Source organism: Pseudomonas sp. SWI36 (assembly GCF_002948105.1).
Lineage (GTDB): Bacteria > Pseudomonadota > Gammaproteobacteria > Pseudomonadales > Pseudomonadaceae > Aquipseudomonas > Aquipseudomonas alloputida.
On the sequence record NZ_CP026675.1, the window covers coordinates 1,589,723 to 1,646,545 of the forward strand.

General features: G+C 63.0%; 50 protein-coding genes, 1 tRNA gene and 2 pseudogenes (2 of these 53 only partly in view). 21 read left to right on the forward strand and 32 right to left on the reverse strand.

Going from position 1 to position 56,823, the window contains the following annotated elements; translation table 11 throughout:
- Positions 1–354, reverse strand: a pseudogene (gene ppk2, locus C4Q27_RS07700) (polyphosphate kinase 2) (it extends 461 nt beyond the left edge of the window).
- Between the two features lie 106 nt (positions 355–460).
- Positions 461–1,081, reverse strand: a complete 621-nt coding sequence (gene ycaC / locus C4Q27_RS07705; protein WP_010951959.1) for an isochorismate family cysteine hydrolase YcaC — start codon at positions 1,079–1,081, stop codon at positions 461–463.
- 205 nt (positions 1,082–1,286) lie between these two features.
- Here ycaC and C4Q27_RS07710 point away from each other — a divergent pair, with 205 nt between their 5' ends.
- The 3 genes from C4Q27_RS07710 to C4Q27_RS07720 all read left to right on the forward strand — a co-directional run bounded on the left by C4Q27_RS07710 (position 1,287) and on the right by C4Q27_RS07720 (position 4,712).
- Positions 1,287–1,676, forward strand: coding sequence for a nuclear transport factor 2 family protein (locus C4Q27_RS07710; protein ID WP_104886694.1), 390 nt, complete (start codon positions 1,287–1,289; stop codon positions 1,674–1,676).
- A 92-nt stretch (positions 1,677–1,768) separates the two neighbouring features.
- Positions 1,769–3,268, forward strand: coding sequence for a cytosine permease (locus C4Q27_RS07715; RefSeq protein ID WP_010951957.1), 1,500 nt, complete (start codon positions 1,769–1,771; stop codon positions 3,266–3,268).
- Between the two features lie 13 nt (positions 3,269–3,281).
- Positions 3,282–4,712 carry an aldehyde dehydrogenase family protein gene (locus C4Q27_RS07720; protein ID WP_064490912.1) on the forward strand — a complete coding sequence of 477 codons (1,431 nt, stop codon included), beginning with the start codon at positions 3,282–3,284 and terminating at the stop codon, positions 4,710–4,712.
- 688 nt (positions 4,713–5,400) lie between these two features.
- On the opposite strand, the gene C4Q27_RS07735 is transcribed toward C4Q27_RS07720, so the two are convergent.
- The 3 genes from C4Q27_RS07735 to C4Q27_RS07745 are packed head-to-tail and all read right to left on the reverse strand — an operon-like array spanning position 5,401 to position 9,595.
- Positions 5,401–7,812, reverse strand: coding sequence for a DUF3772 domain-containing protein (locus C4Q27_RS07735; RefSeq protein WP_064491203.1), 2,412 nt, complete (start codon positions 7,810–7,812; stop codon positions 5,401–5,403).
- A gap of 56 nt (positions 7,813–7,868) precedes the next feature.
- Positions 7,869–8,921: a bifunctional DNA-binding transcriptional regulator/O6-methylguanine-DNA methyltransferase Ada gene (gene ada / locus C4Q27_RS07740; protein WP_064491204.1), complete on the reverse strand. Its 1,053-nt coding sequence runs from the start codon at positions 8,919–8,921 to the stop codon at positions 7,869–7,871.
- A 47-nt stretch (positions 8,922–8,968) separates the two neighbouring features.
- Positions 8,969–9,595 carry a DNA-3-methyladenine glycosylase gene (locus C4Q27_RS07745; RefSeq protein ID WP_010951953.1) on the reverse strand — a complete coding sequence of 209 codons (627 nt, stop codon included), beginning with the start codon at positions 9,593–9,595 and terminating at the stop codon, positions 8,969–8,971.
- A gap of 171 nt (positions 9,596–9,766) precedes the next feature.
- Between C4Q27_RS07745 and C4Q27_RS07750 the strand changes: the two genes are divergently transcribed.
- Both C4Q27_RS07750 and C4Q27_RS07755 read left to right on the forward strand, forming a co-directional pair.
- Positions 9,767–10,282 (forward strand): sigma-70 family RNA polymerase sigma factor, encoded by a 516-nt coding sequence (locus C4Q27_RS07750; protein ID WP_064491205.1) that lies wholly within the window; start codon positions 9,767–9,769, stop codon positions 10,280–10,282.
- Entirely contained in the window at positions 10,269–11,225 is a 957-nt protein-coding gene (locus C4Q27_RS07755) for a FecR domain-containing protein (RefSeq protein ID WP_064491206.1), read from the forward strand. Before C4Q27_RS07750 ends, C4Q27_RS07755 begins: the two co-directional genes overlap by 14 nt.
- A 7-nt stretch (positions 11,226–11,232) precedes the next feature.
- Here the strand turns inward: C4Q27_RS07755 and C4Q27_RS07760 are convergent, their stop codons facing one another.
- From C4Q27_RS07760 to C4Q27_RS07765, 3 genes are all read right to left on the reverse strand, one after another.
- Positions 11,233–12,390: an MFS transporter gene (locus C4Q27_RS07760; RefSeq protein WP_064491207.1), complete on the reverse strand. Its 1,158-nt coding sequence runs from the start codon at positions 12,388–12,390 to the stop codon at positions 11,233–11,235.
- 83 nt (positions 12,391–12,473) lie between these two features.
- Entirely contained in the window at positions 12,474–12,611 is a 138-nt protein-coding gene (locus tag C4Q27_RS29410; RefSeq protein WP_003247435.1) for a hypothetical protein, read from the reverse strand.
- 103 nt (positions 12,612–12,714) lie between these two features.
- On the reverse strand, positions 12,715–13,929 hold the full coding sequence (locus C4Q27_RS07765; protein WP_017148092.1) for an MFS transporter: 1,215 nt from the start codon (positions 13,927–13,929) through the stop codon (positions 12,715–12,717).
- A 193-nt stretch (positions 13,930–14,122) separates the two neighbouring features.
- Here C4Q27_RS07765 and C4Q27_RS07770 point away from each other — a divergent pair, with 193 nt between their 5' ends.
- A complete protein-coding gene (locus C4Q27_RS07770) occupies positions 14,123–15,046 on the forward strand; it encodes a FecR domain-containing protein (protein WP_104886696.1) in 924 nt (307 codons plus the stop codon).
- Between the two features lie 95 nt (positions 15,047–15,141).
- Positions 15,142–15,218, forward strand: a tRNA-Met gene (locus C4Q27_RS07775).
- Positions 15,219–15,348: 130 nt separating this feature from the next.
- On the opposite strand, the gene C4Q27_RS07780 is transcribed toward C4Q27_RS07775, so the two are convergent.
- On the reverse strand, positions 15,349–15,918 hold the full coding sequence (locus C4Q27_RS07780; protein ID WP_256600099.1) for a LysE family translocator: 570 nt from the start codon (positions 15,916–15,918) through the stop codon (positions 15,349–15,351).
- Between the two features lie 272 nt (positions 15,919–16,190).
- Between C4Q27_RS07780 and C4Q27_RS07790 the strand changes: the two genes are divergently transcribed.
- Entirely contained in the window at positions 16,191–17,108 is a 918-nt protein-coding gene (locus C4Q27_RS07790; protein WP_104886697.1) for a LysR substrate-binding domain-containing protein, read from the forward strand.
- Here the strand turns inward: C4Q27_RS07790 and C4Q27_RS07795 are convergent.
- The 3 genes from C4Q27_RS07795 to C4Q27_RS07805 are packed head-to-tail and all read right to left on the reverse strand — an operon-like array spanning position 17,048 to position 18,918.
- Positions 17,048–17,623: a D-Ala-D-Ala carboxypeptidase family metallohydrolase gene (locus C4Q27_RS07795; protein WP_177409997.1), complete on the reverse strand. Its 576-nt coding sequence runs from the start codon at positions 17,621–17,623 to the stop codon at positions 17,048–17,050. The genes C4Q27_RS07790 and C4Q27_RS07795 overlap by 61 nt on opposite strands.
- A 57-nt stretch (positions 17,624–17,680) precedes the next feature.
- A complete protein-coding gene (gene rimI / locus C4Q27_RS07800) occupies positions 17,681–18,136 on the reverse strand; it encodes a ribosomal protein S18-alanine N-acetyltransferase (RefSeq protein ID WP_004575708.1) in 456 nt (151 codons plus the stop codon).
- Positions 18,133–18,918: a hypothetical protein gene (locus tag C4Q27_RS07805; protein WP_064491211.1), complete on the reverse strand. Its 786-nt coding sequence runs from the start codon at positions 18,916–18,918 to the stop codon at positions 18,133–18,135. The genes rimI and C4Q27_RS07805 overlap by 4 nt, the downstream gene beginning before the upstream one ends.
- 211 nt (positions 18,919–19,129) lie before the next feature.
- On the opposite strand from C4Q27_RS07805, the gene mksB reads away from it, so the two are divergent.
- The 3 genes from mksB to mksF are packed head-to-tail and all read left to right on the forward strand — an operon-like array spanning position 19,130 to position 23,944.
- Positions 19,130–20,419, forward strand: coding sequence for an Mks condensin complex protein MksB (mksB, locus tag C4Q27_RS07810; protein ID WP_003247449.1), 1,290 nt, complete (start codon positions 19,130–19,132; stop codon positions 20,417–20,419).
- On the forward strand, positions 20,409–21,116 hold the full coding sequence (gene mksE, locus C4Q27_RS07815; protein WP_003247452.1) for an Mks condensin complex protein MksE: 708 nt from the start codon (positions 20,409–20,411) through the stop codon (positions 21,114–21,116). The genes mksB and mksE overlap by 11 nt, the downstream gene beginning before the upstream one ends.
- Positions 21,113–23,944 carry an Mks condensin complex protein MksF gene (gene mksF, locus C4Q27_RS07820; protein ID WP_064491212.1) on the forward strand — a complete coding sequence of 944 codons (2,832 nt, stop codon included), beginning with the start codon at positions 21,113–21,115 and terminating at the stop codon, positions 23,942–23,944. The genes mksE and mksF overlap by 4 nt, the downstream gene beginning before the upstream one ends.
- 390 nt (positions 23,945–24,334) lie before the next feature.
- Here the strand turns inward: mksF and C4Q27_RS07835 are convergent, their stop codons facing one another.
- The 5 genes from C4Q27_RS07835 to rplU all read right to left on the reverse strand — a co-directional run bounded on the left by C4Q27_RS07835 (position 24,335) and on the right by rplU (position 28,022).
- On the reverse strand, positions 24,335–24,796 hold the full coding sequence (locus tag C4Q27_RS07835) for a CreA family protein (protein ID WP_010951941.1): 462 nt from the start codon (positions 24,794–24,796) through the stop codon (positions 24,335–24,337).
- Complete coding sequence (proB, locus tag C4Q27_RS07840) at positions 24,793–25,911, reverse strand: glutamate 5-kinase (RefSeq protein ID WP_003247458.1); 1,119 nt, start codon at positions 25,909–25,911, stop codon at positions 24,793–24,795. The genes C4Q27_RS07835 and proB overlap by 4 nt, the downstream gene beginning before the upstream one ends.
- A gap of 85 nt (positions 25,912–25,996) precedes the next feature.
- Complete coding sequence (gene cgtA, locus C4Q27_RS07845) at positions 25,997–27,223, reverse strand: Obg family GTPase CgtA (RefSeq protein ID WP_003247460.1); 1,227 nt, start codon at positions 27,221–27,223, stop codon at positions 25,997–25,999.
- 188 nt (positions 27,224–27,411) lie between these two features.
- Positions 27,412–27,669 carry a 50S ribosomal protein L27 gene (rpmA, locus tag C4Q27_RS07850; protein WP_003247464.1) on the reverse strand — a complete coding sequence of 86 codons (258 nt, stop codon included), beginning with the start codon at positions 27,667–27,669 and terminating at the stop codon, positions 27,412–27,414.
- A 38-nt stretch (positions 27,670–27,707) separates the two neighbouring features.
- Positions 27,708–28,022 (reverse strand): 50S ribosomal protein L21, encoded by a 315-nt coding sequence (gene rplU / locus C4Q27_RS07855; protein WP_003247466.1) that lies wholly within the window; start codon positions 28,020–28,022, stop codon positions 27,708–27,710.
- Between the two features lie 244 nt (positions 28,023–28,266).
- On the opposite strand from rplU, the gene C4Q27_RS07860 reads away from it, so the two are divergent.
- The 3 genes from C4Q27_RS07860 (at position 28,267) to C4Q27_RS07870 (ending at position 30,066) form a co-directional block, all read left to right on the forward strand.
- Positions 28,267–29,235, forward strand: a complete 969-nt coding sequence (locus C4Q27_RS07860; RefSeq protein ID WP_010951940.1) for a polyprenyl synthetase family protein — start codon at positions 28,267–28,269, stop codon at positions 29,233–29,235.
- Positions 29,236–29,395: 160 nt separating this feature from the next.
- The gene (locus tag C4Q27_RS07865; RefSeq protein WP_010951939.1) at positions 29,396–29,737 is read left to right on the forward strand and encodes a zinc ribbon domain-containing protein YjdM; all 342 of its coding nucleotides are present in this window, start codon (positions 29,396–29,398) and stop codon (positions 29,735–29,737) included.
- Positions 29,738–29,820: 83 nt separating this feature from the next.
- Positions 29,821–30,066, forward strand: a complete 246-nt coding sequence (locus C4Q27_RS07870) for a hypothetical protein (protein ID WP_010951938.1) — start codon at positions 29,821–29,823, stop codon at positions 30,064–30,066.
- A 26-nt stretch (positions 30,067–30,092) separates the two neighbouring features.
- Here C4Q27_RS07870 and C4Q27_RS07875 read toward each other — a convergent pair whose 3' ends face one another.
- From C4Q27_RS07875 to C4Q27_RS07900, 5 genes are all read right to left on the reverse strand, one after another.
- Complete coding sequence (locus tag C4Q27_RS07875; protein ID WP_003247482.1) at positions 30,093–30,710, reverse strand: FKBP-type peptidyl-prolyl cis-trans isomerase; 618 nt, start codon at positions 30,708–30,710, stop codon at positions 30,093–30,095.
- A gap of 85 nt (positions 30,711–30,795) precedes the next feature.
- Complete coding sequence (locus C4Q27_RS07880; protein ID WP_014589631.1) at positions 30,796–31,101, reverse strand: DUF6482 family protein; 306 nt, start codon at positions 31,099–31,101, stop codon at positions 30,796–30,798.
- A gap of 259 nt (positions 31,102–31,360) precedes the next feature.
- A complete protein-coding gene (locus C4Q27_RS07890) occupies positions 31,361–31,849 on the reverse strand; it encodes a TIGR00645 family protein (RefSeq protein WP_003247486.1) in 489 nt (162 codons plus the stop codon).
- Positions 31,850–32,032: 183 nt separating this feature from the next.
- Positions 32,033–32,371 carry a hypothetical protein gene (locus C4Q27_RS07895; RefSeq protein WP_010951936.1) on the reverse strand — a complete coding sequence of 113 codons (339 nt, stop codon included), beginning with the start codon at positions 32,369–32,371 and terminating at the stop codon, positions 32,033–32,035.
- Positions 32,372–32,533: 162 nt separating this feature from the next.
- A complete protein-coding gene (locus C4Q27_RS07900) occupies positions 32,534–34,972 on the reverse strand; it encodes a Lon protease family protein (protein WP_004575710.1) in 2,439 nt (812 codons plus the stop codon).
- A gap of 250 nt (positions 34,973–35,222) precedes the next feature.
- Between C4Q27_RS07900 and C4Q27_RS07905 the strand changes: the two genes are divergently transcribed.
- The 4 genes from C4Q27_RS07905 to C4Q27_RS07920 all read left to right on the forward strand — a co-directional run bounded on the left by C4Q27_RS07905 (position 35,223) and on the right by C4Q27_RS07920 (position 38,775).
- Positions 35,223–35,711 carry a DUF3015 domain-containing protein gene (locus C4Q27_RS07905; RefSeq protein ID WP_003247492.1) on the forward strand — a complete coding sequence of 163 codons (489 nt, stop codon included), beginning with the start codon at positions 35,223–35,225 and terminating at the stop codon, positions 35,709–35,711.
- Between the two features lie 71 nt (positions 35,712–35,782).
- On the forward strand, positions 35,783–37,636 hold the full coding sequence (locus tag C4Q27_RS07910) for a DUF4105 domain-containing protein (RefSeq protein WP_064491213.1): 1,854 nt from the start codon (positions 35,783–35,785) through the stop codon (positions 37,634–37,636).
- A 217-nt stretch (positions 37,637–37,853) separates the two neighbouring features.
- Positions 37,854–38,210: a lipoprotein gene (locus tag C4Q27_RS07915; protein WP_003247495.1), complete on the forward strand. Its 357-nt coding sequence runs from the start codon at positions 37,854–37,856 to the stop codon at positions 38,208–38,210.
- Between the two features lie 67 nt (positions 38,211–38,277).
- The gene (locus C4Q27_RS07920) at positions 38,278–38,775 is read left to right on the forward strand and encodes a GreA/GreB family elongation factor (protein ID WP_060538637.1); all 498 of its coding nucleotides are present in this window, start codon (positions 38,278–38,280) and stop codon (positions 38,773–38,775) included.
- 199 nt (positions 38,776–38,974) lie between these two features.
- On the opposite strand, the gene gdhA is transcribed toward C4Q27_RS07920, so the two are convergent.
- From gdhA to C4Q27_RS07940, 3 genes are all read right to left on the reverse strand, one after another.
- Entirely contained in the window at positions 38,975–40,315 is a 1,341-nt protein-coding gene (gdhA, locus tag C4Q27_RS07925) for an NADP-specific glutamate dehydrogenase (RefSeq protein ID WP_003247498.1), read from the reverse strand.
- Positions 40,316–40,536: 221 nt separating this feature from the next.
- Complete coding sequence (gene ettA / locus C4Q27_RS07930; protein ID WP_010951931.1) at positions 40,537–42,204, reverse strand: energy-dependent translational throttle protein EttA; 1,668 nt, start codon at positions 42,202–42,204, stop codon at positions 40,537–40,539.
- A 304-nt stretch (positions 42,205–42,508) separates the two neighbouring features.
- Positions 42,509–42,913 carry a hypothetical protein gene (locus C4Q27_RS07940; RefSeq protein WP_047605096.1) on the reverse strand — a complete coding sequence of 135 codons (405 nt, stop codon included), beginning with the start codon at positions 42,911–42,913 and terminating at the stop codon, positions 42,509–42,511.
- Between the two features lie 248 nt (positions 42,914–43,161).
- On the opposite strand from C4Q27_RS07940, the gene C4Q27_RS07945 reads away from it, so the two are divergent.
- The 3 genes from C4Q27_RS07945 to C4Q27_RS07955 all read left to right on the forward strand — a co-directional run bounded on the left by C4Q27_RS07945 (position 43,162) and on the right by C4Q27_RS07955 (position 49,697).
- Positions 43,162–46,992 carry an EAL domain-containing protein gene (locus C4Q27_RS07945; protein WP_104886701.1) on the forward strand — a complete coding sequence of 1,277 codons (3,831 nt, stop codon included), beginning with the start codon at positions 43,162–43,164 and terminating at the stop codon, positions 46,990–46,992.
- Between the two features lie 249 nt (positions 46,993–47,241).
- On the forward strand, positions 47,242–48,495 hold the full coding sequence (gene glyA / locus C4Q27_RS07950; protein ID WP_014589625.1) for a serine hydroxymethyltransferase: 1,254 nt from the start codon (positions 47,242–47,244) through the stop codon (positions 48,493–48,495).
- 248 nt (positions 48,496–48,743) lie between these two features.
- Positions 48,744–49,697, forward strand: a complete 954-nt coding sequence (locus C4Q27_RS07955; RefSeq protein WP_104886702.1) for an arsenic resistance protein — start codon at positions 48,744–48,746, stop codon at positions 49,695–49,697.
- Between the two features lie 28 nt (positions 49,698–49,725).
- On the opposite strand, the gene C4Q27_RS07960 is transcribed toward C4Q27_RS07955, so the two are convergent.
- The 7 genes and pseudogenes from C4Q27_RS07960 to C4Q27_RS07990 form a co-directional block, all read right to left on the reverse strand.
- Positions 49,726–50,043: a RidA family protein gene (locus tag C4Q27_RS07960; RefSeq protein ID WP_020193334.1), complete on the reverse strand. Its 318-nt coding sequence runs from the start codon at positions 50,041–50,043 to the stop codon at positions 49,726–49,728.
- Positions 50,044–50,089: 46 nt separating this feature from the next.
- Entirely contained in the window at positions 50,090–51,508 is a 1,419-nt protein-coding gene (locus C4Q27_RS07965) for an aldehyde dehydrogenase family protein (RefSeq protein WP_104886703.1), read from the reverse strand.
- A 12-nt stretch (positions 51,509–51,520) separates the two neighbouring features.
- Entirely contained in the window at positions 51,521–52,564 is a 1,044-nt protein-coding gene (locus C4Q27_RS07970) for a homoserine dehydrogenase (RefSeq protein WP_064492828.1), read from the reverse strand.
- Between the two features lie 198 nt (positions 52,565–52,762).
- Positions 52,763–53,200 (reverse strand): Lrp/AsnC family transcriptional regulator, encoded by a 438-nt coding sequence (locus tag C4Q27_RS07975; RefSeq protein ID WP_014589620.1) that lies wholly within the window; start codon positions 53,198–53,200, stop codon positions 52,763–52,765.
- Entirely contained in the window at positions 53,197–54,585 is a 1,389-nt protein-coding gene (locus C4Q27_RS07980; RefSeq protein ID WP_104886704.1) for a threonine synthase, read from the reverse strand. Before C4Q27_RS07980 ends, C4Q27_RS07975 begins: the two co-directional genes overlap by 4 nt.
- A 24-nt stretch (positions 54,586–54,609) precedes the next feature.
- Positions 54,610–55,493: pseudogene (locus C4Q27_RS07985) on the reverse strand (LysR substrate-binding domain-containing protein).
- A gap of 45 nt (positions 55,494–55,538) precedes the next feature.
- Positions 55,539–56,823, reverse strand: partial view of an amino acid permease gene (locus C4Q27_RS07990; RefSeq protein ID WP_064492826.1) — the 3' portion only. 155 nt of this gene lie beyond the right edge of the window; only the last 1,285 of its 1,440 coding nucleotides appear in the window; its start codon lies beyond the right edge, outside the window; its stop codon occupies positions 55,539–55,541.

The following is a 56,823-nucleotide window of genomic DNA, read 5'->3' on the forward strand; positions in this document are numbered from 1 at the left end:
CAACGCCCGCTCGGTTGTACCAACTGCGATCAAAGATCACCACTTCGCCCGCCGCTGGCAGATGGCCCAGGTAGCGCTGCAGGTACATTTGGGTCTTTTCCCGCTCGGTCGGTGCGGGCAGGGCCACCACACGGAACACCCGTGGGCTGACACGCTCGGTAATGGCCTTGATGGTGCCGCCCTTGCCGGCGCCATCGCGGCCTTCGAAGACAATGCATACCTTCAGGCCCTTGGCCACCACCCACTCCTGTAGCTTCACCAGCTCTACATGCAGATTCTTGAGCGCTTTTTCGTAGGCTTTGCCGCCCAGTTTTTCTGGCTGTTTTTGGGGGGCTTCCTGGACGGCTTCGACATGACACGCTCCTGAAGGCTGATGAAGAGTGAGTATGGTCGATTAATGCCAGTTTGCCGCTTCGCTTGCAGATTGATGTGGGGGCTGTCGTGCAGCCCCCGGGAGGCACTATTTGGCCAGCTTGTTGTAGCTGGTCATCAGGTTGCGGTAGTCCGGGATATGGTTGGAGAACAAGGTACCCAGCCCTTCGATGTCGTTGCGCCAGTCACGGTGCAGTTCGCAGGCCACGCCGAACCAGGTCATCAGTTGCGCCCCGGCAGCCTCCATGCGTCGCCAAGCCGAGTCACGGGTCAGTTCGTTGAACGTGCCAGAGGCGTCGGTGACGACGAATACCTCGAAGCCCTCCTCCAATGCCGACAGGGCCGGGAAGGCCACGCATACTTCAGTGACCACACCAGCAATCAGCAGCTGCTTCTTGCCGGTGGCTTTTACCGCTTTGACGAAATCTTCGTTGTCCCAGGCATTGATGTTGCCCGGACGTGCAATGTAGGGGGCATCAGGGAACTGCTCTTTCAGTTCCGGCACCAGCGGGCCGTTGGGCCCAGTCTCGAAACTGGTGGTGAGGATGGTCGGCAGCTTGAAGTATTTGGCCAGGTCGGACAGGGCCAACACGTTGTTCTTGAAGCGGTCGGGGTCGATGTCCCTTACCAGCGAGAGCAAACCGGTCTGATGGTCGACCAGCAGTACGGCTGCGTTGTTCTTGTCCAGACGCTTGTATTGGAAGGCCACGGTGGATCTCCTTGCTTCAGCGGGTTGGGAGTATCAGCGTAGGCAAGGATGGGGGGTGAGAGACCGTCAGTCGGCTTGCCTGTCCTGGCGCCCCCATCACTTCACAAATTCCTGAACTGATTATTTGCCGCCAGCGATTTTTCCCCTCGCCCACCGCCACCAGAATCGCTTCACCACAATCACAATAAACCGTGAGGCCACTCCCGTGGACCAGACACTTCAAGTGCGGCAAGCCGCCGCCGACCTCGTCGCGGCGTTCGCCAGCAACGACACCGCCCGCTATTTCGCTTGCTTCAGCGAAGACGCCACCTTTCTGTTCCACACCTTGCCGTATCCGCTGCTGTCGCGTCGCGCCTATGAAGAGCTCTGGGCCCAGTGGCAGGCCGAGGGCTTTACCGTGCTTGCCTGCGAATCGGGCAACGCCCATGTAAGCCTGCAAGGCGACGTGGCTGTGTTCATGCACGATGTGGCCACGCGTATCCGCATCGGCGGTGAAGAACACCCGTTGAGCGAGCGCGAGACCATCGTCTTCCGTCGCCATGGTGACCTGTGGCTGGCCTGCCACGAGCACCTGTCGGTCGTAACACCGGCCTGATCACCCTTTACGCGGCGCTGCCGCCCTGCCATCGCACCCACAAGAAGGCCCGCGCACTGCGCTGGCTACAACAACCGCGCTGGAGCACCACCATGAGCCACTCGACCGGTATCGAGACCAACGGCGTCGAACAGATCCCCGCCGATCAACGCGACGCCTCCCCGCTAGACCTGTTCCGCCTGATCTTCGGCGGTGCCAATACCTTCGCTACCGCCGTACTGGGCAGCTTCCCGGTGCTTTTCGGGTTGTCTTTCCAGGCGGGTGTGTGGGCGATTCTGCTTGGCGTTGGCATCGGCGCGCTGATCCTTGCACCGATGGGGCTGTTCGGCGCGCTTAACGGCACCAACAACGCCGTTTCATCGGGTGCGCACTTTGGTGTACACGGGCGCATCGTCGGCTCGTTCCTGTCGCTGCTTACGGCGGTGGCGTTTTTCTCGCTCTCGGTGTGGAGCTCGGGCGATGCGTTGGTCGGTGGTGCCAAGCGCCTGGCCGGCCTGCCAGAGACCGACCTGACCCTGGGCCTGGCCTACGGCTTGTTCGCGGTGCTGGTACTGGTGGTATGCATCTTTGGCTTCCGCTTCATGCTGTGGGTCAACAAGATTGCCGTGTGGGCCTCGAGCCTGCTGTTCCTGCTGGGCATCGTCGCCTTTGCCGGGCCCTTCGATGCCGGCTACGCAGGCAGCGTCAACCTTGGCCAGGCAGGTTTCTGGGCTGCGTTCGTCGGCGCGGCGATCCTGGCCATGAGCAACCCGGTGTCGTTCGGTGCGTTTCTGGGTGACTGGTCGCGCTACATTCCACGGGAAACACCCAAGGCGCGCATCATGCTGGCCGTGATCGCGGCACAGGGGGCGACGCTGATTCCGTTCCTGTTCGGCCTGTGTACGGCCACCCTGGTCGCCACCCAGGCGCCCGACTACATTGCCGCCAACAACTATGTCGGCGGCCTGCTGGCGGTAGCGCCAAGCTGGTTCTTCCTTCCGGTGTGCCTGATTGCGGTGATCGGCGGCATGTCCACCGGCACCACCGCGCTGTATGGCACCGGCCTGGACATGTCCAGCGTGTTCCCGCGCCTGCTCAGCCGTGCTGGCGCTACGCTGCTGATCGGCGTGCTGGCGATTGGCTTCATCTTCATTGGCCGCTTCACCTTCAACCTCGTGCAGAGCGTATCGACCTTTGCCGTGCTGATCATTACCTGCACCAGCCCGTGGATGGTGATCATGATCCTTGGCCTGATTACCCGCCGCGGCTTCTACCACGCCGACGACCTGCAGGTATTCACCCGCGGCCAGCGTGGTGGCCACTACTGGTTCCTGCACGGCTGGAACTGGCGCGGCATGGGGGCGTGGATCCCCAGCGCGGCGGTTGGCCTGTGCTTCGTCAACCTGCCGGGGCAGTTCGTCGGCCCACTGGGTGACCTGGCGGGCGGCATCGACCTGAGCCTGCCGGTCACGCTGGGGCTGGCTGGCGTGCTGTACCTGCTGTTGCTCAACCTGTTCCCTGAACCTGCTGGCGTGTATGGCCCCCTGGGCCCGCGATGGGTGCGTTGCAAAAGCACCGCGCATACGCCTGTGACCACCGCCGAAATGGCCTGACTGGAAACCGACCATGACCACTTCCCACTATATCGCCGGCCATTGGGTCGAAGGCCAAGGCAGCGACTGCATCAGCGTCAACGACCCTGCGCTGGGGCAACCGTTCGCCGAGCTGATGGCCGCCAGCGTGAGCCAGGTTGACCAGGCCGTCGCCGCTGCCCGCAGCGCCCTGCCCGCCTGGAAAAGCACCAGCGCCAGTGAACGTGCCGCCTTCCTGCGTGGTTTTGCCGAACAGCTCGGGCAGCGCCGTGAAGCGCTTGTCACCGTGCAGATGCGCAATAACGGCAAACCGCGTCACGAAGCGGAAATCGACCTGGATGACGCCATCGCCACCTTTGGCTATTACGCCGAGCTGGCCGAGCAGCTGCCATCGAAAAACCGCACTGTGCCGCTGGCTGCGCCGGGTTTCACCGCCCGCACCCGTCTTGAACCAGTGGGCGTGGTCGGCCTGATCGTGCCGTGGAACTTCCCGTTGGTGACCAGCGCCTGGAAACTTGCCCCGGCCCTGGCCGCCGGTTGCACCGTGGTGCTCAAGCCTTCAGAGGTCACCCCACTGATCGAGCAGGCCTACGGCCAGATCGCCGACGCCCTGGGCCTGCCCGCCGGGGTGCTGAACATCGTCAACGGCAAGGCCGAGACCGGCGCCGCGCTGAGCAATCACAATGGCCTGGACAAGTTGTCCTTCACCGGTAGCAACAGCGTCGGCAGCCAGGTGATGCGCAGCGCTTCGGCGCAGTGCCGGCCGGTGACGCTGGAGCTGGGCGGTAAGTCGGCCATCGTGGTGTTCGATGATTGCGATGTCGACCAGGCGGTGGAATGGATTGTTGCCGGCATCAGCTGGAATGCCGGCCAGATGTGTTCGGCCACATCGCGGCTGCTGGTGCAGGACGGCATTGCCGATGCACTGCTGCCGCGCTTGCAGGCGGCACTGGAAAACCTGCGGGTGGGTAATCCTTTGACCGAAGAGGTCGACATGGGCCCGCTGACCAGCCAGGCGCAATGGTTGAAGGTGGCCAGCTACTTTGCCACGGCGCGGGAAGAAGGTTTGCAGTGCCTGGCCGGCGGCCATGCACTGGACCGTGAAGGCTGGTTCGTCAGCCCGACGCTGTATACCGATGTGCCGAAAGACAGCCGCCTGTGGACCGAGGAAATCTTTGGCCCGGTGCTCTGCGCACGGCGCTTTGCCACCGAGGAACAGGCCATTGCCGAAGCCAATGACAGCCGCTTCGGGCTGGTGGCTACAGTATGCTCCGCCGACCTGGAACGCGCCGAGCGCGTGGCCGATGCGCTGGAGGTTGGCCATGTGTGGATCAACTCGGTGCAGGCGGTGTTCGTCGAAACGTCATGGGGGGGCACCAAGGGCAGCGGGATCGGCCGTGAGCTGGGGCCTTGGGGGTTGTCGGCCTATCAGTCGGTCAAGCACGTAACCCGCTGCCTGGGCTGATATCGCAAGGGGTCGCGTAATGGCACCGGCTCTGCCGGTGTTCGCGGGTAAACCCGCTCCTACACGGCGGCCTGTGTCCAAACTCCGGTGTGTGTCCACCCCCGATCAGGTGTAGGAGCGGGTTTACCCGCGAATACGGTAGCGGCGGCGACAGTGAACGGCGGGGGAAATTGGCCAGCAGGGCCGGCCTCTTCGCGGGTGAACCCGCTCCTACACGACGGCCTGTGTCCAACCCCCGAGGTGTGTCCACCACCAATCTGCGTAGGAGCGGGTTTACCCGCGAATACGGTAGCGGCAGCAACAGTGAACGGCGGGGGGAAATTGGCCAGCAGGGCCGGCCTCTTCGCGGGTGAACCCGCTCCTACACGGCGGCCTGTGTCCAACCCCCGAGGTGTGTCCACCACCAATCTGCGTAGGAGCGGGTTTACCCGCGAATACGGTAGCGGCGGCAACAGTGAACGGCGGGTGGAAATTGGCCAGCAGGGCCGGCCCTTTCGCGGGTGAACCCGCTCCTACACGACGGCCTGTGTCCAACCCCCGAGGTGTGTCCACCACCAATCCGCGTAGGAGCGGGTTTACCCGCAAATACGGTGGCGGCGGCAACGGTGAACGGCGGGGGAGATTGGCCAGCAGGGCCGGCCCTTTCGCGGGTAAACCCGCTCCTACCAGCTGGACTGCCCCCCGATGCCTACACCGACTCGTCAGCCGGCCGCGCCCCCTCCTGCACCAGCACCATGCTCTGCGGCGAAGACAGTGGAATGCCTTCATCGCGCAACCGGCCAAGAATGGTGAACAAAAGGTCGCTGCGGGCTCCCGATACCTGCCGCGGCCCGGCCACATAGCCACTCACACCAATCACCATGCCGCTGGCCGTCAGGTCCTTGAACGACACCGAGGCAGCTGGCGCATCCAGAATCGCCTCATGCTCATGGTAAGCCGCCAGCAGCAGCTCCCGGACGCGGTTGGCATCAGTCTCCAGCGGCAGTGTCAAGGTAATGCTGACCACGCCCAGCGCATTGCCCATGGTCACGTTGCGCACGTTCTGCGAGATGAACTGCGAGTTGGGCACGATCACCGTGGAACGGTCAGACATCTGGATCTCCGTGGCGCGCACGTTGATGCGGCGGATATCACCCTCGACACCCGCCAGGCTGACCCAGTCGCCGACCTTCACCGGGCGCTCGGTCAGCAGGATCAGGCCGGAAATGAAGTTCTGCACGATCTGCTGCAAACCGAAACCGATACCGACCGACAGGGCACTGACCACCCAGGTCAGGCTGGTGAGGTTGATACGCAAGGTCGACATCACCAGCATGGCCAGGAACAGGAACCCCAGGTAACCCACCAGGGTCACCAGCGAGGCCCGCATGCCGGCGTCCATCTCGGTTTCCGGCAGCAGGCGGTCGCTCAGCCAGCGCTTGACCACACGGATGGCGAACAGGCCACCGAGGAAGATCGCCAAGGCCAGCAGGATGTCCTGCGGCACGATGTTCAGGTTGCCGAGCACCTTGCCGCCGGTCCCATCCCAGTCGCCCAGACTCAGCAGCAATTCGCTAGGGCTGGTGCCCGACGGCATCAACACCAGCAGCAGTGCCAGGAACAGCACGACAGTGCGGCCGATGCCGGCCAGTATGGTGCTGGCCTGCGCCTGATGGCGAGGCGCCAGGCCCAGGGTCGACGCCAGTGCCAGGCCACCGGGCTGGCGGGGCGACAGCAGGGTTTCGCACAGGTCGCCGAAGAAGGTGGTCAGCAAGTAGGCACAGGTGATCACCAGGCTGACCCACAACAGCTTGGCGGTAAGGAAATAGGCGAGTGTCAGGTAGCCGGTGAGCAGTGCCAGCAGGATCAACGTCAGCCAGATGACCATCACGAACGGGATCAGCCCGGCCAGGCCCGTCGGGCGCTCCAGGTCATGCTTGCGCAGGGTGCGGCGATAACACAGCAGCGCGCCTGCAAAGGTGAGCGCCACCACCAGCGCGGTCAGCCCGTTGACGGCCACCGTCAGCGCCAGGCTGGCGCCGATCACGCTGTTCATGCGCTCCATGGTCATCATGACCATCAGTGCCAATGCCAGCACCTTCGGGAACCAGCCCAGCGCACTGGCGACTTCGTCGTGGATCGCCGGCAACCGCCAGGACGGACGCTGCAGCATCAGCATGGCGCGGCCCAGGCCTGTGATGAAGGCACTGAACACCACCAGGGTAAGAATGTGATTGGTCAGGCTGGTGATATCCGAACCCAATCGCGCATTGCTTTCCAGCCCCCAGCGCAGCAAAGACACCGAGCCGGCGATGGTGCCCAGGGTTGCCAGGCTAACGCCCAGAGCCAAGGCGCTGCGGCGCAGGCGGCCCTCCGGCAACCAACGGATCATGGCACTGGCCAGCAAGCGTTCAAGCACGCGCCGTACCAACGTCCACACCAGAATCGCCGCCACCAGGCTGGCAACGAACAGCCAGCGGTTTTCGGCGCTGAAGGCGCTGCTGATGGCGTCGGCCGCCTCGCCGCGCAGGTCACGCAGGCGCGCCACGTCGTCCTGGGTGGGGCGGATGATGCTCTGCCAGAACGCCGGGCTCAGCGGCGAGGCTGCACGGCTGGTGATTTGCGAGTTGAACTGGCTGCGGCGCAGGTTGACGATTTGCGTGGACAGGTCACGGGCCGACTGGGTCAGCTTGGTGGCCTGATCCTGCTGGGCTACCAGCGCCTTTTTCTCGGCCTCCAGCGCTTTGCGCTGCTGCGTCAGGGTAGCGGCCTCGCCCGGCTGGGCCGGGCCGATGACCTTCAGCTGATCATCGAGTTTTCCCACATCGGCAGTGCGCAGCGCACTCAATGCATCAGCTTGACGCTGAACCTGCATTGCGCCCAGGCGCAGTTGCGACAGCACGTCGTCGTTGGCCTCGCTGGTGACGCCTTGGCGGATGAGGTCCAAGCGGTCGCTCAGTTGTTCGAGGCTGGCGTTTTCGTCCAGTGCGGGCGCCTCGGCAGCCGCCAGGTTGGACAATGGCGTGGCCGGGGCCGACCAGGCCGGGCTGACAAGCAACAGCATCAGGGCCAGCAGGGCAATCAGACCTGGGCAATAACGGGCAAGGCTGACACGCCTCATCGAATATTCCTCTTTGCAATTCGATTTGGCGGGAGATTCTACGCGGCTTCGGGCGGTCAGGAGAGTGCCGTTTCTCGCTTCAGCAATTGCTGTTTGCGCTCCACGCCCCAGCGGTAACCGCTGATGTCGCCATCCCGGCGCACCACGCGGTGGCAAGGGATGGCCACGGCAATACGGTTGGCCGCGCAGGCCATGGCGACCGCCCGCACGGCCTTGGGGGCGCCAATGCGCTCGGCGATGTCGGTGTAGCTGACCCGGCTGCCGGCCGGCACCTCACGCAGCGCCTGCCACACCCGCTCCTGAAACGCGGTGCCTTGCACATCCAGCGGCAGGGCCAGGCCCAAGGCGGGCGCTTCGACGAAACCGATCACTTCGGCGACCTTCTGTTCGTAGGCGCTGTCGCCGCCAATCAGGTGGGCCTTGGGGAACTGATCCTGCAGCTCGTGCAACAAGCCCTCGGGGTCGTCGCCCAGCAGAATCGCGCAGATGCCCTTGTCGCTCTGGGCTACCAGTATTGCACCCAGCGAGCATTGCCCAAGGGCGAAGTGAATGGTTGCCCCGGCACCGCCGGCGCGGTATTGCCGGGGGCGCATGCCCAGACGCTGGTCGGCGCTTTCGTAGAAGCGGCTGTTGGAGTTGTAGCCGGCGTTGTAAATAGCATCGGTGACCGAGTGCTGGCCGCCTTCCAGGTGCGCACGCAGGCGCCGGGCCCGGAAGGCCGTGGCGTAGGCTTTGGGGGTAACCCCGGTTTCGGCCTTGAACAGCCGATGCAGGTGGAAGGGGCTGACGGCCAGCCGTGCACTGAGTTGGCCGAGGCTTGGAACGGGGTCGCTGGTTTCGATCAAGCGGCAGGCGTGAGTAACCAGCTGGCTGTGGCGGGTGGCGCTGGCCTTGCTGATACAGCGTTTGCAAGCACGGTAGCCGGCAGCCTCGGCAGCCGCGGCAGTGTCGTAGAACTCGACGTTCACGCGCTTGGCCTGGCGTGATTTGCAGCCGGGGTGGCAGTAGACGCCGGTGGTACGTACGGCGTAGACAAAGTGGCCTGTGGCGGCAGTGTCGCGGCTCTCTATGGCTTGCCAGCGTTGGTCGGGGGTGGTGTAGAGGTTCATCTTTGTTTCCCGGATATGTTGTTGCCTGTACGGGCGATGCGAAAACCTCAGGCCCGCCACAGGTACCAGGCCGCCACGGTACGAAACGGCCGCCAGGCGCCGCCCAGCGAACGCATTTGCGCCGGTGTCGGCGCCGTCTCCAGCCCCTTGAGCCGCCGATACCCCTCGCGCACGCCAAAATCGTCCACCGGCAGAATGTCAGAACGCCCCAGGCTATAGATCAGCAGCATCTCCACCGTCCACCGCCCTACCCCACGCAGCGCCACCAGGCGTTCGATCAACGCCTCGTCAGCCATGGTTAACGCCTGCTCCCGCGTCGGTACCAGGCCCTCCAGGGTGGCTTGAGCAATGCCTTGGACCGTCACCAGCTTGCTCGCCGAAAAGCCGCAGGCACGCAGGGTTTCCGGGGATACCGCCAGCAACTGCTCTGGCTGGGGAAAATCATCTGCCGGGAACAGTGCCAGCAAACGCCCCAGGATCGCCTCGGCGGCACGGGCGTGCAGTTGCTGGTAGGCAATCGCCCGCACCAATGCCTCATAAGGCTCACGTCCCGGCGTAGCCTGGTGCAGGCAGGGCCCGATCGCTGCGATATGCCGTGACCAGTCCGGGTCAAGTGCCGCCAGGTGTTGCGCGGCCTCGTGATAGGCCTCGGGCGAAAGGTCGGCCAGCATCATGGCACCTCCATCAAGTCGATTGCAGGTCCAGCTTAGCGCAGCCGTTCATCGGGCAAACGCCGGTTCTTGCGCAGCTAATCTTTGGCATGCCATTGCTCCGCGCCATCTTCCCCGCATAGAATTGAGAACTATTCACAATCGCACACATCACTGGACTGGGCCTTCTCTACGATGCAGATCAACGACACGCTCAAGCCCACCGAGGTCGCTCTGCTCTACCAGTCTCACCATGCCTGGTTGCGCGGCTGGTTACGCAGCCGGGTCGGTTGCAGTGAACATGCCGCGGACCTGGCCCAGGATACCTTCGTGCGGTTGTTGCGCGCCCGCCAGGTGTCGCCGCTCAAAGAACCGCGCGCCTACCTCAGCAGCATCGCCCGTGGCTTGATGATCGACCAGTTCCGCCGCCGCGCGCTGGAGCGGGCCTACCAGGAGAGCCTGGCTCACCTGCCCGAAGCAGAAGTGCCCAGCGAAGAGGATAAGCTTGTCATCCTCGATAGCCTTGAACGCCTCGACCGCGCCTTGCACCAGTTGAAACCGCGCGTCCGCCAAGCGTTCCTGCTGGCCCAGCTAGACGGTTTGAGCATCGTGCAGGTTGCCCAACGTCTGGAGGTGTCCAGGGCCACCGTTGAGCGCGACCTGGCCAAAGCCCTGGGCGCCTGCTACCGGTTGCGCTATGCCGATGCCTGATGGTACGCCCGCACAGGCGCAGGTCGATCAGGCCATCGACTGGCTGGTGAAGCTGCGTTTCGACACCCCCAGCCCGCGCACCGAGCAGCAGTTTCAACACTGGCTGGCCAGCCACCCACACAACCGCCTGGCCTGGCAGCGAGTCAGTAATCTGGGTGATGAACTGGCCGGGCTGCCCAAGGACCTGAGCCGGCGCACCCTGGACGCTAGCCAGCACCCAAAAGCCAGCCGCAGGGACCACCTGAAGTTGCTGGGGCTGTTGGCCGTGGGCGGCAGCCTGGGCTGGGCCGCGCGCGAACCGCTAGGCCTGCCACAGCTGCTGGCCGACACCAGCACTGCCACAGGCGAACGGCGCCAATGGCAAGGCAGTGACGGCAGCCGTCTGCAGCTCAACACAGCCAGTGCCATCGACTTGCACTACAGCGCGGAGCAACGCCAGCTGAAACTGATCCATGGCGAGGTCAGCCTCGACAGCAATCCCAACGACAACCGCCCGTTCCACGTCGCCACCCGTGTCGGCCCGCTGACCACCTTCGATGGCCAGCTGTTGCTGCGCGAAAACAGCCAAGGGCTGCTGCTGTCGGTGCGTCGTGGTGAAGTCACGCTGTTCCCTGCCTCGGCCTCAGCGAGGCAAGTGCTGCCCGGTGAAACCTTGCAAGTCACAGCCGACGGCAGCATTCAGGCCAGAACACTGCACAACGACCCCTGGGGTTGGACCGAAGGTGTACTCAGCGTGCAGCAGATGCCGCTTGCCGAGTTTGCCAGCGAACTCGGCCGCTACCGACCGGGCCTGTTGCGCTGCGCTCCAGAAGTGGCGGGTTTGAAGGTTTCCGGCACCTATCAGTTGGCTGACACCGGGCAGATTCTGCAACTGCTCACCCGCAGCCTGCCCGTGCGGGTCGAGTACAGGACGCGCTATTGGGTAAGCATCGGCGCGGCGTAAAGGGTTATCACTGCGCCACAGCCCGCATCCGCCCACGGCGCCGGTATGACTGCCTGGCAAAGCACACGAACAGCCCGGCCATCAGTGCCAGCGCCATGGGCAAACCATGCGGCGCGACATTCATGGCCGCCCCACTGACCAGCGGCCCGACCAGGCTGCCTACGCCCCACAGCAAGCCCACACTGGCGTTGGCAGTGACCAGGTCCTGGCCCTTGAAGCGCTGCCCGATCAGCACCAGCGCCAAGGTATAGATCCCCCCCGCCACCGCGCCCAGCACCACCAGCAGCGGCCACAGCAGCCAGGTCAGATTCAGCAGCCAGGGCAAACCGATGCCGATCACCATCGCCACCAGCCCGCACGCCAGGTGTAGCCCTGTGCGCTCAACCCGATCGGCCAACCAGCCCAGCGGCAGCTGGAACAGCATGTCGCCGGCAAACACCACCGTCACCATCAACGCCGCCACGCCAACGGCAAAGCCATGGCTGGTGGCGTACACCGGCAGCAGCGACAGCACCACGGCATCGAAGAACGAGAAGAACAGCACCGCCATGCACAACGCCGGTGCCACACGGAAGAACCCGGCCAGGCCGAAGCTTTTTTCGCCCTCTTCGTGCTCGACATGGTCGTTAGGCACCGTCAGCACGATGCACAGCAACGCCAGCCCATAACAGACCGTGACGACACCCGTGATCCACGGGCTATCGGCGCCCAACACTGCCAGCATGGCCGGGCCCAGCACCTGAAAGCCCGTAAAGCTGGTGGCGTACAGGGCCATGATCTTGCCGCGGTTATGTTCGGGGCACAGTTCGTTGACCCACGACTCGCCGAGGATGATGGCGATCCCCATGCCAAGCCCCAGGCCCAGGCGCAGCAGCGCCAGCAGCCACAACGAGCCGAACGCGGACTCGAGCAAGGCGATGCTGACCGTGCACAGGCTGAAACACAGCAGATAGATAGTGCGCCGGGCGAGATGGCGGCAGCAGGCGTCGACCAGAAAAGCCGAGAGCATCATGCCGGCGGCAGGGATGGCCGAGATGATGCCGATTTCCAGTGTGCTCGCCCCCGCTTCATGCAGGCGCAACGACACCAGCGGCAAGCTGGCCCCCAAACTGAAACCCACGACAGAAACAGCGAACAATAAGCCCGCCAACAAACGCATGTTCATGTACCACTCCTGGCAAACCGAAAAGACGTGCAGAAACAGGCGCGCACGCCAGAATGGCGAGCGACGCGATAGCGCAGATCAGTTCAGGCGAGGTGTGGCGAGAAGGTGAAGGCAAACAGCACGCTGCGGCGGCGCTTGAGCACCGTGTCACTCGGCCATGCACGACGCAGTGCCTGGAAGGCAGGCTGGCGGGCGTGTGGGAGGGACTGGGTACGGCGCATTGCTTTGGCTACTACGCAGGTGATTGAAAAAAGAGGCGGCACTCTAGCCACCTCCGGGGGGCTCGTCAATTGCCCAGGGGCCTCTGCCAGGCCCCCGGCGCGTTCAGCGTTTACCTGTACTTGGCAGGAACACCGCCAACAACCCGAACAATGGCAGGAACGAGCACAACCCATACACATATTCGATACCACGCAGGTCCGCTACGTACCCCAACAGCGCAGCGCCAATGCCGCCAAATCCGAACATCAGGCCGAAGAAGATCCCGGCAATCATGCCCACGCTGCCCGGCACCAGCTCCTGCGCATACACCACGATCGCGGAAAACGCCGAAGCCAGGATAAAGCCGATCACCACGCTCAGCACTGTGGTCCAGAACAAGTCGGCATACGGCAGCGCCAGCGTGAACGGCGCCACGCCCAGTATTGAAAACCAGATCACAGCCTTGCGTCCGATACGGTCACCGATCGGCCCGCCAAAGAAGGTGCCCGCCGCCACCGCGCCGAGGAACAGGAACAGGTGCAGCTGCGAGCTGGCCACCGACACTCCGAACTTCTCGATCAGGTAGAAGGTAAAGTAGCTGGTGAAGCTGGCCATGTAGAAGTACTTGGAGAACACCAGCAAGCCCAGCACGATCAGCGCCGCGATTACCCGATTGCGCGAAATGCCGTGGGTGGCCTGAACTGCCTTGCGCGCCTTGGCCTGATTGAGGTGTTCCTTGTACCAGCCGCGCAACATCAGGGTAACGCCGAGGAAGAACAGCCCGGCCAGGCCGAACCAGGCCACATGGGTCTGGCCGAACGGTATGACGATGGCCGCTGCCAGCAGTGGGCCCAGAGCAGAGCCGGTGTTGCCACCGACCTGGAAGGTCGATTGGGCCAGGCCGAAGCGCCCGCCCGAGGCCAGCCGTGCAATACGCGAGGTTTCCGGGTGGAAGGTCGACGAGCCAATGCCCACCAAAGCCGACGCCAGCAGGATCATCGGGAAACTGCCAACGAAGGCCAGCATCACGATCCCCACCAACGTACACAGGGTGCCTAGCGGCAACAGATTTGGCGTGGGCCGGCGGTCGGTGAAGAAGCCGACCCAAGGCTGCAACAGCGAGGCGGTGATCTGGAACGTGAGCGTGATCATGCCGATCTGGGCGAAGCTCAGGTCGTAGTTGGCCTTGAGCATCGGGTAGATCGCGGGCAGCACCGACTGGATCAGGTCGTTGATCAAGTGCGCCAAGGCGCAGAAACCGATGATACGCATCACCATCGGCGAGGCTTGGCTTGCCGCTGCCGGGGTGGATGCGGTGGAGGCACTACTGGTGGCCATTTGCCTGAATCTCCGTCCTCTGGTTTGGGATCCGATTATCAGGAATCAAATAGATACATAGCTACCTTTTTTATCCCCCTGTCGCCACGTACTTGAAAATGGTTCTCAATATAATTAGCATCCTCTGCCAATGACTCCTGTCATCGTTAGGCCAAACGGCCCCTATCGTGAGCAGACCGCCCCCATGAGCCCGATGTCCGCCAAGCAGCTGCAGCCCGATCCACAACAGGAAGCGCTGGCGTGGTTTTCGTTGCTGCGCCAGCCCGGTTGCGACGAAACCCAGCGCCAGGCATTTGCAGCCTGGTGCCAGGTACAAGAGAACGCCCACGCCTACGCCGAGCTGGAGACGTTCTGGCAACAGCTGCAACCCGCACCTGCCCGCCCTCGCCCACGGCATGTCACTGTCCGTCGCAGTCACCTGGGTAAAGGGTTGGCGCTTGCGTTTTTGCTAGGGTTAGCCGCTGCAGCTTACCTGTACTGGCCGCTGATGCAGCGTCTGGCCAGCGAGCTGCACACCGATGTGGGAGAGCGCCGCAGCATACGCTTGGCGGATGGCACGACATTGAACCTGGACAGCGCCAGCGCGATGAACGTCGACCTGCGCGGCCGCACCCGCCAACTGCACCTGGTGCAGGGCCAGGTGCATCTGGAAGTCGTGCTCGACGGGCGCGCCATGGACGTGGAAGTGGGCAACGCACGCATCCAGGTATACGGCACTCGCTTGCAGATAGCCCGCCATGCAGGGCGCGACGAACTCGTGGTATTCAGTGGCAAGGCCATGGTCACCCAGGGGGGTGAGCAGCGGATGGTCTCGGCGGGTGAGCGGGTAACCTTCGATGACACACGCATCGACCCGGTGCGTAAGGTTGATCTGAAAACCGCTGACAGTTGGCGCAATGGCCGCCTGAAAGCCACAGACATGCCATTGAGGCAGGTGCTGGAGCGCCTTGCCGGTTACCAAGGGCAGCGTCTGTGGATGATGGATGAACAAGTGGCTCATCGCCGTGTAAGCGGCGACTTCAACCTCGACCAGCCTGGCCAAAGCCTGCAATCCCTGGCTGCAGCCCAGCAGTTGCAGTTGCTGGGCGTGCTCGGGCACTGGCTTGTGGTGCGCTGAAACCGGGGCTGGCCGCTAAGTTTTTGAAAGCGTGCAAATTTTTTTTGAAATGAGTGTTGACAGAGGGGGCGTTCAAGAGAATAATGCGCGCCATCGGCTACATAGCTCAGTTGGTTAGAGCATAGCATTCATAATGCTGGGGTCCGGGGTTCAAGTCCCTGTGTAGCCACCAAACAAGACGAAGGGCTTACCGCAAGGTAAGCCCTTTTTCTTTGCCTGCGAAAAAGTTGCTGATGCCCGCGCCAACCAATCCCGCAGCAGCCGGGCGCCGAATCACAGGTTTCGGCGCTGCTATCGTCGCCTCAACGTATTCCGGTCACCGCCACAGCCAGGCCAAGCCCGATCAATGCCAGACCAATGGCCCGGTCAACCAGCACTTGCCGCTCGATCATCGCCCTGCGCAATGCCGTACTGGAGAAAAATACCGCCACCAGGCTGAACCATAGCCAATGGGCAACGGACATGAACGCACCGTAGGCGAAGTTCAGCGCCAGCGGGCTGCCAGGCTGCACTACCTGGGTGAAGGCACTGATGACAAACAGCATGGTCTTGGGGTTGAGGGCGTTGGTCAAAAAGCCGGTGCGCAGCGCTTGCAGTACGCTGGCAGCAGACTGGCCAACCCCGTCCAGGCTGATGCGTCGGGTGTTGGTCAATGACTTGTACCCGAGGTAGATCAGGTAGCCCGCACCCAGCACCTTCATGACGAAGAACAGCGTCGGGCTCTGGCTGATGATCACGGCAATGCCCAACACCGTGTACAACACATGCACCTGCACCCCCAGGGCGATGCCCACAGCAGCAGCCAGCCCGGCCTTGCGGCCCTGCGCATAGCTGCTGCGGGTGACCATGGCGAAATCGGCGCCAGGGCTGATGACGGCGAGCTAGGTGAACAGGGCGACGGCGATGAGTTCGGTCATGCTGAGGGCTCTCGATAGGCGATGGAAATGCACAGACCGCCGATTATCGAGCGCTTACAGATGCGGACAAATCGATTTATGCTGAGATGAATCTGATAGTTTTGCTCACAGATATGTACAGCCTGCCTTGGCCTCTTCGCGGGTAAACCCGCCCCTACAGGGAAATATGTGGCCATGTAGGAGCGGGTTTACCCGCGAAGAGGCCGGCACAGCTGAACAGGGATATCATGAAACTGCCGCCACTCAACGCCTTCCGCTACTTCGACATTGCCGCCCAGACCGAGAGCTTCGTGCGCGCCGCCGAGCACTTGCACGTCACTCACGGCGCGGTCAGCCGCCAAATACGCCTGCTGGAAGAAAGCCTTGGCGTGGAACTGTTCGAACGCCGCAACCGGGCCATTTTCCTCACCACCGCCGGTCGTGCCCTGCAAAGCACCACCCAGGCGATCTTCGAACAACTCGAAGGCGCCGTGCAGCGTTTGCAACACCAGGTCCGCGACAATGTGCTGGTGCTGTCTTGCGAGCCGACCATCGCCATGCGCTGGCTGATCCCGCGCCTGCCGCGCTTCCATGCCACCCACCCCGACCTTCAGTTGCACCTGGTAGCCGCAGGCGGCCCGCTGGACTTCGCGCGCAGCGGTGTCGACCTGGCAATTCGCCGCGACGACTTCCACTGGGACAACCAGCTGTACAGCCAGAAAATCTGCGATGAATGGATCGGCCCGGTGTGCCACCCCGCCGCCAGCGCCAGACTCGATGGCCAACGGCTGCTGCACAGCACCACACGCCCTGCTGCCTGGCCCACCTGGCTGCGCCTGAGCGGCCAGCAGGCGGGGCACTGCGAACGCAGCGACTACGAACATTTCTACCTGTCGATTCAGGCCGCCAGCGCCGGACTGGGCCTGGCCATTGCCTCAGCCCTGATGGTGCGCGACGAACTCGACAGCGGGCAGCTGCAGGCGCCGTTCGGTTTTGTGCGCGATGGCTCGGCCTACCACCTGCTCAGCCCGCAGCCTCTGGCCGACAGCGGCAAGCGCCAGCGCTTCGCCGAGTGGCTAATGGACGAATGCCGGGGTTGCCTGACTCATTTGGGTTTGACGCAAAACGACGCCCCCGCACCGCCATCACCACCCCAGGTGCGATAACCGGCGGTATCCAAATGGATACGGCCTGATGGGTAGCGGCCCAGCCCCATGTTCCAGGCTTGGCCGTGTTGCTGCCAGAAACGGCACAGCGGATTGGGGTCGGCCCAGGCCGGCAGCAGTATATCGACGGCGAAAGCGCGGGTATGCGCACTGTTGGCCGCCCCGCCCGCACAGGCGTTCAGGCGCGGCTCACGGTAGGCCGAAACCACCTCGAACTGGCGCAGGATGCCTTGATCGTCGAGTGCCTTGATCAACGCGAGGGTCGAACGCACAGCGGCCCAATTGCCGGGGGGTGGTACGGCGAAAGGCGATGCGTGGCACAGTTTCCAGTCCGATGCCGAGCGCAGCAACTGGTGAATTGGCACTACACCGTAAAGCCGGGCATCTACCAGCATTTCACGGAAAGGGCGGGTTTGATGATCACCCGCCCACTGGGCGAACATCCACACGTCGCGCTCGTCAGCGTGAGTAGCGCTTGCGATACACAGGCTCGCTGCCAAAAGCAGTTGTCTCATTCTTTATCCGTCCCTGCCGAGAACAAAGCCTGCGCGCCTGGGTACGCCCCTGCAAAGTCAGTCTTCGAACAGGGTACAGGCCATCACCAGGGCGTCTTCACGGCCGCCGGCAATCGGATAATAGTCGCGGCGGCGGCCAATTTCGTTGAAACCGTAACGCTCGTACAAACGATAGGCCGACTGGTTGCTGGCGCGCACTTCCAGAAAGCATTCGCGGCCATTGAGCTGATAGGCCCGGGCCATCAGGTGCTCAAGTAGGCGCAGGCCCAGGCCGCAGCCTTGGTTTTCCGGTTTTACGGTGATGTTGAGCAGGTGCGCTTCATCGATGATCACGTTGATCACCCCATGGCCCACTTGCTGCTGGCCATCGAACATCAGCCAGACTTCGTACGACTTGAGCGCATCCTGAAAGATTCCACGGGTCCAGGGGTGACTGAATGCGGCATATTCGATCTTAAGTACGGCATCCAGATCCGCCTCGGTCATCGGGCGGAAGCTGATCGAGTCACTCATTCAACGCTCTTCCAGCGCGCCATCAGCTGGCGCATGGCTTTCCAGACGTCCGCCTTGCGTTGCGGCTCGTCCATCAACAGTTCAAGGCCCGGCAATGCCCAGGCGTCGCCCAGGCTGTCGAGCGTCAGGGTTTGGTAATAGGCATCGGCGTCGGCATTGGCGGCAAAACGCAGTGCCGGCAGGCCGACCAGCCACAGACAGGTACACGGGGCGTCTTCCAGGCGCGCCTGAACGAAGCCCTGGACGAAATCGCGCGCAGCCTCCGGCCCCTGGTCCATGTTGCCGCGCACCAGCAGTGGCCAGCGCACCGGCTCGCCGATGATCTGCGGGGCATCGGGCAGGCCAGCGGCGCGCAGCATGTCCTTGAGCAGCAGATAGGAGGGATCGCGGCTCTGGAACGGCTGACCGGTGGCCAGTTCAACCAGCAGCAGGCAACTGCCGGCGCGCAACAACTGCAGCGAAAAGCGCGGTGGCGGCACCGGCGCCGGGCGCGGAGCAGCGGGCTGCTCTTGTGCCTCGACAGGCTTGACGGCGGGTTTAGACACACTGCCCGGGCGCGGGATCTCGATTTTCGGCCGCTCGCCGGAGCGAGCCTGGGGGGTGACAGGCGCTTCGCTGGTTACCGATGCCGGCCTGACCTCAAAATCGATGTCCTCGACTGGCACAACCGGCAGCAGCAGCTCGGGCCGCGACGGTGCGGCGAACGGCAGCTCGGCGCGCGGCAGCCAGTGCACCACTTGCATGGCGGAAAGGTAGGCGCGGCGACGGGGTTCGGTCAGCAAGGGGCGGATATCCGAGGGGGTGAAGGCAATTGGGCATTCTAACGTGTACGCCGTGGTTTTTGCAGCGCCTATCAGACCGAGCGCCGTCACATGAACAACGCCTTACACCTGCACATCCCATGGTTATCTCTCATTACAGACCAAGGGGTAAAAACCACCCCCGCGAATGCAGTACAATCGCCCCCTTTTTCTTGGCAACGAGTCGAAGCCAATGATCGAACCCAAGCGCGTCCTGCGCGCCCTAGCCGAACACTGGGCCCTGATCGAGCCGCTGTGCGAGCGTTTCGACCAGGGCACCCTGAGCCTGGTCGAACTGCGCCAGCATGTGGCCCGCCAGCAGCTCGAAAGCACCCCGCAGGACATCACCCAGCTACTCGACGTGTGGATCCGCCTGGATATCCTGGTCCCGGTGGCCAAGAGCCCGAACCGTTTCGAGCTCAACGCGCAGATCCACGACTTCCTCGCCTACCTGCGCCGCGAACACCGGCTGGGCCTGTGCCTGGAGATCGAAGCCTACTTGCGCCACCTGGAGCGCCTGGCCGGGCACATCCAGGATGCCTTCGACAACCGCGACAGTGACGACCTGGCACGCCAGTTGCGCCTGCTCGACATGCGCGTGCGCGATGTGCTGAAAAAACTCGACAACGACGAGCAGGCACTGGTGGCCGTGGCCGAACGGGCCAAGACCAGCAACCGCCAGATTCCGCTGCGTCAGCGTTATGCCGAAGTGCTGGCCACCTGGGACGAATACGTCGAGCCGATGATCCAGCTGGTCAACGCCGACGGCGCCTTCGAGCAGGGTGTACGCAAGGTCGAGACCGTGCTGCTGAAACTGCTGGGCGAACAGGCGCGCCTGGGCCACCTGGTCGACGACGACATGCTGCTGCGCACCCACGCGCGCATTCTGGAAATGCAGACCAGCGCCCAGTTGACCCTGCGCCACGCCCGCGAACTGCTGCTGCCGCTGCGCGAAGAAGCCCGCCGCCACAACGCCGTGACCCGCGGCGCTGCACTGGCCCTGTCGGTGATCCGGCGCAAGGGCATCGATGCCGTGCCGCAGGCGGCCATGCCGATGTTCACCCGCCCGCAAAGCACCTTCCTTGGCAGTGCCAGCCAGGTCGAGGCCTACGTTTACGCACTGGCCCGCTTCGAGCCCAAACCGGCGCGCTTCCCCAAAGCCCACAAGACCCAGTCCGGCGCCCTGCCCCGCGCCCCGCGCACGGTCAAGGAAATGGCCGAACGCTGCGAACAGGCCCTGCCACTGCCCGACTTGATGGTCTGGCTGCTGGAGCAGGAGCCCGAAGGCGCCACCGACGAGCTACTGTACTGGTTCTCGCGCCTGTCGCGGGAAAAGCGCTTCAAGCGCGAACGCCTCGACCGCCGCGAATACACCACCCAGGAACATTTGGTCAGCCTGCATTCGTTCGCCCTGACCTCCAGCCGCGAAGACGCCCCCAGCGCGCCTACCGAACCCAACGCGAGCCCAGCCCATGCATCTTGATCTTTCCGAACTGTCCCAGCTCGCGCCGATCTTCCGCGAGCTGTTCAAAGGCTTCCACGTCAGCCGGCGCGACCCTGAGCTGTACGCCCAGCTGTCGAACTTCCAGGACCAGTACCGCACCCTGTTCAAGGCCCTGGGCTTCGAACTGGTGTGCGATACCCGTGGTTTCTACTACTTCGTGCCGGACATGACCGCCGCGCAGGTCAACAAGACCGCGCAGCGCCTGTCGCTGTTCACCTTCATCCTGGTCGAGCACCTTGCTGACCAGGGCCGCGACCCGATGGCCGTGCTCGACGGTGGCAGCATCGGCCGCGACGAACTGCCCTCGCTGCTGGACAAGTACCGCGACCTGTTCCTGCAGGCCGAAGTGCAGACCGTGGACGAGCTGGAAGAAAAAATCCTGCGGCGCATGACCCAGCTCGGCTTCGCCCATGAGGAAGGCGGCATCTACCGCTTCCTGCCGCCCATGCACCGCTTCCTCGATGTGTGCCTGTCGGTGCAGCAGGACCGCGACCTGGCCGCCACCCTGCACAGCGCCCTGCCGCTGCCGACCCCGGTACTGGTCGAGGAAGAAAGCGCCGAAGAACTCAACCGTACCGACGACCCGCTCGACCTCACGCCTTTCCAGGGCGAGGAAAGCGAAGAGGACGCCCTGGCCCGGGCCATCCGCGAAGAGCAACAGGAGATTGACGCATGAGCCAGGAACGCTACGGCATCCGCCGCTTCGCATTGCTCAACACCGCCGGCTACAGCCTTGGCCTGTTCCCGCTGGAGCACCCGCTGTCGGTATACGGCGCCAACAACTTGGGTAAATCGGCATCGATCAATGCCCTGCAGTTCCCGATCCTGGCACGCATGTCGGACATGAGTTTCGGCAAGTACAGCCTTGAGCAATCGCGCCGTTTCTACTTCGCCAGCGACACCTCGTACATTCTTTGCGAACTGAGCCTGCCCCACGGCCCGCACGTGATCGGTGTGGTCGGGCGCGGCCCGGGTGGGGGTTTCGGCCACCAGTTCTTCGCCTACAAAGGCGAGCTGGACCTGGCCCACTACCAGAAGAACGACACCTGCCTGCGTCAGAAAGAGCTGTTCACCAACCTTGAGCGCCTGGGGATCAAGGCTTACGAGCTGAAGCCGGACGAACTGCGCCGGCTGCTGGTGGGCGGACACACTTCGGTGCCGCTGGACCTGACCATGATCCCGCTGCGCTCCACCAGCGAGCAAAGCCTGAAAACCTTCCGCGCGCTGTTCATCAACCTGCTGCACATGCGTGAGATCACCGCCGCCAAGCTCAAGCAACTGTTCCTCGACGCCTTCGAGCACAGCCTGCGCTCGGGCAGCGTCGACTACATCGCTGCGTGCGAGGAAGCCTTCCGCGACGTACGCCGCATGGAGCAGGACTACAACGCCCTGGTCGCTGCCGGCCCGTTGGTCGAGGCCCTGGCCGGTGGCGTGGCCCAGCGCGATATCCTGCGTGGCAAGCTGCACCGCATTTCGCCTGTGCTCGACACCCTGCTGGGCACCTGGCAGGAATACGCCATGGCGCGCAAGGAAGAGCTGGTCATCCAGTCCGAGCACTACCGTGGCGAGCAGGACCGCCTGCAGAACGACCAGCGTGGCGGCACCCAGGAGCTGATGCGCCTGGAGCGTGAAATTACCGGTATCCAGCGCTGGCTAGGCGAGCTGTCGGTGCTCAAGCACCGCTTTGCGCTGGTCGATGACGTCAAGGTACTGGAGCAGCAACTGCTGGCGGCCAAAGACGCCCACGACGAGCTGGCCGGCGCGCTGGCCCAGTCACGGCAGTTCAGTGCCGAAGACCTCGACGAGCGCGTACGCGACCTGGAAAAACGCCTGAAGCAGGTCAAGCAGCAGCTGGATCACGCTGACAACAACAGCTATGCCCGCCTGCGCGAAGAGTTCTCGCAGCAGGACGTCGACCGCCTGATGCGCCTGTTCAACGGCGCGCTGTTCAGCCTGCCGCTGGGCGACCGCGGTATCGAGCTGGACGACAGCGACCTGTGGGTAAAATCGCTGGAAGCGGTGCTCGACGGCTTCAAGGGCGAGCGCTTCGAGGCCCCGGGCCTGGCCATTGACCTGACCCACATCGACCCACCGGCCCTGCAGGCCCTGGCCGACCGCGCCGCCCTGCGCGACCAGAAAGAGCGCCTGGAAAAAGAACTCAAGCAGCTCAAGACCCAGCAGGCCGTGGCCGCCGACCGCTCCGCGTCCAAAGCGCAGACCGAAACCCTGTACCAGGAAGTGCTGGACGCGCAGAAGGCGCTGGAAGACTTCCGCCGTAGCCAAACCCTCACCGCCGAAGAGCCCGAGAAGCTGGAACAGCTCTCGCAGCTGGAAGCGGCCCAGGACGAACTCAAGCGCTCCAGCGACGCCTTCACCGAGCGCGTCCAGCAGCTGTCAGCCAAGTTGCAACTGGTCGGCCGCCAGCTCGGCGACCTCGAGTCCAAGCAGCGCACCCTGGAAGACGCCCTGCGCCGTCGCCAGCTGTTGCCGGCCGACCTGCCCTACGGCACGCCATACATGGAAGCCATCGACGACTCGATGGACAACCTGCTGCCGCTGCTCAATGATTACCAGGACAGCTGGCAAAGCCTTCAGCGGGTGGACAACCAGATCGAGGCGCTGTACGCCCAGGTGCGCCTGAAAGGCGTTGCCAAGTTCGACAGCGAAGACGACATGGAACGCCGTCTGCAACTGCTGGTGAACGCCTACGCGCACCGTACCGACGAAGCCCTGACCTTGGCCAAGGCACGCCGCGCTGCGGTCACCGACATCGCCCGAACCCTGCGCAACATCCGCAGCGACTACGACAGCCTCGAGCACCAGCTGGCCCTGTTCAACCGCGAGATCAACAAGCGCCAGGTTTCCAACCTGGAAAGCTTCCGCGTGGTACTGGCGCCGAACAAGGAAGCGCTCAAGCACATCGACCAGATTATCCACAGTGCCGGCCAGTACGAAGAAGGCGAAACCCTGTCGGTCTTCGACCTGACCCAGAGTGCCGATCAGGACAACAAGAACGAAGAGGCCAAGGAGTACCTGGCACGGCTGGTGGCGGCCAACCACAACCAGCTGGGCCTGAAGGACCTGTTCGAGCTGGCGTTCGAGATCACCAAGGTCAATGGCCAGCCGATCATCCACGCCGACATCGACGGTGCGGCGTCCAACGGCACCACCATGACCATCAAGGCGCTGACCAACATGTACCTGTTGCTGCACCTGATGGACCGTGACCTGGCCGGGCGCATTCGCCTGCCGTACTACCTGGACGAAGCGGCAGACATCGACGAACGCAACCAGGCGGCACTGCTGGAGACCAGCCAGCAACTGGGCTTCGTGCCGATCCTGGCGAGTGTGAAACCACAGGTCTCGGCGCACGTTGCGATCGACCTGGAAGGTGGCAGCGGGCCGAACGGCATCTACATCGACGAGGCGGACTGGAAGTTCATCAGCCGGCTGGATGAAGTGAAAGCGGTTGTGCGTGAGGATCAGGCCGAGGAACTGGCCTGAGATAGCCGGGGCCGCGTTGCGGCCCATTCGCGGGTGAACCCGCTCCTACGGCGGCCTGTGTCCAGTCACCGATGCGTACGACGGCCTGCGTCCAACCACCGAGCGTATGTAGGAGCGGGTTTACCCGCGAATACGGTGGCGGCGGCAACGGTGAACGGCGGGTGGAAATTGGCCAGCAGGTCCGGCCCTTTCGCGGGTGAACCCGCTCTTACGACGACCTGCGCCCAACCACCGATGCGTATGTAGGAGCGGGTTTACCCGCGAATACGGTGGCGGCGGCAACGATGAACGGCGGGTGGAAATTGGCCAGCAGGTCCGGCCCTTTCGCGGGTGAACCCGCTCCTACGACGACCTGCGCCCAACCACCGATGCGTATGCAGGAGCGGGCTATCAATGAGCCCAAGGCAGGATCGGAATGGCAGTCACCGCATTCTGCGGGCTGCCTTCGATCATGCGGTCGCTGTACACCAGGTACACCAGCGTGTTGCGCTTCTTGTCGAGAAAACGCACCACCTGCATGGTCTTGAACACCAGCGAGGTGCGTTCCTTGAACACTTCCTCGCCATCCTTGAGCTCACCCTTGAAGTTGATCGGCCCGACCTGACGACAGGCAATCGATGCCTCCGCCCGGTCCTCGGCCAGCCCCAAGCCCCCCTTCACCCCGCCAGTCTTGGCCCGGGACAGGTAGCACGTCACGCCCTCTACCTTAGGGTCGTCGAAGGCCTCGACCACAATGCGGTCGTTCGGCCCGACGAACTTGAACACGGTGGACACCTGGCCGACCTCTTCGGCGCCGGCCAACATCGGCAGCACGCACGCTGCCACAGCGATTACGTTCTTCAGCAGGCTCATACCAGCACCAGGTTGTCGCGGTGTACAAGTTCCGGCTCGGCGCTATAGCCAAGGATCGACTCGATGGCTTCGGACGACTGACCAATGATCTTCTGCGCCTCCAGGGCGCTGTAGTTGGCCAGGCCGCGAGCCACTTCAACACCGTCCGGGCCGACGCACACCACCATCTCGCCACGACGGAAGCTGCCCTGCACAGTCTTCACGCCAACCGGCAGCAAGCTCTTGTTGGCCTGACGCAGCGCTTGCACGGCACCAGCATCCAGCACCAGGGTGCCACGGGTTTGCAGGTGACCGGCCAACCACTGCTTGCGCGCCGCGAGCATGCCGCGCTCGGGCGACAGCAAGGTGCCCAGGCGCTCGCCCGCCTTCAGGCGGTCCAGCACGCGCTCGATGCGGCCACCGATAATGATGGTGTGAGCACCGGAACGGGCAGCCAGGCGCGCCGCACGCAGCTTGGTCTGCATGCCGCCACGGCCCAGGGCACCACCGGTACCACCGGCCACGGCATCCAGTGAGGGGTCGTCGGCGCGGGCTTCGTAGATCAACTGCGCTTCGGGGTTGTTGCGCGGGTCGGCATCGAACATACCATCGCGGTCGGTGAGGATCACCAGCAGGTCGGCCTCGACCAGGTTGGCCACCAGCGCCGCCAGGGTGTCGTTGTCGCCGAAGCGGATCTCGTCGGTGACCACGGTGTCGTTTTCGTTGATCACCGGCACCACGCCCAGATCGACCAAGGTGCGCAGGGTGCTGCGGGCATTCAGGTAACGCTTGCGGTCGGACAGGTCGTCATGGGTCAACAGGATCTGCGCGGTGTGCTTCCCGTGCTCCCCGAAGCTCGACTCCCAGGCCTGCACCAGACGCATCTGGCCGAGCGAGGCAGCCGCCTGCAGCTCGTTCATCGCACTCGGTCGCTTGGTCCAGCCCAGCTGGCTCATGCCGGCAGCCACGGCCCCGGAGGAGACCAGTACCAACTCCACGCCTGCCTCACGCAGCGCGACCATCTGCTCGACCCAAACGGCCATTGCACCGCGGTCGAGGCCCTTGCCATCGGCGGTCAGCAGAGCACTGCCAATCTTAACGACCCAGCGCTTGGCGCCCGTCACCTTGCTTCGCATCTTCTTCCAACCTATGTCGAATCTGTAGATACCGTGGATACAAAAACGCCGCTCCAGAGAGCGGCGTTTAGTGTACTGCAACCGATCAGTCGCGCACGTAAATGATTTCCGGACCGTCTTCGTCGTCCTCGAAATCATCGTCCCAACCATCGTCGTCGCCGATGTCATGCACGCTCTTGACGCCGGTACGACGCAGGGTACGGGCGTCGTCCAGGGCCTGCAGCTGGGCACGGGCTTCGTCTTCGATACGCTGGTCAAGGTCGGCCAGCTCTTCGGCGTAGGCCGGGTCGTTGGCCAGGCGGTCGGCGCGGTCTTCGAGGTAACGCATCAGGTCGTGGCTGAGCTTGTCGGTGCCCTGCTTGGAAATAGCCGAGATCACGTAGACCGGCCCTTCCCACTCCAGACGGTCGATCACTTCCTGCACACGCTCGTCGCGCTCGTCGTCCATGACCATATCGGCCTTGTTCAGCACCAGCCAGCGCTCACGCTCGGCCAGCGACGGGCTGAAGCGGGTCAGCTCGTTGACGATGACTTCGGCGGCATCGGCCGGGCTGCTTTCGTCCAGCGGCGCGATGTCCACCAGGTGCAGCAGCACGCGCGTACGCGCCAGGTGCTTGAGGAAGCGGATACCCAGGCCGGCACCTTCGGAAGCGCCTTCGATCAGGCCGGGGATGTCGGCGATGACGAAGCTCTTCCAGCGGTCAACGCTGACCACGCCCAGGTTTGGCACCAGGGTAGTGAACGGGTAGTCGGCGACTTTCGGCTTGGCGGCCGAGACCGAACGGATGAAGGTACTCTTGCCGGCGTTCGGCAAGCCCAGCAGGCCGACGTCGGCCAACACCTTCATTTCCATCTTCAGGTCACGCTGCTCACCCGGTTTGCCTGGGGTGGTCTGGCGCGGTGCACGGTTGGTGCTCGACTTGAAACGGGTGTTGCCCAGCCCGTGCCAGCCACCTTGCGCGACCATCAGCTTCTGGCCGGGGGTGACCAGGTCACCGATCACTTCCTGCGTGGAAGCATCGATCACGGTGGTGCCGACCGGCACGCGCAGGAACAGGTCTTCACCCTTCTTGCCGGTGCAGTCGGTGCTACCGCCGTTGGAGCCACGCTGGGCTTCATGGTGACGGGTGTAGCGGTAGTCGACCAGGGTGTTCAGGTTTTCGTCGGCAATCATGTACACCGAGCCGCCGTCACCACCGTCACCGCCGTTAGGGCCGCCGTTCTCGATGAACTTCTCGCGACGGAAGCTCATGCAACCGTTGCCACCGTCACCGGCCTTGACCCGAATGGATACTTCGTCAACAAACTTCATTAAAACCGCCTCTCGTCGGCAGACGAGCTGAATGACTCAAAAACATGAGGCTCTTGCAAAAATGAGCGCGGCGGCCCCGTACGACCGTAGAAACCAACGCCGGCAACCCAGACAAACAGCTTTGCAAGAGGCTCACCACAAACGAAAAAGCCCCGTCGCATGACGGGGCTTCTGGAGCGACGTCGCGATTAAGCGGCGACGATGCTCACGTAACGGCGCATGAACTCGCCTTTCTTCTCGAACTTGATCACGCCTTCGATCTTGGCGAACAAGGTGTGGTCCTTGCCCATGCCAACGCCGTAGCCAGCGTGGAATTCGGTACCGCGCTGACGGACGATGATGTTGCCTGGCTTGATAACCTGGCCGCCATACATCTTCACGCCAAGGCGTTTCGATTCTGAGTCGCGACCGTTACGAGTACTACCACCAGCCTTCTTGTGAGCCATGGTTCAATTCTCCAAATAAATTCAGGGGATCTAGGGGATTAAGCCTGGATGCCGGTGATTTTGATCTCGGTGAACCACTGGCGGTGGCCCATACGCTTCATGTGGTGCTTACGACGACGGAACTTGATGATGCGAACCTTGTCGTGGCGGCCTTGCGAAACGACTTCGGCCACTACTTTAGCGCCAGCAACAACTGGAGCACCGATGGTGACTTCTTCACCGTTGGCGACCAGCAGAACGCGATCGAAGGTCACGGATTCGCCAGTGGCGACTTCCAGTTTTTCGATCTTGAGGAATTCACCTTCAGCGACTTTGTACTGCTTGCCGCCGGTAACGATTACTGCGTAAGACATGGTATTTCTCCGATAATCCTGCTCACCCAGCGCTTTATATGATGAGTATTGGCTGGCATGGCTGCACAGGGCTGGAACGGCCCGGCGCAATTGCGTAAGGCAGGTGCTGCCCAGGAAGTTAGGGTGCGCGATTGTACGCAACCGCGGTTTTGCTTGCAAGTGCCGCCCCCGGCCTGCGGGCACCGCGCCTTGACACACCGGGACCCGCGACCTAGCATGCCGCGCAACCTCACTGGAGCAGCCGATGCAACCCCAAACCTTCTACCGCGCGGTGGCTGATGATTTCAGCGCCGTCGACGAGATCATCAAGAAGCAGCTGACCTCGCGCGTGCCGCTGGTATCGAAGATCGGCGACTATATCACGTCCGCCGGTGGCAAGCGCCTGCGTCCCCTGCTGGTACTGCTGTGTGGCAAGGCCCTGGGCCGCGAAGGCGACGACCTGCGCCTGCTGGCCGCCACCATCGAATTCCTGCACACCGCCACCCTGCTGCACGACGACGTGGTCGACATGTCCGGCATGCGCCGTGGCCGCTCTACCGCCAATGCCCTGTGGGGCAACGCGCCGAGCGTACTGGTGGGCGACTTCCTTTATTCGCGCTCGTTCGAAATGATGGTCGAGCTGGGCTCGATGCCGGTCATGCAGATCCTGTCCAAGGCCACCCGGGTGATTGCCGAAGGTGAAGTGCTGCAACTGTCGCGCGTACGCGACGCCAGCACCACCGAGGAAGTCTACATGGAGGTCATTCGCGGCAAGACGGCGATGCTGTTCGAAGCTTCTACCCACAGTGCTGCGGCGCTGGCCCAGGCCACCGACGAGCAGCGCGAAGCCCTGCGTACCTTTGGCGACCATCTGGGCGTGGCCTTCCAGCTGGTCGACGACCTGCTGGACTACAAGGGTGACTCGCAGACCCTGGGCAAGAACGTCGGTGACGACCTGGCCGAAGGCAAACCTACCCTGCCGCTGATCTACACCATGCGCGAAGGCACTGCCGAGCAGGCGGCGCTGGTACGCCAGGCGATCCAGAAGGGTGGCCTGGAAGATCTGGAACAGATTCGCGTTGCGGTCGAAGAATCGGGCGCACTGAAATACACCGCCGAGCTGGCGCGCGATTACGTGAAACGCGCCATCGCCTGCCTCGAAGTGCTGCCTGCCAGTGAATACCGGGATGCGCTGGTTGAACTGAGCGAGTTTGCGGTCGCGCGTACGCACTGACAGACCGAGTCGACTTCATTCGCGGGCAAGCCCGCTCCTGCACCATCTGTGGGGAGCGCGCTTGCCCGTGGTGCTTTTTGTCCGGACATAATCACTTCCGGAAAAATACCTTTTACAATGTGGGCTTTTAACCGCCCGTCTGTTTGTTTGAGGAACCGAAGTGAGCACTCTGCCACCCTGCCCGAAATGCAACTCCGAATACACCTATGAGGATGGCACTCAGCTTATCTGCCCTGAATGCGCCCATGAGTGGTCGGCCAGCGGCGATGCCGAGGCGGCCAGCGACGATGTGGTGAAGAAAGATTCGGTCGGCAACATCCTGCAAGACGGTGACACCGTCACTGTGATCAAGGACCTCAAGGTCAAGGGTTCGTCCCTGGTGGTCAAGGTTGGCACCAAGGTCAAGAACATCCGCCTGTGCGACGGCGACCACGACATCGACTGCAAAATCGACGGCATCGGCGCCATGAAGCTGAAGTCCGAGTTCGTCCGCAAAGTCTGATCAGGCAAAAAACGCCAATTGGCGCTTGCTATTCTGGTAATAGGAATTATTCTCATTGGAATTGCCGTCCAAGGAGAATAGCCATGACTTATCTGATCGACGCCTGGCTGGAACGCCCTCACCCCTACCTGCGCATTCTTCATCGGGAAACCGGCGAAGTGTGCGCGGTGCTTGAAGAAGAAGCCCTCGACGAACTGCGTGACCAAGGTGACCTGGACATGAGCGGGCTGAATTCGAGTGAACCGGGGGTGCTCAAGGAACTGGTACGGAATCTGTTTCTATTCTGCTATGCGCGGGCATTGCGCCCTGGGGGGACAGACTGGAATTGAGGCCGGCAGGGCCGGCCTCCAGGGCATTACAGAACGTCGAGCAGCTCGACGTCGAACACCAGAACGCTGTGCGGCGGGATGCTGCCAACGCCTTGGGCGCCGTAAGCCAGCTCGCTTGGCACGTACAGGCGCCATTTGCTGCCAGCGTTCATCAGCTGCAGGGCTTCGGTCCAGCCAGCGATCACGCCGCCTACCGGGAATTCAGCCGGCTGGCCACGCTCGTAGGAGCTGTCGAACACGGTGCCGTCGATCAGGGTGCCGTGGTAGTGCGTACGCACGTTGTCTTCGCGGGTCGGCTTGGCGCCTTCACCAGCGGTCAGCACTTCGAACTGCAAGCCCGAAGCCAGCGTGGTGATACCTTCACGCTTGGCGTTCTCGACCAGGAACTCCTTGCCAGCAGCAGCAGCGGCTTCGGCCTTGGCTGCAGCTTCGGCTTGCATCACCTCGCGGATGACCTTGAAGCTGGCCGACAGGTCGGCTTCGCTGACACGGCTGTCGGCACCGTTGAAGGCGTCGGTCAGGCCGGCCAGGATGGCTTCCAGGCTAACGCCTGGTGGCGGGTTGTCGCGCAGCTGGCCGCCCAGCTGACGGCCGATACCGTAGCTGACGCGCGTTTCGTCGGTAGACAGGTTGAGTTCGGACATTGTCGTGCTCCACTGCAGGGCGCAATGCAGCCGCGCCCTTGATAAAAAGGGCGAGCAGCCTAGCACACTGGGGCGCTGCGAGCAGCTACCAGGCCGAACGCTGGGAAATCGGCACCTTCAGGTCTTCTTCCGGGTGCGTACCCATGCCGCACATTTCGTCCTGCACCGACCAGTGCACCAGGTTCATCGAGACCATGGGGATGGTTTGCAGCAACTTGCGCGCATCCTCCACCGAGTGCACGCGCAAGCGTTCACCACGGGTATCGGACAGGGGGTGAGGATGGCCTTTGACCCGGGCCTCGAGCAGGTAGTCACCGCCTTCGATGGCGATCAGGTTCAGTTCGTCGACATGGCCAGCCCTGGCCTCGGTATTGAGCTGATGCAGGTTCATGAGAGCACCTCGCGATGGGAACCACGCATGAGAGCTCATTTTTTGTACAGGAAGGGAGAATGCGCAAGGCATGACTGACGCCACTCGTCAGTTGAGCCTCGATATCTGTGGAAGCGGGCGTGCCCGCGAAGCAGGCCACGCGGTGGCTGGCACCGGCTTTGCCGGTGTTCGCGGGCAAGCCCCACAGGGATCACGCCAGCTTTCAGAAATTGAGCAAGACAGTTGCTCCCACAGGAGTTGCAGTGAGGCCTGGCGGGACTCAGTGCTTGGTCAGCTTGTCCAGGTAACCCATGCAGAACGCCGAGACCACGAAGGTCATGTGGATGATCACGTACCACATCAGGTAATCGGTGGAGATGTTCTGCGCATCCATGAACACCCGCAGCAGGTGAATGGAGGAAATCGCCACGATCGACGCGGCAACCTTCATCTTCAGCGACGAGGAATCCATCTTGCCCAGCCAGTTGAGCTTTTCCTTGCTTTCATCGATGTCCAGTTGCGAGACGAAGTTCTCGTAGCCGGAAATCATCACCATCACCAGCAGGCCACCAACCAGCGACATGTCGATCAGTGACAGGATCACCAGGATCAGGTCAGCTTCGCTCAACGCAAAGACATTGGGCAGGACGTGGACCACTTCCTGGAAGAATTTCAGCGCCAGGGCCAGCAGGCCGAGGGACAAGCCGAAGTAGATCGGTGCGAGCAGCCAGCGCGAGGCATACATCGCGTTTTCGAGGATACGTTCCATGAAGTTCAGGACTCATCAGGTGACTAAAAAAGCGACGGCGAGTATAGCCAGCCACCTGTTACAGCAAAAGCCCGGGGGCTGCTCCGCAGCCTGATCGCGACACAAGGCCACACTCCCACAGCAAGCCGATGCTGTTGGAGCGGCCTTGTGTCGCGATGGGCCGCAAAGCGGCCCCGGCATTCTTCAGGTCTCAGGATGAAACTGGTAATCCCCCAGGTTGCGACACCGCTCACCATTGATCCGCCGCAACTGCGCCTGCAAATGCAGACACCAGATCTGCGGGTCATCGGCCACCTGATAACCATGCATGGTCAGGCTGTCGACGATGGCATTGAGCACCGACTCGGCCACCAGTGGCCCATGAAACGGGCCCTGCGCCTTGATCGCGGAGGGTTGTTCACCGGCCATGCCGGCGGCGAACAGCAGGGTCCACATGCCGTTATCCCCGGCCAGTGGACGAATGCTGCATTCGATACGGGTCACCAGGCCCAGGCACTGGCGTGTGAGGCTGAGGTTGCGCATGGCCGCGTCCCCTCCAATGAGCCTTGTTCAGCCCGAAACCCTCAGGCTGTTTCCATCCTGAACGCTGTACCGTCCTTAAGTTCCAGCATAGAGGAACCGCTCAGAAAGATGGAAAACTGGCGCTGAACGGTAGCACATCGCCGTCAGCGCCAGTTTATTGACTCAAGCCGGTTTGGCCTGGGCAATCACCTCTTCCAGGCGTTCCTTTTCTGCCTTCTCGATGTCTTCCTCGCTGATCATCTCGGCAATTTCACGCAGGCGCTCCACCACTCGGGCATTGACGCTGCCCTCGGTGAACAGCCCCTTGTCGTCGAGTACCCCGGCCTCCTCGCCCACCAGCAGGCTCAGCGCCTCATCAGCCTGGCTGACCGCGTAGACGTGGAACATGCCGTTCTCCACCGCCTGCAACACGCGCTCGTCAAGCATCAAGGTGGCGACGTTTGCACGCGGAATGATCACCCCCTGCTCGCCGGTCAGGCCACGCGCCTCGCAAAGGCGGAAGAAGCCCTCGATCTTCTCGTTCACTCCACCCACCGCCTGCACTTCACCAAACTGGTTGATGGAGCCTGTGATGGCGAAGCACTGCTTGAGCGGCGTGCGCGACAAGGCCGAGATCAGCGTGCAGGCTTCGCCCAGCGAGGCGCTGTCGCCGTCCACGTAGCCGTAGGACTGCTCCAGGGCGATGCTGGCAGAGATCGCCAGCGGGAACTCCTGGGCATAGCGGCTGCCCAGGTAACCGGTGAGGATCATCACCCCTTTGGAGTGGATCGGCTGGCCAAGGTTGACCTCACGCTCGATATCGACAATACCGCTGCCGCCCGGGTAGACGGTGGCCGAAATACGCGCGGGCATGCCGAACGCCGAGTCACCCACTTCAAGCACGGTCAGCCCGTTGCACTTGCCGATGGCCGCGCCTTCCGTGTCGATCAGGATGATGCCGGCGAGCATGTCGTCCAGCACCCGTTGCGACACACGGCCGGTACGGGTGGCCTTGGCCTTCAGCGCACGCTCGATGTGGCCTGCGTCGGTCATTTCGTCACTGGCCAGCTGGCGAATGAAATCAGCCTCGCTGACCAGCTGGAACAGGTCGCCGATACGCGCCGACAGACGCGACTGGTTTTCGGCCAGACGAGCACTGTAGGTGGCCAGACGCGCTACCGCGTCACTGGTCAGCGGCGCCATGCCCTCTTCGTTGGTGCGGGTGCGCAACAGCTGGGCGAACTGCTCCAGGTTCTCGTCGACCATCGGCATGTCTTCATCGAAGTCCACCAGCACGCGGAACATCTCCTGGAAGTCCGGGTCGTGGTCCTGCAGTGCGTAGTACAGCTGGCGCGAGCCGATGATCACCAGCTTGACGTTCAGCGGAATCACCTGCGGCTGCAGGCTGACAGTGGCAACACGGCCCAGCTCACCGATCGGCGACTCCATCTTCAGCTTGCGCGACTGCAACGCACGCTTGAGCGCGTCCCATACGAACGGCTCACCCAGCATTTTCTCGGCTTCCAGAATCAGGAAGCCGCCGTTGGCACGGTGCAGCGCGCCTGGGCGCAGTTGGCGATAGGAGGTATACAGCGCACCTTGGTCGGTGCTGTATTCGATACGGCCAAACAGGTTGTCGTAGGTCGGGTGCGGCTCGAACACCACCGGCGCCCCACCGTCAGCGTGATGGCCCACCACCAGGCTGGGCGCGTACTGCTCTTCGAGCAGCTTGCGGGCCACGGCGTCGGACTTGCTGTCATCGACCAGTTGCTCGACCAGCGTACGCAACAGGTTCAACTGCACCGATTGCAGGTAGGCGCAAACCGCCGCGTTTTCGGCGTACTTTTCCGACAGCGGCGCCAGCAACGGCTGCAGCGCCAGGGTGATGGTTTCTTCGTTGAGCTGGCGCAGCTGGTTGTTCGATTCGCGCTTCCATTGCGGCAGGCTGGCCAGCTCTTCGTTGAGGCGCTCCTCAAGCAGGGCAATGTCCTCGTGGAACTGCTCGCGCACCTCTTCGGGCAATTGGGCAAACTCTGCTTCATCCAGCGCCTTGCCATCCGCCATCGGCGTGAAGGCGACGTTGCTGGCATCGCGGTACAAGGCCACGTCCTTTTCCAGCGACGCGCGCTCGATCACATCCAGAGCGCGGTCATAACGCTGGTTGAAAGCGCGGTCGATGGCGCCCTTCTTCTGCTGGTAGGACGGGTGTTCGAACACCGCCGGGAACGTCGACAGCAGGTTGTCGATCAATCCGCCCATGTCGCTGATGAACTCGGCGGCGCTTCCGGACGGCAGCTCCAGTGCACGTGGTTCACGGGTGTCGTCGAAGTGGTTGACGTAGACCCAGTCGGCCGGGGTCTGCTGGCGCTTGCCCTCGGCCTTGAGGTAGCGCTTGACGAACGAGAAGCGCCCGGTGCCGGGCTCGCCCATCACATACACATTGTAACCAGGACGCGGCATGGCCACGCCAAACTGCAGGGCCTCGACAGCACGTTCCTGGCCCAGAACTCCGCGAAACGGCTCCAGATCGTCGGTATGGGTAAAAGCAAACTGCTCGGGGGAGAAACGCCGGGTCAGGGCTTCAGGCGCAAGACGCAGGCGCGCAGCGACAGGATCGGGCATTGGGTTTCCTTACTTCGGCGGGGCAGATACGCAGCATTCTGGCGCTGCCCGCGCGCGCCTTGCAAGGCTCCACGGGACTTTATGTCGCAGCCGGTGCAGTCTTGTGACAGCAAATTTTTCGCAATCAACAACGCAACCTTTAGATCGTGCCTAAACTCCAAGCTGCGCGGGTGGGTGAAAAGCTTTCCCGACCTGGCAACCGAGTTGCCAGAAACCCTGACCCTTGGTTAAGACAAAGAGAACAAATGCTATGAAACGGATTCTTCTGGGTACTCTGTTCACCGTGGTCTCGCTGAACGCCATGGCCGAAGCGCCGGGCGGCCCGAACTGCGGCTGGGGCAACATGCTGTTCGAAGGCCAGCGCGGCACGCCGGCACACTTCCTGGCTTCTACCACCAACGGCACCTCCGGTAACGCCACCTTCGGCATGACCTCCGGCACCAACGGCTGCTCGACCAAGGCTTCGCTGACCTACGGCGGCAAGTCCTGGTTCGCCATGAACGGCATGATGAACGAGCTTTCCGAAGACATGGCCATGGGCCAGGGCGAAGCACTGACCACCTATGCCGTCGTTCTCGGCGTAGCACCGGAGGACCGCAGCTACTTCAACTCGGTCACCCACCAGCACTTCAACCAGATCTTCAGCAGCGCCGACGTCACTGCCGAAACTGTCCACAGCAACACCCTGGCCGTTCTGAAGAGCGACCCACGCCTGGCCAAATACGCTACCGAGGCCTAAGCACAGCTGCTCCCGCCCCACCCGGGGCGGGTTTCGCCTTTTTCGGCATCGTCAAGAAGTAGTTGCCCGATATGCTCAAACGCCTCACTGCCCTGGCGCTGTGTGCCTGCGCCCCTGTTCATGCCGCTCCCCTGCTGGATCCAGGCCGTCTCCAGCAATTGGCCAATACCCCCTACTGGCTCGCCATTGGACATTACGAAACCGCCAAGCTCGGCGGCTGGCGCAGCTATGTGGATGATGATGCGTTCTTCCTCGCCGAAGATGGCGCGCACCATCCGGACCAGGAACTCAAGGCTACGGTCGATGCGCTGTATGCCCCGGCCAGCCTCGGTGACAAGCACGCCCAGTGCGTATTCCCCGCGCGCACCCGCTGGCTGCGCGAACAGCTCGACCTGCAAGACTTGCCACAACCGGACTGCCAGGAATTCAAGACCTGGTACCAGTCGATCGACCCGCACAGCGCCGCGTTGATCTTCCCGGCAGCCTACCTGAACAGCCCGTCGTCGATGTTCGGACACACCCTGCTGCGCATCGACCAGTCCAACACCCGCAGCGACGACACCACGCTGCTGAGCTACGCCATCAACTTCGGTGCCTATATCGAAGGCAGCGACAACAGCATCCTGTACGCCTGGAAAGGCCTGATGGGCGGCTACCCGGGGCTGTTCGCGCTGATGCCCTACCAGGAAAAACTCTCCGAATACCGCAGCCTGGAAAACCGCGACCTGTGGGAATACCAGCTGGACCTGACCCCCGAAGAAACCGGACGTATGGTCGAGCATGTGTGGGAGCTGAAGCAGATCCAGTTCGACTACTTCTTCTTCGACGAAAACTGCTCGTATCGCCTGCTGGAGCTGCTGCAAGTGGCCCGGCCGAGCCTGGACCTGACGTCTCAGTTCCCGCTGACCGCCATTCCCACCGACACGGTGAAAGCCGTGAAGCAGTCCGGCCTGGTCGCCAGCGAAACTTACCGCCCTTCTCGCGAACGTGAATTGCTGGCCAGGGCCGAGCCACTCGACCACGACGAAAAGCGCCAGGTGCTGGCTGTAAGCGCCGACACTGCGCAACTGCAAAGCCCAGAATTCCAGGCCCTGCCTCGCGAACGCCAAGCGTTGGTGCAAGATGCCGCGTATCGCCTTGAGCGGTATCGGGCCAATGGCCAGGAACGCGACCCAGGGCAGGCCAAACGCAGCTTCGAGTTGCTGCGGGCGATCAACAGCAACCCGCCGCCGCCCCTGCAGATCGAGCGCCCCGGCCTGCCCGAAGATGGCCATGACTCGCGCACCTGGCAACTGGGCGTGGGCACCCGTGAAGACCGCGCCTACGCCGAATATGGCTTGCGCATGGCCTACCACGACCTGAATGACAACGCCTATGGCTTCCCGCTGGGCGCACAGATCGAAATCCTGCAATTGAAGCTGCGCCAGTACGAAGGCAACGATTGGCAGGTGCAGCGCCTGGACCTGGCCACCATCCGTTCACTGACACCCCGTAACGAGCTGCTCAAGCCTTGGTCATGGCAAGTGGCCGGCGGGCTGGAGCGGGTGCCGGGCAAGCATGATGACGAAGTGCTGGTGAGCCATGTGAATGGCGGCGCTGGCGGCACCTGGCAGCTGGCCGACGGTTTGCTGGGGTTTGCCTTGGGCACGGTGCGGGTCGAGCATCACAACGACTTCGCTCAGTTCATTGCCCCGGCGGCTGGCTTCAATGGCGGGCTGCTGTGGCGCAATGGGCTAGGCAACATGACGTTGGAGGCCAAGGGCGATTACTTCACCAACGGCGAAGTACGTCGCAGTGTAAGCCTGAACCAGCAGTGGGAGATCAGCCAGAACCTTGGGCTTCGGTTGAGTGCCTCGCGGGAGTTCAGCCACCTGGCTACGGCGCAAAACGAGGTGATGCTGGAGCTGAAGTGGTATCACTACTGAGGCCGCTCTGCGGCCTTTCGCGGGCACGCCCGCTCCCACAAGGCTCCCCACAAGATCAGAGGCCTGTGCAAGTACCTGTGGGAGCGGGCTTGCCCGCGAATTGGCCAGTCAGGCTAGTAAAGCAGTGTGACTGAACCAACTCTTTGACACTGTTTTGACACCTACCCGACAAACCGCCACCTAGACTTCCCATCATCAACTGGAGGGCTTTGTGGCTATGTCGCGGTACTGGTTCGGCGTGTGCATTGCGTTGTTGCTGTCGGGTTGCGAAACCACCCACGAGCAGATGGTCAACCACGGTTACCCTCCTGCCTATGCGGATGGCTTCCAGGACGGCTGCAGCAGTGGCCGCCAGGCGGCCGGGCTGATGGTGGGCAACTTCCGCAAGAACGTACCGCGCTACCTGCACGAGCGCCAGTACGAAACCGGCTGGGACGATGGCTTCCGCCAGTGTCATGCCATGCAGAACAGCGAAGAACAGCGCCAATACCACGAGCGCTTCTGGGACCAGCGTGACCGCGAGTGGGAGCAGGAAAAGGACCGCGGCGCTGCCAAGGCCTATCGCCACAATTGAGTCGCAAACGGACATTCCTTTAAACCGGCGGCCTGCCATGATGGTCTCATGCACAAGGAGGCCCTACATGAGCCGAGCATTCGTCAACGAAGACCAAGCCGCCGACCAGGCCGACCAGCCGGTCGAGCGGCGCATCAGCGAACAGCCCAACTATGTGACGGCCAGCGGCCTGCGCCAGTTGCAAACGCGGGTGGCCGAGCTGAATGCCTTGCGCAGCGAACTGCAGGCGCAGGGCGAACGGGGTGACAAACAACGGCTGGCCGATACCGAGCGGGATCTGCGCTACTTCAGCGCGCGGGTGCAAAGCGCCCAGGTGGTACCCGCGGCGACTTCCCATAGCAAGGTACAGATTGGTAGCCGGGTGCGATTTGTCGATGCGCAGGACCAGGAGCAGGTGGTGCAGCTGGTGGGCGAGGATGAGGCGGATGCCGGGCGGGGGTTGATCAACTGGGGTTCGCCATTGGGGCGGGCTTTGCTCGGGGCTGGGCCGGGTGATGAGGTGGTCTGGCGGCGGCCGGTGGGGGAACAGGTGATAGAGGTGGTTGAGATTCTGGGTGAGGGTTGAGGGCCCTGGGGCTGCTTTGCAGCCCATCGCGACGCAAGGCCGCTCCCACAGGGCCTTGACTGCCTGGTTGTCCAACTTCTCGGGTGCAGTCCAGCCTGTGGAAGCAACTGTCTTGCTCAACTTCTAAAAGCTGGCGCCATCCCTGTGGGAGCGGCCTTGCGTCGCGATGGGCCGCAAAGCGGCCCCCTACGGTCTCAGATCAGACCACGCCCTGAGCCAGCATCGCATCGGCCACTTTCACAAAGCCCGCAATGTTCGCCCCCTTGACGTAGTTGATCCGGCCATCAGCCTCTTCACCGTAGTGCACGCATGCATGGTGAATCGACTGCATGATGTTGTGCAGCTTGCTGTCCACTTCACCGGCCGTCCACAGCAGGCGCATGGCGTTCTGCGACATTTCCAGGCCCGACACGGCTACGCCGCCCGCATTGGAGGCCTTGCCCGGGGCGTACAGAATGCCGGCGTCCAGGAAGATATCCACAGCCTCGAGGGTAGTCGGCATGTTGGCGCCTTCGGCCACACAGATACAGCCGTTACGCAGCAAGGTGCGGGCATCTTCGGCGCCCAGCTCGTTCTGGGTGGCGCATGGCAGGGCGATGTCGCACGGCAGGCTCCACGGGGTCTGGCCCTTGCGGAACTCCAGGCCGAATTGCCCGGCCAGCTCGCTGATACGTCCGCGCTTGACGTTTTTCAGCTCCATCAAGGCGTCCCACTGGGCGTCGGTCAGCCCGGCTTCTGCATACAGGGTACCTTCAGAGTCAGACAGCGAGATCACCTTGCCGCCCAGGTCCATGACCTTACGCGCAGCATACTGGGCGACGTTGCCCGAACCAGACACCGCCACGCGGCGGCCGTCGATACGCTTGTCCTGACGCTTGAGCATTTCTTCGGCGAAGTAAACGCAGCCATAGCCGGTGGCTTCCGGGCGGATCAGGCTGCCGCCATAGGTCATGCCCTTGCCGGTCAACACCGAGGTGAACTGGTTGGCCAGGCGCTTGTACTGGCCGAACATGAAGCCGATTTCGCGGGCACCCACGCCGATGTCACCGGCCGGTACGTCGCAGTCAGCGCCGATGTGGCGATACAGCTCGCTCATGAACGCCTGGCAGAAGCGCATCACTTCGGCGTCGCTCTTGCCTTTCGGGTCAAAGTCCGAGCCGCCCTTGCCGCCGCCCATGGGCAGCGAGGTCAGCGAGTTCTTGAACACCTGCTCGAACGCCAGGAACTTCAGCACGCTGAGGTTCACCGACGGGTGGAAACGCAGCCCGCCCTTGTACGGGCCAATGGCACTGCTCATCTGAATGCGGTAGCCGCGGTTGACCTGCACCTTGCCCTGGTCATCGACCCAGGAAACGCGGAACAGTACGGCGCGCTCGGGCTCGACCATGCGCTCGAGGATGCCGGACTGCAGATAGTGGGGGTTGGCTTCAAGGAATGGCCACAGGGTGCGTAGCACTTCTTCCACCGCCTGGTGGAATTCCGGCTGGCCTGGGTCACGCTGCTTCAGGCGTGCAAGGAAATTGTCGACAGATTCGATCATGGTAGACATCTCACCAAGAGGATTGGACTTATTGGTTTTTTCAGGAATGTACCAAGAAGCAATCGCACCGGAATAGGGCGAGATGTCGTTTTTATGAAATTATTTGGTGCGTTTTATATAAGTGTATACAAAACGCACCTTTGATTTCCCATTCTTAGCGGAACGCCAGGCACAAAAATGGGGCCCATTTGGGCCCCATTCTCGTGCATCAGAAAACCGGCTTACTGGGCCAGTTTCTTGTGCCGTACACGGTGCGGCTGGGCAGCAGCATCACCCAGACGCTTCTTGCGGTCGGCTTCGTACTCGGTGTAGTTACCTTCGAAGAACACCACGTTCGAGTCGTCTTCGTACGCCAGGATGTGGGTAGCCACACGGTCCAGGAACCAACGGTCGTGGGAAATCACGATCGCGGCGCCCGGGAAGTCCAGCAGGGCTTCTTCCAGCGAACGCAAGGTTTCGACGTCGAGGTCGTTGGACGGTTCGTCGAGCAGCAGAACGTTACCGCCTTCCTTCAGGGTCAGGGCCAGGTGCAGGCGGCCACGCTCACCACCGGACAGGTCCTTGACGAACTTCTGCTGATCGCCACCTTTGAAGTTGAAGCGACCAACGTAGGTACGCGAAGGGATCTCGTAGTTGCCGATGCGGATCTGGTCGGAACCGTCGGAGATCTGCTGGAACACGGTCTTGGCGCCGTCCAGGTCCTCACGGCTCTGGTCAACACAGGCCAACTGTACGGTTTCACCGATCTCGATGCTGCCCGAGTCCGGTTGCTCCTTGCCCATCAACATGCGGAACAGGGTCGACTTACCGGCACCGTTACCACCGATCACGCCAACGATGGCGCCTTTGGGCATGGAGAACGACAGGTTGTCGATCAGCACACGGTCGCCGTAGCCCTTGGTGACGTTCTTGAACTCGATAACCTTGTCACCCAGGCGCGGACCGGCCGGGATGTAGATTTCGTTGGTTTCGCTGCGTTTCTGGAATTCCTGCGACTGCATTTCTTCAAAGCGCTGCAGACGGGCCTTGGACTTGGACTGGCGGGCTTTGGCGCCTTTGCGCACCCACTCCAGTTCTTCTTTCATGGCCTTTTCGTGGGCGCTCTGCTGCTTGGATTCCTGCGCCAGACGCTCCGACTTGGCTTCCAGCCAGCCCGAGTAGTTGCCTTCGTACGGGATGCCGGCGCCGCGGTCCAGCTCCAGGATCCAACCGGCGACGTTGTCGAGGAAGTAACGGTCGTGGGTAATGGCTACCACGGTGCCCGGGAAGTCGTGCAGGAAGCGCTCCAGCCAGGCCACCGAGTCGGCGTCCAGGTGGTTGGTCGGTTCGTCGAGCAGCAGCATGTCGGGTGCCGACAGCAGCAGGCGGCACAGGGCCACACGGCGTTTCTCACCACCGGACAGGTGTTCGATGCGCGCATCCCAGGCCGGCAGGCGCAGGGCGTCGGCAGCGACGTCCAGCTGGCGCTCCAGGTTGTGGCCATCGGCGGCCTGCAGGATGGCTTCCAGCTTGGCCTGCTCGGCGGCCAGCTTGTCGAAGTCGGCATCCGGCTCGGCGTAGGCCGCATAGACCTCGTCCAGGCGGGCCTGGGCGTCCTTGATTACGCTGACCGCTTCCTCGACCACTTCACGCACGGTCTTGGTTGGGTCCAGTTGCGGTTCCTGTGGCAGGTAACCCACGTTGATGTCGGGCATCGGACGGGCTTCGCCGTCGAATTCCTTGTCGACGCCCGCCATGATCCGCAGCAGGGTCGATTTACCGGCGCCGTTCAGGCCAAGTACGCCAATCTTGGCGCCTGGGAAGAACGACAGGGAAATGTTCTTGAGAATTTCCCGCTTCGGCGGCACGACCTTGCTCAGCCGATGCATGGTGTAGACGTATTGAGCCAAAACCAAGCCCTCTAATCAGATAGGTAAAGACATCGCCGATCGCCCCGGCACGCGGTGGCCAGTGGGATGTGTTTACGGGGTGTCATTGAACAAAGTCGACCATTCTACGCCAACGCGCGGCGTTGCATAGGAGGGGCCGATGGTGGGGTGTGATCAGTGCGGTCACTGGGATGAATTCATTGCCTGTGCCGGCCTCTTCGCGGGCATGCCCGCTCCCACAGTGTCACCACAGAGTCTGAAGAATCCGCGATTCCTGTGGGAGCGGGCGAGCCCGCGAAAGGGCCGGCACGGCAGCCGAAGAGGCTCAGACGTGACGCTGTTTGGCCTTGCCCCGCGGCAGGCGGCAACGGTCGCCCTGCTCGGCCAGGCGCGCGGCCCAGGCGGACTTCACGCTGAAGCCGCCGCTGCGGGCAGGTTGCTGCTCGGCCGCCTTGGCCGGTTTGCCAGGTGCAGGGGCAGTGCTGACTACCTTGGCTGCCGGCTTGACCGCAGGTACTGCAACAGCCGGCTCTGCTGCCACCTTGGCGGTCTTGCGCAGTTCAGCCAGCGATGGGGCCTTGCTTTTTGCGGCAGCGGCCGCCTCGGGTTTGCCCAGCGAACGCTGGCAAGACTTGCAGGATACGTCCTCGGTCACGGCAGTGCTGACAAGGGTCTGACTGCTGCGCCCGCAGGCGGAATCGAGGCCATTGGAGGAAAAGTGAGTAACCAAAACCGAACATCTCCGATGCGTTGTCATGTGAAGCGGGCGCTATTCTCGCACAGGTTACAGGGGCTTGCCGAACCACCGGGCAGCCACCATCGGTCAACATGGCTGGCACTTCGCCATAATCCGAGGCATGCTAGCCGGTTTCGGGTGTCCGGCCTTATAGTGCGCCACCGCGGTGCGCAAGCCGGGCGCCGGCACGCACCGTGCACGATCATTCCCTGCCATCGCCAGCCCAATCGCAGGATCAACGCTTGACCAACCTTACTCATCCGTCGTCATTGCGTTCCGCCCCACAAGCACCCGCGACTCTCCTGCGCGGGTCGATCAAGGGTGCGCTGGCGCTGCTGGCCCTGATCCTGCTGGGCCTGCTGCTGTGGCAGCTGTTCGCCCAGTTCAATCATACCCAGGCCGAATTGCGCAAACAGAGCCTGGACGCCTCCGCGGAACTGGCCGACCACCTGAGCCTGAACATGGCGCTCAAGGCGCAACAGGCTGTGAACGTGGTGCAACCCTACCCTGATGCACCGACACCTGCCGCCCTGCCCAGCCTGCTCGGTACCCTGCGCGAGCGCCTCCCCGCCCTGCAGAGCGTGGCCTGGCTGGACAACGTCGGGCAGCTACGCGCCGACAGCCAGGCCGGCAGCCCCGACCGCCAGTCGCTTGACGAGTTGCTCGTGCTGAGCCAGGGACGCCCGTACTTCTTCACCAATTCGGCCGACAACCACCTCCTGTACCTGTTGCTGCGCCAGGATGCCGCACAGGGTAGCGGCTACTGGCTACTGCGCCTGTCACCGGACTATTACCGCGAGCTCACCCTCCACCTCGAGGGCAGTGGCCACCCGCAGTGGCTGCTGGAAAACAGCCGCAGCGGCGAGGTGCTGCAGCGCCATGCCGCAGCCGACACCAGCGACGAGCCGCTGCAAAGCGTGATGCTGGCCTTTATCGAAAACAGCACCTGGCAGCTACGCGGTCTGTTCGACGCCAAACTGGCCCAGCAGAAATTATTGCCGGCGCTGCTCGGCAAGTGCCTGCTGGTGCTGTTCTGCGCCCTGCTGCCAGTGCTGGCACTGATCAACATGCGTCGCCGCCAGCGGGCGCTGCAGGAGGACCGCCGGCGTTATCAGGAAATTTTTGAAGGCACCGGCGTTGCCCTGTGCGTGCTCGACCTGTCCAGCCTGCCCGGCCAGCTCGACCGCTACCACCTGCGTAACCGGGCCGCACTCAAGCACAGCCTGGCGCTGGACCCGAACCTGCGCCGCTCGCTGCTGCTGGAGCTGAAGATCACCGAGGTCAACCAAGTGGCGCGCCAGCTGCTGAACATCGACTGCCACGAAAGTGCCTGGCAGCGGCTGATCGATGGCACTGGCGACAGCCGAGACAGCGTCGGCATGCAACTGATCGACGCACTGATCGAACAACGCCCGTTGCTGGAGCTGGAAGTGCGTCTGCCGACACCGCAGGGCACCGAGCTGCACCTGTGGCTGATGGCGCGCCTGCCGCTGCAGCGCCGTGATTATCAGGCGGTGATCCTCAGCATCAGCGATATCACCAGCCGCAAACAGGTGGAGCTGTCGCTACTGGAACGCGAAAGCTTCTGGTCGGACGTGGTACGCACCGTACCCGACCAGTTGTATGTGCAGGATGTGCCGAGCCAGCGGATGATCTTCAGCAACCGCCACCTCGGCCAGACCCTGGGCTACGACCGCACCGAGCTGGCTCAGATGGGCGACCGCTTCTGGGAGCTGCTGCTGCACCCCGAGGACGCCGCACACTACCAGGCACTGCGCCGCCAACAGCGCGACAACTGTCATGACCAACCGCTGCACTGCCAGCTGCGCTTCCGCCACCGCGACGGAAGCTGGCGCTGCTACGACATCCGCGAGCAGGTGCTGACCCGCAACGCCGAAGGCCTGGTGACGCGCATCATCGGTGTGGGCAAGGATGTGACCGTTCAGATCGAGGCCAGCCAGTCGCTTCGTGACAGCGAGCAACGCTACCGCATGCTCGCCGAAAGCATCAGCGACGTGATCTTTTCCACCGACAACCAGCTCAAGCTCAATTATGTCAGCCCCTCGGTACAGAGCGTGCTGGGCTACCAGGCCGACTGGATCTTCGCCAACGGCTGGCAGTCGATCGTCGCCAACCCGGCCCAGCTCACCGGCATCTACAGCCTGATGGAGCGTGTCAGCAAGGCCATGGGCGATCCGGCGCAGATGGCGCAACTGTGCAGCCAGTTACCCACTCAACTGTTCCTGTTCGACTGCCTGCGTGCCGATGGCCGCAAGATCCCGATCGAGCTGCGCCTGGTGCTGGTGTGGGACGATGACCAGCGCTTCGAAGGCGTACTCGGGGTGGGCCGCGACATCAGCCAGCAACGCCGTGCCGAAAAAGACCTGCGCATGGCCGCGACCGTATTCGAACATTCCACGTCGGCGATCCTCATCACCGACCCGGCCGGCTATATCGTTCAGGCCAACGAGGCGTTCAGCCGCGTCAGCGGTTACGCCGTCAGTGAAGTGCTCGACCAACTGCCGGGCATGCTCACTGTCGACGAACAGCAGGAAGGCCACCTGCGCTATGTGGTCAAGCAACTGCACCAGCGCGGCAGCTGGGAAGGTGAGGTGTGGCTCAAGCGCCGTGACGGCGACCACTACCCGGCCTGGGTCGGCATCACCGCGGTACTGGACGACGAAGGCGACCTGGCCAGCTACGTGTGCTTCTTCACCGACATCAGCGAACGCAAGGCCAGCGAACAGCGCATCCACCGCCTGGCCTACTACGATGCCCTTACCCACCTGCCCAACCGCACACTGTTCCAGGACCGTTTGTACAACGCCCTGCAGCAGGCCGAGCGGCAGAAGGCCTGGGTGGTGCTGATGTTCCTCGACCTCGACCGCTTCAAACCGATCAACGACTCCCTCGGCCATGCGGCCGGCGACCGCATGCTCAAGGACATGGCCCTGCGCCTGCTGGCCTGCGTGGATGACGACGACACGGTGGCACGCATGGGCGGCGACGAGTTCACCCTGTTGCTGCAACCGCGCCCCACCCGCGAAATGGCCCTGAACCGCGCCATCCACGTGGCCGAGAACATCCTCGGCAGCCTGGTGCGGCCGTTCGTGCTGGAAAACCGCGAGTTCTTCGTTACCGCCAGCATCGGCATCGCCCTCAGCCCGCAGGATGGCAGTGAGCTGAGCCAGCTGATGAAGAACGCCGACACCGCCATGTACCACGCCAAGGAACGCGGCAAGAACAACTTCCAGTTCTACCAGGCCGAAATGAACGCCAGCGCCCTGGAGCGCCTGGAGCTGGAAAGCGACCTGCGCCACGCCATGGAGCAGAACGAATTCATCCTCTATTACCAGCCGCAGTTCAGCGGCGACGGCAAGCGCCTGACCGGCGCCGAGGCGCTGCTGCGCTGGCGTCACCCGACCCGAGGCCTGGTGCCGCCGGGCGACTTCATCCCGGTGATCGAGGAACTGGGCCTGGTGGTGGACGTGGGCGACTGGGTGCTGCGCGAGGCCAGCCGCCAGCTCAAGGCCTGGCACAAGGCCAAGGTGCGGGTGCCGAAAGTGTCGGTGAATATTTCGGCGCGGCAGTTCTCCGACGGCCAGCTGGGCACACGGATTGCCAACATCCTGGAAGAAAGCGGCCTGCCGCCGGCATGCCTGGAACTGGAGTTGACCGAAAGCATCCTGATGCGCGAGGTGAACGAGGCGCTGCAGATTCTTGCCAGCCTGAAGAACCTCGGCCTGAGCATTGCGGTAGACGACTTCGGCACCGGCTACTCGTCGCTCAACTACCTCAAGCAGTTCCCCATCGACGTCCTGAAGATCGACCGGACCTTCGTCGACGGCCTGCCCGAAGGCGAGCAGGACGCGCAGATTGCCCGGGCGATCATCGCCATGGCCCACAGCCTCAACCTGGCAGTCATCGCCGAGGGCGTGGAAACCCACGAACAGCTGGAGTTTCTGCGCGAGCATGGTTGCGACGAGGTGCAGGGCTATCTGTTCGGGCGGCCGATGCCGGCGCATCAGTTCGAGGCGCAATTCTCCAACGAGACCTTGTTCATGTTCCATTGACCCGCACACAAGGTCCCCGTAGGAGCGGGTTTACCCGCGAACACCGGCCAAGCCGGTGCCATCCACCGCGCCGCATTCCTGCATAAAAAAGCGGACTTCCAGGTCAACTCCCGCCCCCGCCCAGCCCAGAAACGGCGCGGGATGCAAGATGAAGCCCATTGGTCTGCGACTTGACGCCACTTCATATGCCAGCCGCGAATCAATCGGTTAGAATGCACACCCAAATTACCCCGATCCTTGAGGACCGCCATGTTCAGCCGTGATTTGACCATTGCCAAGTACGACGCCGAGCTCTTCGAAGCCATGCAGCAAGAAGCTCTGCGCCAGGAAGAGCATATCGAGCTGATCGCTTCGGAAAACTACACCAGCCCGGCAGTCATGGAAGCCCAGGGCTCGGTCCTGACCAACAAGTACGCCGAAGGCTACCCAGGCAAGCGCTACTACGGCGGTTGCGAGTACGTCGACGTCGTCGAGCAACTGGCCATCGACCGTGCCAAGGAGCTGTTCGGCGCCGACTACGCCAACGTACAGCCGCACGCTGGCTCCCAGGCCAACGCTGCCGTCTACCTGGCCCTGCTGTCTGCCGGTGACACCATCCTGGGCATGAGCCTGGCCCACGGTGGCCACCTGACCCACGGTGCTTCGGTAAGCTCCTCGGGCAAGCTGTACAACGCCATTCAGTACGGCATCGACGGCAATGGCCTGATCGACTACGACGAAGTCGAGCGCCTGGCTGTCGAGCACAAGCCCAAGATGATCGTTGCCGGCTTCTCGGCCTACTCGCAGGTTCTGGACTTCGCCCGCTTCCGCGCCATCGCCGACAAGGTCGGTGCCTACCTGTTCGTCGACATGGCCCACGTTGCCGGCCTGGTTGCCGCTGGCGTGTACCCGAACCCTGTTCCGTTCGCCGACGTGGTCACCACCACCACCCACAAGACCCTGCGCGGCCCGCGCGGCGGCCTGATCCTGGCCCGTGCCAACGCCGACATCGAGAAGAAGCTGAACTCCGCCGTCTTCCCGGGCGCCCAGGGCGGCCCGCTGGAGCACGTCATCGCGGCCAAGGCCATCTGCTTCAAGGAAGCCCTGCAGCCAGAGTTCAAGGCTTACCAGCAGCAAGTCGTGAAGAACGCCCAGGCCATGGCCAGCGTGTTCATCGAGCGCGGTTTCGACGTGGTTTCCGGTGGCACCCAGAACCACCTGTTCCTGCTGTCGCTGATCAAGCAGGAAATCTCCGGTAAGGATGCTGACGCCGCCCTGGGCAAAGCTTTCATCACCGTCAACAAGAACTCGGTACCGAACGACCCGCGTTCGCCGTTCGTTACCTCGGGCCTGCGTTTCGGCACCCCAGCCGTTACCACCCGTGGTTTCAAGGAAGCCGAGTGCAAGGAACTGGCAAGCTGGATCTGCGACATCCTGGCCGACCTGAACAACGAAGCGGTGATCGACGCCGTCCGTGAGAAGGTCAAGGCCATCTGCAAGAAGCTGCCGGTTTACGGCAACTGATTGGCGCTTGCCTGAAGTGAAAAAGCCCGGCCCAGTGCCGGGCTTTTTCGTGAACGGACCATGAAACACGTTCGCAGGCCTGATACACATCCTGTGGGAGCGGGCGTGCCCGCGAAGAAGGCTACGCGGTGGATGGCACCGACTGCGCCGGTGTTCGCGGGCCCGCCCGCTCCCACAGGGAATGATTTCGAGCAGCGACGTGCCATCACGTATTACCCTGTTTGACACCACCAACCACAGGCCACACCTTGACCAGAGAACAACTCGAAACCCGGCAGATCCCCATCTACTTCGCCGCCGTACTGGCCGCGATCGTTTTCGGCCTGCTGGCCAGCGACACTGCGCGCCAGCTTGAAGCCCTGATCACCCCCGCCATCGCCGTGCTGATGTACGCGATGTTCCTGCAAATACCCTTCCTCGACCTGCGCCAGGGCCTGGGTAACCGCCGCTTCATCACGGCCCTGCTACTGGCCAATTTCATTCTCGTTCCGCTGCTTGTCTGGGCCATCACCCGCGGGCTGGTGGAACACCCGGCGATCCTCGTCGGGGCCTTGCTGGTGCTGCTTACGCCCTGCATCGACTACGTGGTGGTGTTCACCCACATTGGCAAAGGCGACTCACGCCTGACCCTGGCCGCAACCCCCGTGTTATTGCTGGCGCAACTGGTGATGCTGCCGGTGTACCTGGCCCTGATGCTGGGTGGCAGCAGCCAGGTGGCAATCTCCATCACCCCGTTCGTGGAAGCCTTCGTGCTGTTGATCGTGTTGCCGATGGCCCTCGCGGTACTCACCAGCGCCGGTGCCCGGCGCTCGCGCGCAATCGCGACCTGGAACGACGCCTGGGCGTGGTTGCCGGTGCCGGCGATGGCCTTGGTGCTGATGGTGGTGATCGCTTCGCAGATTGTCGTGGTACTGCGTGATTTCGACCGTTTGCTGCCGGTGGTTCCGGTATACATCGGCTTCATGCTGCTGGCCCCGGTGCTCGGCTTCATCTGTGCGCGCCTGCTGCGCCTGCCGGCCAGCGAGGCACGCTCGGTAACCTTCAGTGCAGCCACGCGCAACTCGCTGGTGGTGCTGCCGCTGGCGCTGGCATTGCCAGAAGAGATGCGCGGGTTGGCGGCAGCAGCCGTGATCACGCAAACCCTGGTAGAGCTGGTGAGCGAACTGATCTATGTACGGGCGGTACCACGGTTTGTGCGTTGACCCGTGGTACTCGTCATAGAGAAAAGGACTATTCGGGGCACACGGCGAACACCTGCACCTCTACCAGGTAGCCAGCCCCCAGGTCGGCGCCCACGCAGGCCCGCACCGGTTTTGCACAGCCTTGCAACCAGGCGTCGTACACTTCGTTGACCAGGTCGAAGTGGCGGTAGTCGGCCAGCCACATCTGAACCCGCGTCAGCTGCGCCTTGCCGACGTTGGCCTGCACCATCAGGCCGTCGATCACGCTCAGCGCCTGACGCAACTGCCCCTGCACATCCTGTTGCAGGTCGTCGGCCACGATGCCTGCCGTTTCGAACAGGCCCCTGTAACTGACCGCCAGTGACATCCGCGCGCTTGATCCGTAGCGAGTGATCATCGAGGTACCCTCCCCCTCAACCCATCTGGTTGAAGCAGACGACTTTGGGTTGGGTCATGTCCTCGTAGGCAAACCGCACCCCCTCACGCCCAAGACTCCCATACTTGGCGCCACCAAATGGCATGGCATCGAAGCGGTAGTCGGAAGAGTCGTTGATCATTACACCGCCGGCCTCGATACGCCGGGCCAGGCTCAACGCCAGCGACAGGTCGCGGGTGAACACACCGGCATGCAAGCTGTACTCCGGGGCATTGGCCAGCGCTATCGCCTGCTCGACAGTCTCGAAGGGCGCCAGCATCACCACCGGCGCAAAAACCTCCTCAAGCCACAGCCGGCTGACGGGGTCCACGCTTTCGAGCACTGTCGGCGCATAGACCGCCCCCTGACGCTGGTGGCCGCAGAGCAGGCGGGCACCACCCTCAAGCGCCTGGTTGACGCGTTCTTCGATCTGCCGTGCAGCCGCTTCGGTGATCATCGGCCCCATATCGGTTTCGCGCCGGCCCGGATCGCCCCAGACCATCGCCTGAGTCAATGCCACGAAGCGTGCACGAAACGCTTCGTAGATCGAGGCATCTATGAGAATGCGCTGGGTGCCGATGCAGTTCTGCCCGGCCGCCCAGAACGCGCCCGACACACACGACTCGACAGTGGCTTCCAGCTCGCAGTCCTTGAGCACCAGCACCGGGGCGTTGCCGCCAAGGTCCATGGCAAGCTTTTTCAAGCCAGCCCCGTGCGCAATCTTTTCGCCCGTCGCGAAACCGCCCGTAAAGGAAACCATGCGCACCTCACGCACAGCCACCAGCGCCTTGCCCAGTTCGGCGCCCCCTGTGGCTACAGTGACGACGGCCTCCGGCAACCCTGCCTCCACCAGGTACTGCACCAGTTTCAGGGCAGAAAGCGGGGCCAGTTCCGAAGGTTTCAGAATGACCGCATTGCCCCCTGCAAGTGCTGGCCCCAGCTTGTGCGCCACCAGGTTGAGCGGGTCGTTGTACGGGGTAATGGCCAGGATCAACCCCAACGGCTCGCGGGTGAACCAGCCCTGACGCGATTCGGAGCCCTCATAGGCATCGAAAGGCACCACCTCACCGGCGTTGCGCCGCGCCTCTTCGGCAGACAGCTTGAGCGTGTTGATGCAGCGTTTGACCTCTTTCTCGGCCTGGCGCAGGGTCTTGCCCGCTTCATCGACGATCAGGCCGGCAAAGTCTGCCGCATCCCGTTCAATGAGCTGAGCGGCGTGTTCCAAAATAGCTGCCCGACGGTGCCGGGGCAGCGCCGCACTTTCACGCATACCCTGACGGGCAAGGGCGAGCAAGGCAGGCACCGCTTCTGCGCCGAGGTTGTCGACGCTGCCAACCAGGCTGCCATCGAAGGGGTTGTACACATCGATCAAGGCGGGTTGCTGAACAAGCGCCCGCGATATGGAAGTCAGGCTCATGAACGTTGCTCCTCAGGCCGAATGGCCGGCCGCGTGAATGGCGACAATGTCCGACAGCAGGGCAAAAGCCGTTTCGATGCGCCCCGCCCCCGGGCCGGACACGGTTACAGCCCCCAGCAACTCGGTGTCGAACGCCAGCGCATTGGTGGCGCCCGAAATACCCGCCAAGGGGTGATGGCCAGGCAGCAGCTTCGCTTCGACGCTGGCTCGCACCGAACCATCGGCTTCACGGCGGGCGCTGCCGATCAGCTTCCAGCGCTCGCCCGCCGCCCGTGCCCGCTCGATAGCCGCGCTGTCGATGGCACTGATACCGCTGCAGGCCACATCACCCACCTGCAGACAGGCGCCGAGCAACTCATTGGCGAGGATCACCACCTTCAGGCGTACGTCATGGCCTTCCACATCGGCGGTCGGGTCAGCCTCGGCAAAGCCAAGCGCTTGTGCCTGGGCCACTGCCTCGTTGAAGCCAAGCCCTTCCTCCATGCGCGTGAGCACATAGTTCGAGGTCCCGTTGAGAATGCCCTCGAAACCCACCAGGCCCGCGCCCGCCAGGGTCTGGCGCGCCATGCGCAGCACCGGTGTGCCGCTCATCACGGCGCCTTCGTATTCGAACGACACATTGTTGGCCTTGGCCAAGGCCTTGAGCGCCTGGGCATGCAAGGCAATCGGCCCCTTGTTGGTGGTGACCACATGCTTGCCCGCCTCCAGCGCCCAGCGGCAGAAGGTTGCCGCCGGTTCACCGTCCTTGGGGTTGGTGAATGTGGCCTCGGCGATGATGTCGGCGCCTGATTGCTTGATCACCGCCTCATTGAACGCCTCAGCCGAACCTTGAGGGATTTGCGCCAGCGCGCCCTTCTGGGCCGGCAGCGCGGCCAGCATGGCGGCATCCAGGCCGTCGCGGTCGATCACCGACCCCAGGAACAAGTCGGTGACACCAACGATTTTCAGGCCAAAGCCCAACTCTTGCTGCCAGCGCGCATTGCGTTCGGCGATCAGTTGGGCAAGAGCGCGGTTAACGCCACCAAAGCCAACGAGTGCAATTTTGTATTCGGTCATGGTTTGCTGTCCTGTCCAGGCAGTGGGTCGATGAGGGCTAGCGTAAGAGCCGTGCACTGCCAGTTGAATATGGCAATCCGCTGTATTTATTGGCCAATCTGGCCAGTGCAAAGCGCGCACCTGCGCCAGGGCAAAACGCACAACGCCGCCTGGGCGCGAACCCAGGCGGCGTTGTGCTAGCCAATGCAAAGACGCGGTTCAGACCACCGCGGCCAGGACGAACGAAGTCACCGTGTTCTCCACCCCGGGCATGGCAGCGATTTCCTTCCACACATGATGCACCCGCTCCGGGCTGGAGGCCTCGACGCGCAACATCAGGTCGAACTCGCCGCTGAGCACTTCACACTGGATCACCTCAGGGATCTGGCGAAGCGCATCGAGTACCGCGTCACCGCGCATGCGGTCATAGCGGTAGACGAAGATCACCGCGTTGATCAACGACGCCGGCCGTCTGCCCTCACCGATGCGCAGGGTGTAGCCCTGAATGGCGCCGTCGCGCTCCAGGCGCTCGATGCGCTGGCGTACCGCATTGCGCGACAGGTTCACCTTCAACCCCAATTCGGCGTGGGCGATACGCGCATTGGCGGTGAGCTCGGCGAGAATGCGCTCGTCCAGGGGGTCGAGGATGCGCTTCATCGCCCAGCCTGCAACCGAGTCAACAAGGCATGAACACCGGCCAGGTCGTCAGCTGCCAACAGCGGCCCATCGCCCGCTGTGCCGACCGCGCCGGCGGGCACCTCACCGTGCCAGGCCCCCAGCTCCGCCAGCAGCTCGGCAGACTTTTCGGGGGCAAACTGCCCCAGCGTGACAATGGGCGCACCGATGTTGCGCCGGTGCAGGCGCCCGGCGAATACCCCTGTCGCGGCATGAGGGTCTACTGCGCTGCCCGTTTCGTGGAACAGCGTGACAATTTCTTCGCGAATCAGCGCGTCGTCCACGGCATAGGAGTCGAACAGCATGCGCGCATGCAACCACTGGCGGTTGCCGATGCTCAGCTCGCCGCACGCCTCGAAGTGCTCCATCAGTGCCCGGGTCGCCCCGCCATCGCGGTCATACAGTTCCCAGACAAAGCGCTCCAGGTTGGAGAACAGCGAAAAGTCCATGACCGGTGACAAGGTCTGGCTGGTTGAGCCACGGCTGTAGCGGTTGCAGTGGATGAACCGGTGCAAGGCATCGTTGCGGTTGGTGGAGACGATGATCTGGTTGATCGGCAGGCCCATTTTCTGGGCAATGAACCCCGCGTAGATCTCGGCAAAACTGGCCGTGGGGATGCTGAACCCGACCGGGCGTATGCCGCCACCGAGCTGCAGCGCCGCATGGAAATAGAACACGATCTGCGCCAGCACACCGACCCAGTTGGTGGAGTTGAAGCTGACCGGAATCAGCCCGGGGCATGGCCAGTCACGCAGCAGCGCCGACACCAGCGACTGGCAATCGTCAAAGCTGCCATCCACGGCCACGCAGCTCACGCTGTCGGACGCGGCGCTGCGCATCACTGCCGCGCGGTCGGCGGGCGTGCCTGCGCTGGGGTATAGCGCCAGCAAGCCTGCTGCAGGGCAATGCCGCAGCGCCTCGATAGCCGCTACTGCGGTATCGCCGTTGCTGGCACCGACCAGCATGACCCGCTCGCACTCCGCCCCCAGAAAGTGCCGGACAAAGCGCGCCTGCAACTGCGCGGCAAAGTCCTTGGAGGACCGGGTAGGCCCATGGAAAAGCTGCAGGATCCATTCGTTATGGCCAAGCTGCTGCAACGGCGCAATGCCGCGGTGGCGGAACCCGCGATAGCTGTCGCTGACCAGCGCCCTGAGCGTAGGCTCGTCGAGGGTATCGCCGACAAACGGTGCCATTACCCGCCAGGCCAGTTCGTCGAAGGGCAACCACGACCAGCTGGCAATTTCCTGTGGGCTGAACACCGGCACCGAGGTGGGCACATAAAGCCCGCCATCATCGGCCAGGCCAGAAAGCAATGCCGTGCGGAAATCGACCCGTGTCTCGTTGCCGCGCGTGGATGTGTACTGCATCGGTGCTCCAGATAGCTACGTAAATTAACGATGCGCCATGGCCACCAGCCAATGGCTGAACGCCTGGGCATCGGGGGACAACGCTTCACCCAGGCCGCGTACCAGGAAAAACGACTCGCTTGCCTCGATACGCTGGGCAAAGGGAGCGACCAGCCGCCCCTCCTGCAGCAGCTCCTCTACCAGCGACGAGCGTGCCAGCGCCACCCCCAGCCCCAGCTCCGCCATGCGCAGGGTCGACACCAGCGTGTCGAACTGCAGGCCGCTGGAAGAATCGACCTGATCGGCACCGACCCGCTCCAGCCAGTAGCCCCACCCCTCCTCGTAACCCAGCACATGCAGCAACGGCACACGGGCCAGGTCGCGCGGGTCGCGCAGCGGGCAACCGGCCAGCAGCGCGGGTGCGCACACCGGCACCAGCACGTCGCGGGTCAGGCGCTGCGCCTCTACGCCAGCCCACTGCCCGCTGCCCCAGCGGATTTCCAGATCATCTTCGGCATCCAGCTCCTTGACCCACAGGTTGCTGATGTAGCGGATGTCCACCTGCGGGTGCGAACGCCGGAAGTCGGCCAGCCGGGGGGCCAGCCAGAAGTGCAGGAACGACAGGCTGCCCCGTACCTTCAGGGGCCGACGCTGGCGTTGCCCGAAGATTTCATTGGTGCCTACCGCAAGGCGGCTGATGGCGTCCTGCACCACCGGCAGGTAGGACTGCCCTTCTTCGGTCAGCCCCAGGCCGCGCGGCAGGCGCTTGAACAGCGCCACACCCAATTGGCTTTCCAGGTGACGAATCTGCTGGCTCACGGCCCCTTGGGTAAGGTGCAGCTCTTCTGCCGCATGGGTGAAGTTCAAGTAACGCGCCGACACTTCGAAGGCTCTCAGCCAGTTCAGGGGGGGAGGGTTTTCTGAGTCATCGGCGGCATCTCGTGGCTAGGTTCCGGTGGCCTAGTATCACCTGCTCAGGCGGCCTCGGAACCTGGGGCGACAATTTCCACCGGGCCCGTACGGCGGCTGCGGTACTTGCACGTCAGCCAATAGGCCAGGTAGCACCAGGCAATGAAGGGCAAGCCGAAGTACAGGGCAACCCGCTGAGCTGGGTCGAAGGCAATGCCGACGCAGGCCAGTACGCAGCAGAAAATGGCCCCCAGTGGTACGAAGGGGTAGCCACGCACCCGGAACTTGAGGTCCTCGAGCTTGCCGCCGCTGGCGATGTAATGACGGCGGAATGCGATCTGGCTGGCCGCGATGCTGATCCACACCACCACCACGGCCAACCCTGAAATCGACACCAGCGCCAGGTAGATGGTGTCGGGGGCAAACACACTGCTCAACAGCGAAGCCATGCCGCCAGCCATGCTCAGCACGATCGCATTGAAGGGTGTGCCGCGGCGCGACAGCGTGGCGTAACGGCGGGGCATGTTGCCTTGGTCGCTAAGGGTCCAGAGCATGCGCGAAGCGGCGTAGAGGCCGGAGTTGGCGGCAGACAGCAGCGCGGTGATGATGACGAAGTTCATGATATCGGCCGCATACGGGATACCAATCATCGCAAAGACCATCACGAACGGGCTTTCAATAACCCCGGCCTGTTCACGCGGCAGCAAGGTGGCCACTACAAAGATGGTGCCGATGAAGAACAGCGCCAGGCGCAGGACCGTGGTGCGAATGGCCTTGGGCACGTTCTTTTCCGGGTCTTTGGTTTCGCCGGCAGCGATGCCGATCAGCTCGGTACCCGAGAACGCGAAGGCCACTGCCAGCAGGGTCATTGCAATGGACCAGAAACCGGTGGGGAACAACCCTTCACGGGTGAAATTGCCCAGCCCTGCACTGTGCGCCTGCTGGATCTCGAAGCCACCCAGAATGGCCCCGCCGCCCACCACCAGAAAGGCGATGACGGCCAACACCTTGACCAGTGACAACCAGAATTCGGTTTCGGCGAACGATCGCACCGAAATGATATTGCTGATGAACACCGCAGCGCCGAACAGCGCACTCCACATCCATACCGGCGTGTCGGGGAACCAGCGCACCATCAGGATGCCCGCGGCGGTGAATTCGGAGCCGATGGCCACCGTCCAGGTCAGCCAGTACATCCAGGCCACCATGTAACCGGTGCCAGGGCCGAGGTAACGCGTGGCGTAACTGCTGAACGAGCCGACTTCCGGCATGTGTACCGCCAGCTCACCCAGGCACATCATGACCAGGTACACCATGATTGCGCCAAGTATGTAGGCGATGACCGCGCCC

Coding starts and splice junctions, on each gene's coding strand:
- rplU (WP_003247466.1), bottom strand. CDS start 28,022: ATGTCTTACGCAGTAATCGTTACCGGCGGCAAGCAGTACAAAGTCGCT.
- C4Q27_RS07870 (WP_010951938.1), top strand. CDS start 29,821: ATGACTTATCTGATCGACGCCTGGCTGGAACGCCCTCACCCCTACCTG.
- rpmA (WP_003247464.1), bottom strand. CDS start 27,669: ATGGCTCACAAGAAGGCTGGTGGTAGTACTCGTAACGGTCGCGACTCA.
- mksE (WP_003247452.1), top strand. CDS start 20,409: ATGCATCTTGATCTTTCCGAACTGTCCCAGCTCGCGCCGATCTTCCGC.
- proB (WP_003247458.1), bottom strand. CDS start 25,911: ATGCGAAGCAAGGTGACGGGCGCCAAGCGCTGGGTCGTTAAGATTGGC.
- C4Q27_RS07765 (WP_017148092.1), bottom strand. CDS start 13,929: ATGGCCACCAGTAGTGCCTCCACCGCATCCACCCCGGCAGCGGCAAGC.
- C4Q27_RS07760 (WP_064491207.1), bottom strand. CDS start 12,390: ATGAACATGCGTTTGTTGGCGGGCTTATTGTTCGCTGTTTCTGTCGTG.
- C4Q27_RS07770 (WP_104886696.1), top strand. CDS start 14,123: ATGTCCGCCAAGCAGCTGCAGCCCGATCCACAACAGGAAGCGCTGGCG.
- mksB (WP_003247449.1), top strand. CDS start 19,130: ATGATCGAACCCAAGCGCGTCCTGCGCGCCCTAGCCGAACACTGGGCC.
- C4Q27_RS07745 (WP_010951953.1), bottom strand. CDS start 9,595: ATGATGCTGGCCGACCTTTCGCCCGAGGCCTATCACGAGGCCGCGCAA.
- C4Q27_RS07755 (WP_064491206.1), top strand. CDS start 10,269: ATGCCGATGCCTGATGGTACGCCCGCACAGGCGCAGGTCGATCAGGCC.
- C4Q27_RS07980 (WP_104886704.1), bottom strand. CDS start 54,585: ATGCAGTACACATCCACGCGCGGCAACGAGACACGGGTCGATTTCCGC.
- C4Q27_RS07975 (WP_014589620.1), bottom strand. CDS start 53,200: ATGAAGCGCATCCTCGACCCCCTGGACGAGCGCATTCTCGCCGAGCTC.
- C4Q27_RS07735 (WP_064491203.1), bottom strand. CDS start 7,812: ATGAGGCGTGTCAGCCTTGCCCGTTATTGCCCAGGTCTGATTGCCCTG.
- C4Q27_RS07860 (WP_010951940.1), top strand. CDS start 28,267: ATGCAACCCCAAACCTTCTACCGCGCGGTGGCTGATGATTTCAGCGCC.
- C4Q27_RS07910 (WP_064491213.1), top strand. CDS start 35,783: ATGCTCAAACGCCTCACTGCCCTGGCGCTGTGTGCCTGCGCCCCTGTT.
- C4Q27_RS07965 (WP_104886703.1), bottom strand. CDS start 51,508: ATGAGCCTGACTTCCATATCGCGGGCGCTTGTTCAGCAACCCGCCTTG.
- C4Q27_RS07895 (WP_010951936.1), bottom strand. CDS start 32,371: ATGCGCAACCTCAGCCTCACACGCCAGTGCCTGGGCCTGGTGACCCGT.
- C4Q27_RS07900 (WP_004575710.1), bottom strand. CDS start 34,972: ATGCCCGATCCTGTCGCTGCGCGCCTGCGTCTTGCGCCTGAAGCCCTG.
- C4Q27_RS07915 (WP_003247495.1), top strand. CDS start 37,854: ATGTCGCGGTACTGGTTCGGCGTGTGCATTGCGTTGTTGCTGTCGGGT.
- gdhA (WP_003247498.1), bottom strand. CDS start 40,315: ATGATCGAATCTGTCGACAATTTCCTTGCACGCCTGAAGCAGCGTGAC.
- cgtA (WP_003247460.1), bottom strand. CDS start 27,223: ATGAAGTTTGTTGACGAAGTATCCATTCGGGTCAAGGCCGGTGACGGT.
- rimI (WP_004575708.1), bottom strand. CDS start 18,136: ATGAGTGACTCGATCAGCTTCCGCCCGATGACCGAGGCGGATCTGGAT.
- C4Q27_RS07790 (WP_104886697.1), top strand. CDS start 16,191: ATGAAACTGCCGCCACTCAACGCCTTCCGCTACTTCGACATTGCCGCC.
- C4Q27_RS07970 (WP_064492828.1), bottom strand. CDS start 52,564: ATGACCGAATACAAAATTGCACTCGTTGGCTTTGGTGGCGTTAACCGC.
- C4Q27_RS07875 (WP_003247482.1), bottom strand. CDS start 30,710: ATGTCCGAACTCAACCTGTCTACCGACGAAACGCGCGTCAGCTACGGT.
- C4Q27_RS07795 (WP_177409997.1), bottom strand. CDS start 17,623: ATGAGACAACTGCTTTTGGCAGCGAGCCTGTGTATCGCAAGCGCTACT.
- C4Q27_RS07715 (WP_010951957.1), top strand. CDS start 1,769: ATGAGCCACTCGACCGGTATCGAGACCAACGGCGTCGAACAGATCCCC.
- C4Q27_RS29410 (WP_003247435.1), bottom strand. CDS start 12,611: ATGCGCCGTACCCAGTCCCTCCCACACGCCCGCCAGCCTGCCTTCCAG.
- mksF (WP_064491212.1), top strand. CDS start 21,113: ATGAGCCAGGAACGCTACGGCATCCGCCGCTTCGCATTGCTCAACACC.
- C4Q27_RS07960 (WP_020193334.1), bottom strand. CDS start 50,043: ATGTCACTGGCGGTCAGTTACAGGGGCCTGTTCGAAACGGCAGGCATC.
- C4Q27_RS07750 (WP_064491205.1), top strand. CDS start 9,767: ATGCAGATCAACGACACGCTCAAGCCCACCGAGGTCGCTCTGCTCTAC.
- glyA (WP_014589625.1), top strand. CDS start 47,242: ATGTTCAGCCGTGATTTGACCATTGCCAAGTACGACGCCGAGCTCTTC.
- C4Q27_RS07720 (WP_064490912.1), top strand. CDS start 3,282: ATGACCACTTCCCACTATATCGCCGGCCATTGGGTCGAAGGCCAAGGC.
- C4Q27_RS07890 (WP_003247486.1), bottom strand. CDS start 31,849: ATGGAACGTATCCTCGAAAACGCGATGTATGCCTCGCGCTGGCTGCTC.
- C4Q27_RS07920 (WP_060538637.1), top strand. CDS start 38,278: ATGAGCCGAGCATTCGTCAACGAAGACCAAGCCGCCGACCAGGCCGAC.
- C4Q27_RS07880 (WP_014589631.1), bottom strand. CDS start 31,101: ATGAACCTGCATCAGCTCAATACCGAGGCCAGGGCTGGCCATGTCGAC.
- C4Q27_RS07905 (WP_003247492.1), top strand. CDS start 35,223: ATGAAACGGATTCTTCTGGGTACTCTGTTCACCGTGGTCTCGCTGAAC.
- C4Q27_RS07835 (WP_010951941.1), bottom strand. CDS start 24,796: ATGAGCCTGCTGAAGAACGTAATCGCTGTGGCAGCGTGCGTGCTGCCG.
- ada (WP_064491204.1), bottom strand. CDS start 8,921: ATGAACCTCTACACCACCCCCGACCAACGCTGGCAAGCCATAGAGAGC.